The 57,671-nt window shown below is 36.7% G+C and carries 58 protein-coding genes (2 of these 58 running past the window's edge); 49 read left to right on the forward strand and 9 right to left on the reverse strand.

Annotation, left to right across the window (positions count from 1 at the left end; all coding sequences use genetic code 11):
* The 28 genes from yfmH to glnA form a co-directional block, all read left to right on the forward strand.
* Positions 1-1,132 carry the 3' portion of an EF-P 5-aminopentanol modification-associated protein YfmH gene (gene yfmH / locus CZ490_RS05125; RefSeq protein WP_077617884.1) on the forward strand. 158 nt of this gene lie to the left of the window's left edge, so 1,132 of the gene's 1,290 nt are visible here — the last part of the coding sequence; its start codon lies off the left edge, out of view; its stop codon occupies positions 1,130-1,132.
* A gap of 48 nt (positions 1,133-1,180) precedes the next feature.
* Positions 1,181-1,906, forward strand: coding sequence for an elongation factor P 5-aminopentanone reductase (gene ymfI / locus CZ490_RS05130; RefSeq protein WP_077617885.1), 726 nt, complete (start codon positions 1,181-1,183; stop codon positions 1,904-1,906).
* Between the two features lie 83 nt (positions 1,907-1,989).
* Positions 1,990-2,235, forward strand: a complete 246-nt coding sequence (locus CZ490_RS05135; protein WP_077617886.1) for a DUF3243 domain-containing protein — start codon at positions 1,990-1,992, stop codon at positions 2,233-2,235.
* A gap of 232 nt (positions 2,236-2,467) precedes the next feature.
* The gene (locus tag CZ490_RS05140) at positions 2,468-3,253 is read left to right on the forward strand and encodes a YmfK family protein (RefSeq protein WP_077617887.1); all 786 of its coding nucleotides are present in this window, start codon (positions 2,468-2,470) and stop codon (positions 3,251-3,253) included.
* 86 nt (positions 3,254-3,339) lie between these two features.
* A complete protein-coding gene (locus CZ490_RS05145) occupies positions 3,340-4,251 on the forward strand; it encodes a helix-turn-helix domain-containing protein (RefSeq protein ID WP_077617888.1) in 912 nt (303 codons plus the stop codon).
* Positions 4,252-4,352: 101 nt separating this feature from the next.
* Entirely contained in the window at positions 4,353-4,931 is a 579-nt protein-coding gene (gene pgsA / locus CZ490_RS05150; RefSeq protein WP_077617889.1) for a CDP-diacylglycerol--glycerol-3-phosphate 3-phosphatidyltransferase, read from the forward strand.
* 17 nt (positions 4,932-4,948) lie between these two features.
* Positions 4,949-6,187, forward strand: a complete 1,239-nt coding sequence (locus tag CZ490_RS05155) for a competence/damage-inducible protein A (protein WP_077617890.1) — start codon at positions 4,949-4,951, stop codon at positions 6,185-6,187.
* 156 nt (positions 6,188-6,343) lie between these two features.
* Positions 6,344-6,532, forward strand: a complete 189-nt coding sequence (locus CZ490_RS05160; RefSeq protein WP_077617891.1) for a hypothetical protein — start codon at positions 6,344-6,346, stop codon at positions 6,530-6,532.
* Positions 6,529-7,179: a DsbA family oxidoreductase gene (locus CZ490_RS05165; RefSeq protein ID WP_077617892.1), complete on the forward strand. Its 651-nt coding sequence runs from the start codon at positions 6,529-6,531 to the stop codon at positions 7,177-7,179. Before CZ490_RS05160 ends, CZ490_RS05165 begins: the two co-directional genes overlap by 4 nt.
* A 264-nt stretch (positions 7,180-7,443) precedes the next feature.
* Positions 7,444-8,487: a recombinase RecA gene (recA, locus tag CZ490_RS05170; protein ID WP_077617893.1), complete on the forward strand. Its 1,044-nt coding sequence runs from the start codon at positions 7,444-7,446 to the stop codon at positions 8,485-8,487.
* A 525-nt stretch (positions 8,488-9,012) separates the two neighbouring features.
* Positions 9,013-10,575: a ribonuclease Y gene (gene rny, locus CZ490_RS05175; protein ID WP_077617894.1), complete on the forward strand. Its 1,563-nt coding sequence runs from the start codon at positions 9,013-9,015 to the stop codon at positions 10,573-10,575.
* Positions 10,576-10,710: 135 nt separating this feature from the next.
* Positions 10,711-11,505 carry a TIGR00282 family metallophosphoesterase gene (locus CZ490_RS05180; RefSeq protein ID WP_077617895.1) on the forward strand — a complete coding sequence of 265 codons (795 nt, stop codon included), beginning with the start codon at positions 10,711-10,713 and terminating at the stop codon, positions 11,503-11,505.
* A gap of 317 nt (positions 11,506-11,822) precedes the next feature.
* Positions 11,823-12,083, forward strand: a complete 261-nt coding sequence (spoVS, locus tag CZ490_RS05185) for a stage V sporulation protein SpoVS (RefSeq protein WP_029281188.1) — start codon at positions 11,823-11,825, stop codon at positions 12,081-12,083.
* Positions 12,084-12,228: 145 nt separating this feature from the next.
* Entirely contained in the window at positions 12,229-13,113 is an 885-nt protein-coding gene (locus CZ490_RS05190) for a dipeptidase (protein ID WP_234987290.1), read from the forward strand.
* 326 nt (positions 13,114-13,439) lie between these two features.
* Positions 13,440-15,176: a 2-oxoacid:acceptor oxidoreductase subunit alpha gene (locus CZ490_RS05195; RefSeq protein WP_077617897.1), complete on the forward strand. Its 1,737-nt coding sequence runs from the start codon at positions 13,440-13,442 to the stop codon at positions 15,174-15,176.
* 2 nt (positions 15,177-15,178) lie between these two features.
* Positions 15,179-16,045, forward strand: a complete 867-nt coding sequence (locus CZ490_RS05200; RefSeq protein ID WP_077617898.1) for a 2-oxoacid:ferredoxin oxidoreductase subunit beta — start codon at positions 15,179-15,181, stop codon at positions 16,043-16,045.
* A gap of 249 nt (positions 16,046-16,294) precedes the next feature.
* Positions 16,295-17,824 carry a tRNA (N6-isopentenyl adenosine(37)-C2)-methylthiotransferase MiaB gene (miaB, locus tag CZ490_RS05205; protein WP_077617899.1) on the forward strand — a complete coding sequence of 510 codons (1,530 nt, stop codon included), beginning with the start codon at positions 16,295-16,297 and terminating at the stop codon, positions 17,822-17,824.
* A 1-nt stretch (position 17,825) separates the two neighbouring features.
* Entirely contained in the window at positions 17,826-18,257 is a 432-nt protein-coding gene (gene ricA, locus CZ490_RS05210) for a regulatory iron-sulfur-containing complex subunit RicA (protein WP_077617900.1), read from the forward strand.
* 340 nt (positions 18,258-18,597) lie between these two features.
* A complete protein-coding gene (locus tag CZ490_RS05215) occupies positions 18,598-19,140 on the forward strand; it encodes an outer spore coat protein CotE (RefSeq protein ID WP_077617901.1) in 543 nt (180 codons plus the stop codon).
* Between the two features lie 301 nt (positions 19,141-19,441).
* Positions 19,442-22,048: a DNA mismatch repair protein MutS gene (gene mutS / locus CZ490_RS05220; protein WP_077617902.1), complete on the forward strand. Its 2,607-nt coding sequence runs from the start codon at positions 19,442-19,444 to the stop codon at positions 22,046-22,048.
* Between the two features lie 116 nt (positions 22,049-22,164).
* Positions 22,165-24,060, forward strand: coding sequence for a DNA mismatch repair endonuclease MutL (gene mutL / locus CZ490_RS05225; RefSeq protein WP_077617903.1), 1,896 nt, complete (start codon positions 22,165-22,167; stop codon positions 24,058-24,060).
* Between the two features lie 195 nt (positions 24,061-24,255).
* Positions 24,256-25,203 carry a tRNA (adenosine(37)-N6)-dimethylallyltransferase MiaA gene (gene miaA, locus CZ490_RS05230; protein ID WP_077617904.1) on the forward strand — a complete coding sequence of 316 codons (948 nt, stop codon included), beginning with the start codon at positions 24,256-24,258 and terminating at the stop codon, positions 25,201-25,203.
* Positions 25,204-25,294: 91 nt separating this feature from the next.
* Positions 25,295-25,519: an RNA chaperone Hfq gene (hfq, locus tag CZ490_RS05235; protein ID WP_077617905.1), complete on the forward strand. Its 225-nt coding sequence runs from the start codon at positions 25,295-25,297 to the stop codon at positions 25,517-25,519.
* Positions 25,520-25,943: 424 nt separating this feature from the next.
* Complete coding sequence (spoVK, locus tag CZ490_RS05240) at positions 25,944-26,888, forward strand: stage V sporulation protein K (protein ID WP_077617906.1); 945 nt, start codon at positions 25,944-25,946, stop codon at positions 26,886-26,888.
* Between the two features lie 105 nt (positions 26,889-26,993).
* Entirely contained in the window at positions 26,994-28,265 is a 1,272-nt protein-coding gene (hflX, locus tag CZ490_RS05245; protein WP_077617907.1) for a GTPase HflX, read from the forward strand.
* Positions 28,266-28,350: 85 nt separating this feature from the next.
* Positions 28,351-29,631 (forward strand): methionine gamma-lyase family protein, encoded by a 1,281-nt coding sequence (locus CZ490_RS05250; protein ID WP_077617908.1) that lies wholly within the window; start codon positions 28,351-28,353, stop codon positions 29,629-29,631.
* 100 nt (positions 29,632-29,731) lie between these two features.
* Entirely contained in the window at positions 29,732-30,133 is a 402-nt protein-coding gene (locus CZ490_RS05255) for a MerR family transcriptional regulator (RefSeq protein WP_077617909.1), read from the forward strand.
* A 52-nt stretch (positions 30,134-30,185) separates the two neighbouring features.
* A complete protein-coding gene (gene glnA / locus CZ490_RS05260; RefSeq protein ID WP_077617910.1) occupies positions 30,186-31,520 on the forward strand; it encodes a type I glutamate--ammonia ligase in 1,335 nt (444 codons plus the stop codon).
* An 88-nt stretch (positions 31,521-31,608) separates the two neighbouring features.
* Here glnA and lexA read toward each other — a convergent pair whose 3' ends face one another.
* On the reverse strand, positions 31,609-32,235 hold the full coding sequence (gene lexA, locus CZ490_RS05265) for a transcriptional repressor LexA (RefSeq protein ID WP_077617911.1): 627 nt from the start codon (positions 32,233-32,235) through the stop codon (positions 31,609-31,611).
* Between the two features lie 413 nt (positions 32,236-32,648).
* Here lexA and CZ490_RS05270 point away from each other — a divergent pair, with 413 nt between their 5' ends.
* The 4 genes from CZ490_RS05270 to CZ490_RS05285 all read left to right on the forward strand — a co-directional run bounded on the left by CZ490_RS05270 (position 32,649) and on the right by CZ490_RS05285 (position 35,897).
* A complete protein-coding gene (locus tag CZ490_RS05270; protein WP_077617912.1) occupies positions 32,649-32,879 on the forward strand; it encodes a DUF896 domain-containing protein in 231 nt (76 codons plus the stop codon).
* 114 nt (positions 32,880-32,993) lie between these two features.
* Complete coding sequence (tkt, locus tag CZ490_RS05275) at positions 32,994-34,997, forward strand: transketolase (protein WP_077617913.1); 2,004 nt, start codon at positions 32,994-32,996, stop codon at positions 34,995-34,997.
* Between the two features lie 146 nt (positions 34,998-35,143).
* Positions 35,144-35,584: a sporulation inhibitor of replication protein SirA gene (gene sirA / locus CZ490_RS05280; protein WP_077617914.1), complete on the forward strand. Its 441-nt coding sequence runs from the start codon at positions 35,144-35,146 to the stop codon at positions 35,582-35,584.
* Positions 35,585-35,672: 88 nt separating this feature from the next.
* Complete coding sequence (locus CZ490_RS05285; protein ID WP_077617915.1) at positions 35,673-35,897, forward strand: YneF family protein; 225 nt, start codon at positions 35,673-35,675, stop codon at positions 35,895-35,897.
* Between the two features lie 108 nt (positions 35,898-36,005).
* Here CZ490_RS05285 and CZ490_RS05290 read toward each other — a convergent pair whose 3' ends face one another.
* Positions 36,006-36,395, reverse strand: a complete 390-nt coding sequence (locus CZ490_RS05290) for a VOC family protein (RefSeq protein ID WP_077617916.1) — start codon at positions 36,393-36,395, stop codon at positions 36,006-36,008.
* A 167-nt stretch (positions 36,396-36,562) separates the two neighbouring features.
* Here CZ490_RS05290 and CZ490_RS05295 point away from each other — a divergent pair, with 167 nt between their 5' ends.
* Together CZ490_RS05295 and CZ490_RS05300 are read left to right on the forward strand one after the other, a co-directional pair.
* Positions 36,563-38,311 (forward strand): ABC transporter transmembrane domain-containing protein, encoded by a 1,749-nt coding sequence (locus CZ490_RS05295; RefSeq protein ID WP_077617917.1) that lies wholly within the window; start codon positions 36,563-36,565, stop codon positions 38,309-38,311.
* A 3-nt stretch (positions 38,312-38,314) separates the two neighbouring features.
* Positions 38,315-40,102 (forward strand): ABC transporter ATP-binding protein, encoded by a 1,788-nt coding sequence (locus CZ490_RS05300; protein ID WP_077617918.1) that lies wholly within the window; start codon positions 38,315-38,317, stop codon positions 40,100-40,102.
* A gap of 11 nt (positions 40,103-40,113) precedes the next feature.
* Here the strand turns inward: CZ490_RS05300 and CZ490_RS05305 are convergent, their stop codons facing one another.
* The gene (locus tag CZ490_RS05305; RefSeq protein ID WP_077617919.1) at positions 40,114-40,284 is read right to left on the reverse strand and encodes an aspartyl-phosphate phosphatase Spo0E family protein; all 171 of its coding nucleotides are present in this window, start codon (positions 40,282-40,284) and stop codon (positions 40,114-40,116) included.
* 208 nt (positions 40,285-40,492) lie between these two features.
* Here CZ490_RS05305 and CZ490_RS05310 point away from each other — a divergent pair, with 208 nt between their 5' ends.
* From CZ490_RS05310 to CZ490_RS05320, 3 genes are all read left to right on the forward strand, one after another.
* Positions 40,493-41,200 carry a cytochrome c biogenesis CcdA family protein gene (locus tag CZ490_RS05310; protein WP_077617920.1) on the forward strand — a complete coding sequence of 236 codons (708 nt, stop codon included), beginning with the start codon at positions 40,493-40,495 and terminating at the stop codon, positions 41,198-41,200.
* A 42-nt stretch (positions 41,201-41,242) separates the two neighbouring features.
* Complete coding sequence (locus tag CZ490_RS05315; RefSeq protein ID WP_077617921.1) at positions 41,243-41,602, forward strand: response regulator; 360 nt, start codon at positions 41,243-41,245, stop codon at positions 41,600-41,602.
* A 74-nt stretch (positions 41,603-41,676) separates the two neighbouring features.
* Entirely contained in the window at positions 41,677-42,141 is a 465-nt protein-coding gene (locus tag CZ490_RS05320) for a CcdC family protein (protein WP_077617922.1), read from the forward strand.
* A gap of 34 nt (positions 42,142-42,175) precedes the next feature.
* Here CZ490_RS05320 and CZ490_RS05325 read toward each other — a convergent pair whose 3' ends face one another.
* Positions 42,176-42,601, reverse strand: coding sequence for a DUF2621 domain-containing protein (locus CZ490_RS05325; protein WP_077617923.1), 426 nt, complete (start codon positions 42,599-42,601; stop codon positions 42,176-42,178).
* A gap of 203 nt (positions 42,602-42,804) precedes the next feature.
* Between CZ490_RS05325 and CZ490_RS05330 the strand changes: the two genes are divergently transcribed.
* Positions 42,805-43,998 (forward strand): SpoIID/LytB domain-containing protein, encoded by a 1,194-nt coding sequence (locus CZ490_RS05330; protein WP_234987171.1) that lies wholly within the window; start codon positions 42,805-42,807, stop codon positions 43,996-43,998.
* A gap of 18 nt (positions 43,999-44,016) precedes the next feature.
* On the opposite strand, the gene CZ490_RS05335 is transcribed toward CZ490_RS05330, so the two are convergent.
* The gene (locus CZ490_RS05335; RefSeq protein ID WP_159439911.1) at positions 44,017-44,412 is read right to left on the reverse strand and encodes an Hsp20/alpha crystallin family protein; all 396 of its coding nucleotides are present in this window, start codon (positions 44,410-44,412) and stop codon (positions 44,017-44,019) included.
* A 151-nt stretch (positions 44,413-44,563) separates the two neighbouring features.
* Here CZ490_RS05335 and selA point away from each other — a divergent pair, with 151 nt between their 5' ends.
* Complete coding sequence (selA, locus tag CZ490_RS05340) at positions 44,564-45,964, forward strand: L-seryl-tRNA(Sec) selenium transferase (protein ID WP_077617926.1); 1,401 nt, start codon at positions 44,564-44,566, stop codon at positions 45,962-45,964.
* A 43-nt stretch (positions 45,965-46,007) separates the two neighbouring features.
* On the opposite strand, the gene CZ490_RS05345 is transcribed toward selA, so the two are convergent.
* Complete coding sequence (locus CZ490_RS05345; protein ID WP_077617927.1) at positions 46,008-46,151, reverse strand: small acid-soluble spore protein P; 144 nt, start codon at positions 46,149-46,151, stop codon at positions 46,008-46,010.
* 125 nt (positions 46,152-46,276) lie between these two features.
* Here CZ490_RS05345 and CZ490_RS05350 point away from each other — a divergent pair, with 125 nt between their 5' ends.
* Positions 46,277-46,531, forward strand: a complete 255-nt coding sequence (locus CZ490_RS05350; protein ID WP_077617928.1) for a hypothetical protein — start codon at positions 46,277-46,279, stop codon at positions 46,529-46,531.
* A 119-nt stretch (positions 46,532-46,650) separates the two neighbouring features.
* On the opposite strand, the gene sspO is transcribed toward CZ490_RS05350, so the two are convergent.
* Positions 46,651-46,800 carry a small acid-soluble spore protein O gene (gene sspO / locus CZ490_RS05355; RefSeq protein ID WP_077617929.1) on the reverse strand — a complete coding sequence of 50 codons (150 nt, stop codon included), beginning with the start codon at positions 46,798-46,800 and terminating at the stop codon, positions 46,651-46,653.
* Between the two features lie 205 nt (positions 46,801-47,005).
* Here sspO and acnA point away from each other — a divergent pair, with 205 nt between their 5' ends.
* The 6 genes from acnA to CZ490_RS05385 all read left to right on the forward strand — a co-directional run bounded on the left by acnA (position 47,006) and on the right by CZ490_RS05385 (position 51,873).
* Positions 47,006-49,714 (forward strand): aconitate hydratase AcnA, encoded by a 2,709-nt coding sequence (gene acnA, locus CZ490_RS05360; protein WP_077617930.1) that lies wholly within the window; start codon positions 47,006-47,008, stop codon positions 49,712-49,714.
* A 134-nt stretch (positions 49,715-49,848) separates the two neighbouring features.
* Entirely contained in the window at positions 49,849-50,373 is a 525-nt protein-coding gene (locus CZ490_RS05365) for a TlpA family protein disulfide reductase (protein ID WP_077617931.1), read from the forward strand.
* Positions 50,374-50,529: 156 nt separating this feature from the next.
* On the forward strand, positions 50,530-50,661 hold the full coding sequence (locus CZ490_RS05370) for an FbpB family small basic protein (protein WP_077617932.1): 132 nt from the start codon (positions 50,530-50,532) through the stop codon (positions 50,659-50,661).
* Between the two features lie 106 nt (positions 50,662-50,767).
* The gene (gene sspN, locus CZ490_RS05375) at positions 50,768-50,905 is read left to right on the forward strand and encodes a small acid-soluble spore protein N (RefSeq protein WP_077617933.1); all 138 of its coding nucleotides are present in this window, start codon (positions 50,768-50,770) and stop codon (positions 50,903-50,905) included.
* A gap of 168 nt (positions 50,906-51,073) precedes the next feature.
* Entirely contained in the window at positions 51,074-51,307 is a 234-nt protein-coding gene (tlp, locus tag CZ490_RS05380; protein WP_077617934.1) for a small acid-soluble spore protein Tlp, read from the forward strand.
* A gap of 140 nt (positions 51,308-51,447) precedes the next feature.
* Positions 51,448-51,873, forward strand: coding sequence for an acyl-CoA thioesterase (locus CZ490_RS05385; protein WP_077617935.1), 426 nt, complete (start codon positions 51,448-51,450; stop codon positions 51,871-51,873).
* A 41-nt stretch (positions 51,874-51,914) separates the two neighbouring features.
* On the opposite strand, the gene CZ490_RS05390 is transcribed toward CZ490_RS05385, so the two are convergent.
* On the reverse strand, positions 51,915-53,102 hold the full coding sequence (locus CZ490_RS05390; RefSeq protein WP_077617936.1) for a CapA family protein: 1,188 nt from the start codon (positions 53,100-53,102) through the stop codon (positions 51,915-51,917).
* A gap of 199 nt (positions 53,103-53,301) precedes the next feature.
* On the opposite strand from CZ490_RS05390, the gene CZ490_RS05395 reads away from it, so the two are divergent.
* Positions 53,302-55,086: a S9 family peptidase gene (locus tag CZ490_RS05395; protein WP_077617937.1), complete on the forward strand. Its 1,785-nt coding sequence runs from the start codon at positions 53,302-53,304 to the stop codon at positions 55,084-55,086.
* Positions 55,087-55,147: 61 nt separating this feature from the next.
* Here the strand turns inward: CZ490_RS05395 and plsY are convergent, their stop codons facing one another.
* Positions 55,148-55,756, reverse strand: a complete 609-nt coding sequence (plsY, locus tag CZ490_RS05400) for a glycerol-3-phosphate 1-O-acyltransferase PlsY (protein WP_077617938.1) — start codon at positions 55,754-55,756, stop codon at positions 55,148-55,150.
* 271 nt (positions 55,757-56,027) lie between these two features.
* Here plsY and CZ490_RS05405 point away from each other — a divergent pair, with 271 nt between their 5' ends.
* Both CZ490_RS05405 and parE read left to right on the forward strand, forming a co-directional pair.
* Positions 56,028-56,441 (forward strand): CoA-binding protein, encoded by a 414-nt coding sequence (locus tag CZ490_RS05405; RefSeq protein ID WP_077617939.1) that lies wholly within the window; start codon positions 56,028-56,030, stop codon positions 56,439-56,441.
* 207 nt (positions 56,442-56,648) lie between these two features.
* Positions 56,649-57,671 carry the 5' portion of a DNA topoisomerase IV subunit B gene (parE, locus tag CZ490_RS05410; protein ID WP_200801547.1) on the forward strand. 960 nt of this gene lie beyond the right edge of the window, so 1,023 of the gene's 1,983 nt are visible here — the first part of the coding sequence; its start codon is at positions 56,649-56,651; its stop codon lies beyond the right edge, outside the window.

Below are 57,671 nucleotides of genomic sequence, written 5' to 3' on the forward strand. Positions count from 1 at the left end.
AGGTAAAGATGAATTTGTTCATGTACCCGATGGAATTGCTCACTTTTTAGAACATAAGTTATTTGAGAAAGAAGATGGGGATGTATTCCAGGATTTTAGTAAACAAGGTGCATCAGCAAATGCGTTTACGTCATTTACAAGAACGGCCTATCTTTTTTCAAGTACATCTAATGTTGAATTAAACCTTGAAACCTTAATTGACTTTGTTCAAAGTCCGTATTTTACCGAGAACACTGTCGAAAAAGAAAAAGGAATTATCGGTCAAGAGATTACGATGTATGATGACAATCCGGATTGGAGACTCTATTTTGGTGTTATTGAAAATATGTATAAAAACCATCCTGTACGCATCGATATAGCCGGTACGATTGACTCTATTGCAAAAATAACAAAAGACATGCTTTACGAATGTTATGAAACCTTCTATCACCCAAGTAATATGGTGTTATTTGTAGTTGGTCCAATCGAACCAGAAAAAATCATAGAACAAATACGATCAAACCAAGCGAAAAAGGATTATAAGGATCAATCAGAGATTAATCGTCATTTTGAAGATGAGCCTGTAGAAGTGAATGAAAAGAAGAAAGTGCTTGAAATGAATGTCCAGTCCTCAAAATGTATGGTAGGTGTAAAAGCTTTAAATCCAACCCTTCGTGGCAATGAATTGCTAAAACGGGAATTATCGATTACGATTATTTTAGATTGGTTATTTGGAAAGAGCTCAAAACATTATCAAGCACTCTATGACGAAGGTTTAATTGATGATACCTTTACGTACGATTATACGGAAGAACTAGGATTTGGCTTTGCTGTTATTGGGGGAGATACATCCAACCCAGATGAATTATCTTCAAGAGTTAGAACTATTATGCTTTCCAGTAAGGGTGCAGCGATAACTTCGGAAGAACTTGAACGAGTTAAAAAGAAAAAAATTGGAGCCTTTTTACGTTCTCTAAATTCACCGGATTACATTGCAAACCAATTCACGAGATACGCATTTAATGATATGAATTTATTCGATGTGGTGCCAGTGATGGAAAGTCTGACTGTCGATGATATAACGCATACAGTGAATGAATTTTTTGATGAGATTCGAATGACAGAGTGCCAAGTTGTACCTAAAAAACAATGAGTTGTAAGCATCCTTTAACTAAAGGATGCTTTTTTAAGGGGAATGGTTATGAAAAAATATGCATTAGTAACGGGTGCAAGCGGAGGTATTGGAGGTGCAATTGCGAAAAAGCTTGCATATTGTGGTTATTTGCTATACCTCCATTATAATCAAAATGAACAAGCTGTTATTAAAGTAGCAGAGGAATTAAAGCATATTGGAGTAGAGACATATCTTGTTAAAGCTGATTTAAGTCAACCAGAAGGTGTCGAGGTGCTCGTTAACCAGATTCAGCATCCGATTGATACAATCATCCACAATTCAGGTAAAAGCGTATACGGCCTCATGACCGATTTTAATCAGCAAACTGTGGATTATATGGTTCAATTACATATAAGTACACCATATATGCTTACAAAAGCTTTGCTCCCTACCATGATTACAAAGAAAAGTGGTAATATTATCGTTATTTCTTCAATCTGGGGTATCGCGGGTGCTTCATGTGAGGTCCTTTATTCGATGGTAAAGGGCGGACAAATTTCGTTTGTCAAAGCACTAGCTAAAGAAGTTGCTTTAAGTGGAATTCGTGTTAACGCTGTTGCACCAGGTGCAATACACACAAATATGCTTCAAGAGTTTACAGAAGAGGATATACAAGGAATAAGTAATGAAATCCCTATGGGGAGAATAGGAGAGCCAAGTGAAGTAGCAAATGCTGTGGCATTTTTACTTTCAAATAAGGCTTCTTATATTACTGGGCAAGTTCTTTCTGTAAATGGTGGCTGGTACTGTTAAGTAGTCATTACTTAACTTTTACGAATAATTTAGTTTACAATTGACAAACTAACTATGTACTAACCTAATAAGGAGGGTCACTTATGTCAGTATTAGATAACTTTGAAGAGTGGAAAGATTTTTTAGGTGATCGCTTGCAGCATGCAAAGTCTGAGGGAATGGATCAAAACGTAATCAATAACATGGCTCATCAACTAGGTGACTACCTAGCAAGTGAAGTTGAGCCAAAAAATGCTCAAGAAAAAGTATTACGAGACCTTTGGAATGTCGCTTCAGAAGAAGAGCAACAAGCGATTGCAAATGTAATGGTTAAGCTTGTCCAAGGGTAAGTAGATTACACAAAAACTAGAGAGGATTTTCCTCTCTTTTTTGTTTATGCATAATAAATCTAAATTTCACCACTTTATAAAACAAAGAAAACGTTTACTTCAATAAAATTAACTTAATTTTATTATCCCCTACTATAAAATATCAATTGATTAGTTTATAATGAAAATGATGCTTGAATTCTAAATTGGTAATAATATCCACAAATCGTTAGTGGCGAGGGGCTGGGACACTTTGGAGAAAAAAGAGTGGTATTTGGAATATGAAATAGCAAAAAATCGCCCTGGACTTCTTGGTGATATTTCTTCTCTACTAGGAATGCTTTCGATAAATATTGTTACAATAAATGGTGTAGATGATCGTAGAAGGGGCATGCTTTTATTAAGTGATAATAATGAGCAAATTGAGAGACTTGAATCAATTTTACATACAATGGATACGATAAACGTCACAAAATTAAGGGAGCCCAAGTTACGTGATAAGCTTGCTGTAAGACATGGTAGATATATTCAACGAGATGGTGATGATAAAAAGACATTTCGTTTTACTCGAGACGAACTAGGTCTACTCGTTGACTTCATGGCTGAACTAATTAAACAAGAGGGCCATAAGCTTATTGGGATTCGAGGCATGCCAAGGGTCGGTAAGACAGAATCAGTTGTTGCGGCAAGTGTGTGTGCACATAAAAAATGGTTATTTGTTTCCTCGACATTACTAAAACAAACAGTGAGAAATGAGCTTATTCAGGATGAGTATAATGTTGATAATCTTTTTATAATAGATGGCATTGTTTCTACAAAGCGTGCAACAGAAAGGCATCTGCAGCTAGTAAGGGAAATAATGAGGTTGCCCGCTGTTAAATTAGTAGAACATCCTGATATATTTGTACGTTACACAGAGTATTCATTGAAGGATTTTGATTATATCATTGAACTCCGAAATGATCCTGAAGAGGAAATTACATACGATATTGAAGACCAACAGTTTTCACAATCTGATTTTTCAGGTTTTGATTTTTGATAAGATGAAACTAAATCTTTACTAAAAAAGGTTAAAAGTGCTAATATTATGAACGCGAATACGCCTTGAAGTGGTAGGTGAAAATAATGACTGAATTAGGATCTCGACTTAAAGAAGCTAGGGAACAAAGGGATTTAAGTTTAGATGACTTACAACAAATGACAAAAATTCAAAAAAGGTATCTAGTTGGGATTGAAGAAGGTAATTATAATGTAATGCCTGGAAAATTCTATATCCGAGCATTTATTAAACAGTATGCAGAGGCGGTAGGATTAAATCCAGAGCAATTATTTGAGGAGTTTAAATCCGAGATTCCTGGAACAAATACCGATGAAATTCCTGAACAAATATCAAGAGTAAAATCGAGAAGACAACTACCAACGTCTAACTCAAAAATTATAGACAAAGTCCCAATGATTATATTGGCACTTTTCCTCCTTGGTGGTGCAATGACCATCTATTGGTTTGTATCTAAAAAGGATGTTGCACAGGAACCTGAAAAGCAAATCGAAAATCAGGCGACAGAGTATGAAGAATCGAATGAGCCACCTCCTACTCCTACTGAACCAAAGGAAGAGCCAGGTGAAGAGGAACAGGTAGCGGGTGAGACGGACAATGATCCTTCTCAAGAAGATGAGGAATCTTCCGACGAAACAACTACTCAGGAGTTAGTTGAAGTTGAAAAGGAAAAAAGTACTGCAACCTATGAATTAAAAAATACGGATTCATTTAAAGTGAAACTCACAGCCAAAGAAGGTGGTCAAGCGTGGGTTGCTGTCACAAATAGACAAAATGAAAGATTTGTCTGGAAAAACATTGCTGATGGTCAGTCAGAGGAAGTGGACTTAACTAACCAATCTGAAATTAATTTTAATATTGGAAGGTCAGCAGATCTTGCAATCGAAATAAATGGTGAACCATTCCAATATCCATTTAGCACTGGCGAAGTTGTTCAACAAATATTTACCATTAAATTTACTCCTGAAACAGCGGAATAACAAAAAAAGTCATCATTCTGATGGCTTTTTGTTTCTTATAAGTGGTATTATCACTATTGTAGATATTTTAGTATATTTTAGTATTTCTTGGAGGTATGAACGTGAATTTACCAAATAAAATTACTGTAGCAAGGATTTGTTTAATTCCACTCTTTTTAATTGTAATGTTTGTTCCATTTGGTTGGGGAGATGTTGCGATAGGCTCAATGTCCATACCAATAGCCCACTTGGTAGGTGCAATTATTTTTATAGTTGCTTCAAGTACAGATTGGATTGATGGTCATTTGGCTCGAAAGCATAACTTAGTAACAAACTTGGGGAAATTTCTAGACCCACTAGCGGACAAGCTACTTGTTTGTGCTGCATTAGTTAGTCTAGTACAGTTTGGTCTAGCCCCTGCTTGGATGGTTGTAATTATTATAAGTAGAGAATTTGCTGTAACCGGATTACGTTTGTTATTAGCTGAAGGTGGAGAGGTTTCTGCTGCCAAGATGCTTGGGAAAATTAAAATGTGGGCTCAAGTAGTGGCTGTTTCGGCCCTTCTGTTACATAATTGGCCGTTTGAATTCCTTTCAATCCCGTTTGATATGATTGCCCTTTGGATTGCAGTTATTTTTACGGTTATTTCTGGTTGGGATTATTTTGCAAAGAACAAAGGAGTCTTTGTTAACTCCAAATAGGATGGTGACTTTATCTAATGAATGCTGAAATAATTGCTGTTGGCTCTGAGCTCCTATTGGGTCAAATCGCTAATACAAATGCTCAATTCCTTTCAAAACAATTAGCTGAGTTAGGAATCAATGTTTATTTCCACACAGTCGTTGGTGACAATTCTAATCGTTTAGAGGAAGCAATTAAAATCTCCCAATCTCGTTCAGACTTAATCATTTTTACAGGTGGTTTAGGACCAACAAAGGATGATTTAACAAAAGAGACAATCGCAAAGGTATTAGGTAAAAAGCTCACCTTTGATGAGGATGCATTACGTAGTATAGAAGATTACTTTAAAAAGACAAATCGACATATGACAGAGAATAATAAAAAACAGGCACTTGTGTTAGAAGGGTCTAAGATTCTCCCGAATGACCATGGTATGGCACCTGGTATGGGCCTTGAAGTAGATAAGAAAACATATATGCTATTCCCGGGGCCTCCAAAAGAGCTTAATCCAATGTTCTTATCGTATGGATCCCCATTCTTATTAAATTCACTAGGTGCTGTCGAACGAATTGAATCAAGAGTATTGCGTTTCTTTGGTATTGGAGAATCACAGCTTGAAACGGAGATCGAGGATTTAATTGATAATCAATCGAACCCTACGATAGCGCCTTTGGCGAGCGATGGTGAAGTGACCATTCGATTAACAGCAAAGCATAGCTCACTTGACACTGCTAATAAATTATTGGATGAGACTGAGGAGCAAATTCTAAAAAGAGTAGGAACGTTCTTTTACGGATATAATTCGACGTCGTTAGTCAATGAACTTATGAATCAACTCAAAGATAAGAAATATACGATAGCTAGTGCTGAAAGCTTAACAGGAGGATTGTTCGCTGAAGAACTTACCAATTTAGCGGGTTCCTCATCCGTAGTAAAGGGTGGAGTTGTGTGCTATACGAACGAAGTAAAGGAACATGTACTACATGTTAAGAAAGAAACTCTCGATACAGATGGGGCTGTTAGTCACTCGACAGCAGAAGAACTTGCGGAGAATGTAAAGAGTCTCTTAAACTCTGATATTGGGATTAGTTTTACAGGTGTAGCGGGTCCTGGTGAATCGGAGGGTAAACCAGTAGGGACAGTGTATATCGGAATCTCCATTTTAGATCAACCAACAAAGGTGTACTCATTAAAGTTAGCAGGTTCCCGTCAAGGAATACGAACGAGAACGGTTAAATATGGTTTTTATTATTTACTACAATTATTAAACGCATAAGACAGGTAAGCATTCAAAAAGACGATTAATGGATCGTCTTTTTTTAGTTGACAGTAGAGTAAATAATATAAATTTTACTCCTTGGTTCAATTATTAGAAATCATGAGGAAATTCATTTAAACTAATTATAGTGGAAATAGTAAGGAGGAATACTTGATGTTAAATGACAAGCAAGACAATCCTGTAACAGGCCCAATCGAAGGCAAAGATAAAGGAGTTTTGAAAGAACAAAATGGCAACAAGAAGTTAAAAAGCTTGAACTTTGACAGTTCCTCAGGTTTTATCTGTGATATCAATACTGGAATCTGTGGTCCGGTAACTCAAAAGAAAGAGGGAGAAAAATGAAGATAACAATATGGTCGGATTTTGTGTGTCCTTTCTGTTTTATAGGAGAATCACATCTTGACAAAGCATTAGAGAAATTTAGCCATGCCCAAGAAGTTGAAATAGAATATAAAAGCTTTTTATTAATGCCAGACGCAAAATATGTTCCTGGTCAAGATTACGCTGAAACCTTCTCGAGTATGAAGGGAGTACCGATAGAGCAAGCTAGGACAATGCTTAAACAAGTGACTGATATGGGGAAAAATTCAGGAGTTGAAATCAACTATGATATAGCTAAGTTGACCAGCACGTATGATACTCATCGCGTCTTCCAGTATGCTAAGGAACAAGGAAAAGGTAATGAATTTTTCAATCGCTTTTATGCTGCCCATTTTACGGAAGGTGAGATTTTAAGTGATACTGAAACAATTGTTCGATTAGCAGAAGAGTTAGGTCTTGATAGCACCGAAGTACGTAGAATCATCACGGATAATAATGAAAATACCGATAAGGTAACAAATGATATCTCTGAGGCTCGTTCAGTTGGTGTGCAAGGAGTTCCTTTTTTTGTTATTGATGACAAGTATGCTGTATCTGGCGCTCAACCAGTTGAAGTGTTCAATCAAGTTTTAGATAAAGTATGGGAAGAGGAATATACGAAGAAATAACGTACGGTAGTGGAGTAGATTATGAAATAGCGTAGGTTATCAAATTTACGCTATTTTTTATTATGTGTAAAATTTTTAAAGAGATAAAAACCAAATTTGATGGTCTCTAATTCTGTGAAAATATGATTTTTATCTATTTAAAAATGGGATATATGGAAAAAACTATTAACGAAAATAATCGAATGAATGTTCGATTTTTTGCTTGTTAAATCGAACAAAACATTGTATAGTAATAATAGTTTCACGAATAAAGGAGGAAATATAGTGAGTGATCGTCAAGCGGCCTTAGAAATGGCATTGAAGCAGATAGAGAAACAGTTTGGTAAGGGCTCAATCATGAAGCTTGGAGAACAAACTGATCGTAGAATTTCCACTATATCAAGTGGTTCACTAGCAGTAGACGTAGCATTAGGTGTTGGAGGATATCCAAGAGGACGGATAATTGAAATATATGGACCAGAAAGCTCTGGTAAAACAACTGTAGCACTTCATGCGATTGCTGAAGTACAAAAAACTGGTGGACAAGCAGCGTTTATTGACGCGGAACATGCGCTTGATCCAGCATATGCACAAAAATTAGGTGTAAACATTGACGAACTATTATTATCGCAGCCTGACACTGGTGAACAAGCATTAGAAATAGCTGAAGCATTAGTACGTAGTGGTGCAGTCGATATTTTAGTAGTTGACTCTGTTGCAGCACTTGTTCCAAAAGCGGAAATTGAAGGTGAAATGGGTGACTCCCATATGGGTCTGCAAGCCCGCTTAATGTCACAAGCACTACGTAAGCTTTCAGGTGCAATTAATAAATCAAATACAATTGCTATTTTCATTAACCAAGTCCGTGAAAAAATTGGGGTTATGTTCGGAAACCCAGAAACAACACCAGGCGGACGTGCGCTTAAATTCTATTCTTCTGTAAGACTAGAGGTTCGACGTGCGGAACAATTAAAACAAGGCAATGAACTTGTTGGTAATAGAACAAAAGTGAAGGTTGTTAAAAATAAAGTAGCACCACCATTTAAAACAGCTGAAGTAGACATTATGTACGGAGAAGGAATTTCAATTGAGGGTGAAATCATTGATATCGGTTCGGAACTCGATATCGTCCAAAAGAGTGGCTCTTGGTATTCTTATAATGAAGAAAGAGTTGGTCAGGGTCGCGAAAATGCGAAACAATTCTTAAAAGAAAACCCTGATGTTCGTAATGAAATCCTTCAGCAAATTAGAAACCATTATGGACTTGATGGTGTTTTAGTTGCCCCTGAAGAAGATAAAGAGCAAGAAGAATTTGATTTACTAGACTAAACATGTGATATTGAGGCGCAACAAACTGTGCCTCTCTTCTTTTATTATGCAGAAAAAATAATCCTCCTCTATTACTCCCCCATAACGCAAAAACACAATTTAACTACTTAAAATTTCCATTTTCATGTAACACTATTTCTGACAGGTCTTGACAATAAAATTTCACACATTTACAATTAAAATGTATATTTTACATTTTGTTAGAATTAAAACGTTAGAAGCAAAACTCGGTTTGAGCTTTTGCTATTCAGACCCGGAGTAGTCTGAGCTGCTTTCGGTCGCAACCTAAGAATCTGATTAGCTTAAAAAGCCTTTGTGCTGTATATTGTCTAATTTTATTCAGCAGACTTATAAACACTGTTGGATAAAGTTAAGCCTTAGGCGTAGACATGCGATTTTCAATGGAAGTTTTCGAGCAGGCTCGAAAAAAATCTGGGCGCTAATACGTCAAGGCGCATTTGATTATGTACATGCCGACATTTTGATCTAGCAAGAAAAAGTTTATAGCAAGAGGAGGTGAAGAAGATGGATCCCATTTCTATAATCATCTCCGCTTTGTTTGGCCTAATCGTCGGTGCGATTGTTGGCTTTTATGTTCGTAAGTCTATTGCCGAAACTAAAATTGCTGGTGCAAAAAGTGTTGCCGAACAAATTATTGAAGATGCAAATAGAGAAGCAGATTCTTTAAAGAAGGAAGCACTATTAGAGGCAAAGGATGAAATTCACAAACTTCGTACAGAGGCCGAAAAGGAAATCCGTGATCGAAGAAACGAACTACAAAAACAAGAAAATCGTTTATTGCAGAAGGAAGAGAACCTTGATCGCAAGGATGAAACATTAGATAAACGTGAATCCATGTTAGAAAAGAAAGAGGATTCTCTCGCTCAAAGACAACAGCATATTGAAGAGATGGAAAGCAAAGTGGAAGAGATGGTGCATAATCAACAAGCTGAACTTGAGCGTATTTCTAGCTTAACACGTGAAGAAGCAAAGCAAATCATCCTTGAACGTATTGAAAATGAGCTTTCCCATGATATAGCTATGATGGTGAAAGAGGCAGAAAATCGTGCAAAGGAAGAATCTGATAAGAAAGCAAAAGAAGTACTTTCGCTTGCTATTCAAAGATGTGCCGCTGATCATGTTGCAGAAACTACAGTATCTGTAGTGAACTTGCCAAATGATGAGATGAAGGGACGTATTATCGGTCGAGAAGGAAGAAACATTCGTACCCTTGAAACATTAACGGGTATTGACCTTATCATTGATGATACACCAGAGGCAGTTATTTTATCCGGCTTTGACCCAATTCGTCGTGAAACAGCAAGAATCGCACTTGAAAAACTTGTTCAAGACGGACGTATTCACCCTGCGCGTATTGAAGAGATGGTTGATAAATCGAGACGTGAAGTGGATGAGTATATTCGTGAAGTGGGTGAACAAACAACCTTTGAGGTTGGTGTTCATGGACTCCATCCGGATTTAATTAAGATTTTAGGTCGCTTGAAGTATCGTACAAGCTATGGCCAAAATGTCTTAAAACACTCAATGGAAGTATCAATCTTAGCAGGCCTAATGGCTGCTGAGTTAGGTGAAGATGAAACATTAGCTCGTCGTGCTGGACTCTTACACGACATCGGTAAAGCTATTGACCATGAAGTGGAAGGTAGCCATGTTGAAATTGGAGTAGAGCTAGCTACGAAATATAAAGAGCACCCAGTGGTTATCAATAGTATTGCTTCCCACCATGGTGACACAGAGCCGACATCAATTATTGCTGTGTTAGTTGCAGCAGCCGATGCTCTATCTGCGGCAAGACCTGGTGCAAGAAGTGAGACACTTGAGAACTATATACGTCGCCTAGAAAAGCTAGAGGAGATTTCAGAATCCTATGAAGGTGTCGAAAAATCCTTTGCAATTCAAGCTGGGCGTGAAGTTAGAATAATTGTGAAACCTGATACGATTGATGATTTAAATGCGCACCGATTAGCTCGTGATATCCGCAAGCGAATCGAAGAAGAGTTAGATTATCCGGGTCATATCAAGGTAACTGTTATTCGTGAAACAAGAGCAGTTGAATATGCAAAATAAAAATAAAGTGGTCGTTTTTGACCACTTTATTTTTTTTGTTTTGAAGCTTCTCACACGTCTGTCATTGAAAAAATCTTCTTTGGCGTTGAGATTTTTTAATTTTTATGATTCACTTATGTTGAAAGGGGCTTTTACATGAAGATTTTATTTATTGGTGATGTAGTCGGTTCACCAGGAAGAGCTATGATTCACGAATATCTTCCTAAACTGAAGGCGAAATTCCATCCTGCACTTACAATCGTAAATGGAGAAAATGCAGCATCAGGTAGAGGAATTACTAAAAAAATCTATAACCAATTTCTCGAAAATGGTGCTGGGGCTATTACCCTTGGTAATCATGCATGGGATAATAAAGATATTTTCGAATTTATCGATACTGCGAAAAATTTGGTGCGACCAGCGAATTTCCCTGAAGGTACTCCAGGCCAAGGGATCATATACAGTAAAGTGAATGGACAAGAGGTTGCTATTATTAACTTACAAGGAAGGACATTTCTTCCTGCCATTGATGATCCTTTTAAAAGGTGCGATGAACTAATTAAACAAGCGAAAAAACGAACTTCTATTATTTTTGTGGATTTTCATGCCGAAGCAACAAGTGAAAAAATTGCAATGGGCTGGTACCTCGATGGAAGGGTAACTGCTGTTGTTGGAACACATACACATGTACAAACAGCTGACAATCGTGTTTTACCACAAGGTACTGCATTTATCACCGATGTGGGCATGACAGGCCCTTACGATGGAATTTTGGGTATGGAAAAAGAAGCTGTAATTCATAGATTTAAAACGGCGTTACCAGTTCGATTCGAGGTTGTTGAAGGAAGAACACAATTAAATGGAGTCGTTGTTGATGTAGATACTAAGAGCGGTAAGGCAAAGGGAATCCAACGAATTCTCATTAACGACGATCATCCGTTTTTTGATTAATTATTTTTTAACCAAGATACTTTGTAGATATCTTGGTTTTTTCATGTTATATTTAAGTTTTTGAATTTTTCGAAAAAGATTAGAAACAAGCAGGAATACTGATAGTTTCTAGTGAATATAGTAGTTATGGGATGATTATTGTTGTTCAAAAGGACTCGGTAATCCCTGGTTGAATAGATATCCTCTGGTAGATTTGGCGATGTATATACTTATAAAAAAATATAAGAAACTCGCATAAGATACTAGCGGTGATCTAGTTTGTATGGTTCTACCGATCACTCAGGGAAACATTGTAAAGAACAAGGAGGAAAGTAGAAATGGAAATATTAAAAGTTTCAGCAAAATCTAATCCTAATTCTGTAGCAGGAGCGCTTGCAGGTGTATTGCGTGAGAGGGGAGCTGCAGAAATCCAAGCGATTGGTGCAGGTGCATTAAATCAGGCAGTGAAGGCAGTAGCGATAGCCAGAGGGTTTGTGGCACCGAGTGGAGTGGACCTGATTTGTATTCCGGCATTTACTGATATTTTAATTGATGGTGAAGAAAGAACCGCGATAAAATTAATTATTGAACCACGATAATTATATGTACACCTATATAAAGTGGTCAAGTGACGGGTAATGACCTGTTTGTCCAGTGAGACAGACAGGTATTTTTGTGTAAAATAAGAGAAAGGAGTGACGTGATGTGAAAATATTCGATGCACATTCAGATGTACTATATAAAATGTGGATGGATCCCACGATTGACTTTAAAGACTCAGCTAACTTACACATTACCTATAACCGACTAAAAGCATCGGGGAGTAAGGTGCAATGTTTTGCTATTTATATACCTGAAGAGGTTAAACCTGAAAGCAGATTTGAAGTAGCGTTAGAGATGGTTGAAATCTTTTATACGAAAATTGTTGCTCCATTTCCATTATTAAAACTAGTTAGGACAAAGGAAGATATTTTAGCCTTAAAAGAAGAAGAAATAGGTGTACTGTTAACATTAGAAGGCTGTGACGCAATTGAACAAAGCATAGTGAGGCTCCAGTCATTATTAAGACTTGGGGTGTCTTCTGTGGGCTTAACATGGAATTATGCTAATTATGTTGCAGATGGCGTTGGAGAGCCGCGTGGAGGTGGATTATCCACCTTTGGGACCGAAGTGGTTAGAGAGCTTAACCTGGCGTCAGTATGGACAGATGTATCTCATTTATCGGTAAGGGGATTTTGGGATGTCATTGAAGTAGCTGATTATCCTATTGCTTCTCATTCAAATGCGAAGGCAATATGCAACCATCGTCGTAATTTAGATAATGAACAAATTGAAGCCCTAATAAAAAAGAATGGCATGATCGGAATTACATTTGTACCGCAATTTTTAAGTAGTCATGGTCATGCATCAATAAATGATGTATTAAGACATCTAGACTACATCTGTTCGTTAGGTGGGGAGAATCATGTGGGGTTTGGCTCTGACTTTGACGGTATAACAGATACGACGTCAGGTCTTGAGAACTTTTCGGGATATGAAGCCCTTATTAATATGCTACTAAAACATTACTCCGAAAATCAGGTAAAAAAATTCTTGTTTAACAATTTTATGGGGACATTGCCAATATAAAAAAATCATTTTATTTGGCTGTAATATAAAATTTATTGAAAAGTATAAAAATATTCATTTTTCTTCACAATTTACTGGCTAAGGGTTGCTTTTTTTCGTTGATAGGTCTAGAATTGAAAGCGTTTAGTACATATCCAACAGTATAAAAATGGACATCATTTTACACTTCGATTTTGGGGTTCTTTTCCACTTTTGAACTTAAAAAAGTCCAATTTCATTTAAATAGAATTTACATAAGAAATAAAAATTCAGCTCGGTTGGAAAGTGCTATTCGCTGCTCATCTTAAAATATCTTATTTAGAATGTATTCCAAAGGGGTGTAAGTCATGATCAATCAACTTTCGTGGAAAGTTGGCGGACAACAAGGCGAGGGAATTGAGAGTACAGGGGAAATCTTTTCCATAGCGCTAAACCGTCTAGGCTACTATTTATACGGTTATCGCCACTTTTCATCACGTATTAAAGGTGGACATACGAATAACAAAATTCGTGTAAGTACAACTCAAGTTCGTGCTATCTCTGATGATCTTGATATTTTAGTAGCTTTTGATCAGGAAACTATTGATTTTAATTTCCATGAATTACGCGATGGTGGAGTCGTATTAGCGGATGCGAAATTTGGACCGACTATTCCTGAAAACACCAATGTACATTTATTTTCCGTACCTTTTACTGAAATCGCAACTGAACTAGGAACATCGTTAATGAAAAACATGGTTGCGATTGGCGCAACTAGCACATTGCTAGATCTGGAATTAAGCGTTTATCTTAATGTGGTAGAGGAAATATTTGGTCGAAAAGGCCAGCAAGTTGTAGAAAAAAATATGGAAGCAATCAAGGCTGGTGCTGAATTTTTAAATAATCAACTGAGCGAAGACATTAAAATGAAGCTAGAAAAAGCTGATGGAAAGCAACGTATGTTCATGATTGGTAATGATGCAATTGCTTTAGGTGCTCTAGCAGGTGGTGCAAGATTTATGCCTGCATATCCAATTACACCAGCTTCTGAAATTATGGAATACTTAATTAGCAAATTACCTGATTTTGGTGGTACAGTAATTCAAACCGAGGATGAAATCGCTGCATGTACAATGGCAATTGGATCCAACTATGCTGGGGTTCGTGCATTTACGGCTTCTGCCGGACCTGGATTATCGTTAATGATGGAATCAATTGGACTTTCAGGTATTACAGAAACACCACTTGTCATTATTGATACACAACGTGGAGGTCCAAGTACAGGTCTTCCAACAAAGCAAGAACAATCGGACTTAATGGCAATGATTTATGGGACTCATGGTGAAATACCTAAGATTGTCATGGCTCCAAGTACTGTTCAGGAAGCATTTTATGACATTATTGAAGCATTTAATCTTGCTGAAGAATATCAATGTCCAGTCATTTTCTTAACAGATTTACAACTTTCACTTGGTAAGCAAACAGTTGAACCCCTTGATTATTCAAAAATTGAGATTAGACGTGGTAATCTTATCCTTAAAGATGAATTACCTGAATTAGAGAATAAAGAGTATTTTAGGCGCTATGAAGTAACGGAAAGCGGAGTGTCTCCACGTGTAGTACCTGGTGTCAAAAATGGAATTCACCATGTAACAGGTGTTGAACATAATGAACAAGGAAAACCGTCTGAGGTTGCAGGTAACCGTATTAATCAAATGGAAAAACGACTTAAAAAAATCAATAATATACAATTTAAGACTCCGGTCCATAAAGATGTGAAGCATGAGGATGCAGACCTGTTAGTTGTTGGCTTCAATTCAACTCGCGGTGCGATTGAAGAAGCAATGACTCGGCTTGAGAATGATGGTATTAAAGTGAACCATGCTCAAATTCGTTTGATCCATCCGTTCCCAACTGATGAAGTGTTACCTTTAGTTCAATCTGCTAAAAAAGTAATGGTAGTTGAAAATAATGCAACTGGTCAGCTCGCAAACATTATGAAGATGAATGTAGGACATGCAGATAAGATTACTAGTTTCTTAAAATATGACGGTAATCCATTCCTACCTCATGAGGTTCACACAAAATGTAAGGAGTTGTTCTAAATATGGCGACATTTAAAGACTTTCGTAATAATGTAAAACCAAACTGGTGCCCAGGGTGTGGGGACTTCTCCGTACAAGCAGCAATTCAACGTGCTGCAGCGAATATTGGTCTGGAGCCTGAACAGCTAGCGGTTATATCTGGAATCGGATGTTCTGGACGTATCTCTGGATACATTAATGCATATGGATTGCACGGAATTCACGGGCGTTCTTTACCAATTGCCCAAGGTGTAAAAATGGCAAACCGTGATTTAACTGTTATTGCTTCAGGGGGGGATGGTGACGGATATGCAATTGGAATGAGCCACACAATTCATGCAATCCGTCGTAATGTCGATATCACATACATTGTTATGGATAACCAAATCTATGGACTAACCAAGGGTCAGACTTCACCTAGAAGTGAAATGGGCTTTAAAACAAAGAGTACCCCAAAAGGATCAATTGAATCTGCCCTTTCAGTCATGGAGATGGCGTTAACTGCTGGAGCTACTTTTGTAGCACAAAGCTTCTCAACAGATCTTAAGGATTTAACTGCTCTAATCGAAGCAGGAATCAAACATAAAGGATTCTCCTTAATCAATGTGTTCAGCCCATGTGTTACGTATAACAAAGTCAACACATATGATTGGTTTAAGGAAAACCTTACAAAACTCGCTGATGTGGAAGGTTATGATCCTTCAGACCGTTCACTAGCGATGCAAACTTTAATGAAAAATAACAGTCTTGTAACAGGTCTTATCTATCAAAACACAGAAAAGCCTTCCTACCAAGAACTTGTACATGGATACAGTGAGACACCACTTGTACACGCCGATTTGAATTTGAATGAGGAAAAATTCAACAAGTTAGTCTCAGAATTTATGTAAATTATCAATCGTAGAACCCTACTAGAGGTTTTTCTCTAAGTAGGGTTTTATGATTTGTCTAATAGTGGGAGTATCTGCTTTTCTTATATCTTTACTCGTTGTTTGTTGAATGATAGAATAGGCATGTGTATCTTGTCTAAAAATGTACATTTTTCTACAATTATATGGTTTTATTGTATTAAAACTTGTTAAACCTTATACTAGTTAAATGTGTAGGTTTGTAGCGTAACTAGAGGAAGGAGATCTAACATGAACGAAAAACAGCGTCTTGAAAGTACTCAAGTAAAACCTGCGGACAAAAAATCCGAAAAGGATTACAGCCAGTATTTTCAATCCGTTTATCAACCACCTTCATTAAAAGATGCGAAGAAACGTGGTAAAGAACAAGTAAATTACTTAAAAGAATTTTCAATTCCTGAGGACATGATTCATGCAGGAAAAGGAAAACGCTTTTTAATCCGTACGTACGGGTGTCAAATGAATGAACATGATACGGAGGTAATGGCAGGTATTTTTATGGAAATGGGCTATGAGCCTACTGAAAATACTGAGGATGCTGATATTATCTTACTAAATACATGTGCGATTCGTGAAAATGCAGAAAACAAAGTATTTGGTGAACTTGGTCATCTTAAACCATTAAAATTAGAAAATCCAAATCTAATCATCGGTGTTTGTGGATGTATGTCCCAAGAAGAGTCAGTTGTTAATAAAATTCTTGAAAAGCACCAATTTGTTGATATGATCTTCGGTACCCATAATATTCACCGCCTTCCTTACATCGTAAAAGAAGCAATGTTCAGTAAAGAAATGGTTGTTGAAGTATGGTCCAAAGAAGGGGACATCATTGAGAACCTTCCAAAAGTACGTAAAGGTAATATTAAGGGTTGGGTAAACATTATGTACGGTTGCGACAAATTCTGTACGTATTGTATCGTACCTTACACACGCGGTAAGGAGCGTAGCCGTCGTCCTGAGGATATTATTGAAGAAGTACGTCACTTAGCAAGGCAAGGCTATCAAGAGATTACGTTACTTGGTCAAAATGTAAATGCCTATGGTAAGGATTTTGAAGATGTTAAATACGGTTTAGGAGACTTAATGGACGAATTGCGTAAGATTGATATACCACGTATTCGCTTCACAACAAGTCATCCTCGTGATTTCGATGATCATTTAATTGAGGTTCTTGCTAAAGGTGGCAACCTTATGGAGCATATCCATCTGCCAGTTCAGTCAGGAAGCTCACAAGTTTTAAAGTTAATGTCTCGAAAGTACACAAGAGAATCATATTTAGAGCTTGTTAGAAAAATGAAGGAACAAATTCCGAATGCTTCCTTTACTACGGATATTATTGTTGGATTCCCGAATGAAACGGATGAACAATTTGAAGAGACTATGTCTCTATATAGAGAAGTAGAATTTGATTCTGCCTATACATTCATCTATTCACCACGTGAAGGAACACCTGCAGCAAAAATGGAAGACAACATTCCGATGGAAGTGAAAAAGGAACGACTTCAACGACTAAATGCATTGGTTAATGAAATTTCAGCAAAGAAAAATCTTGCATACAAAGATCAAATAGTGGATGTGCTTGTTGAAGGTGAGAGCAAAAATAATCCTGAAGTATTAGCAGGTTATACGAGTAAAAATAAACTAGTTAACTTCAGAGGTCCAAAATCTGCGATAGGTAAAATTGTAAAAGTGAAAATTACTCAAGCAAAAACATGGACACTAGATGGAGAAATGATTGAGGAAGCGGTAGAGGTGAACTAACATGGGTCAATATACAAAAGAACAAATCGTAGAGCGCGCAACAGAGCTTGCGAAAATGATAGCAGAAACACAAGAAGTTGATTTCTTTAAACGTGCAGAAGCACAAATCAACCAAAACAAAAAAGTGCAAGAGATTATCGAAACAATTAAGAGTTTGCAAAAACAAGCTGTAAACTTCCAACATTATGGAAAGTCTGAAGCATTAAAGCAAGTTGAAGATAAGATTGATAAACTACAAGAAGAACTTGACAGCATTCCAGTTGTAGAAGAATTCAAGAATTCTCAAATTGAAGTGAACGATCTATTACAACTTGTAGCACATACTATTTCAAACAATGTAACGAATGAAATTGTTGTTTCTACTGGTGGAGATTTATTAGCAGGTGAAACAGGTTCAAAACTAAATAATAAAAGTGGTTGTGGATGCCACTAAGAAAGAAGGCAAAAGCGTTTAGCTTTTGCTTTTTTTTATTTTATTATTGCTTCCTCAGACCTCAGATTCTTATTTTAGCTCGTACGGCTTATAAAAAAAGGTACATAAATGGGCGAACGCGCATACAATGAATTATACGGTAATCGTAAGGTTCATGTATAAAGAGAAGGACAATGCGTTCTTTTAGGTACTTACTTGAATGGCAAATTCCACTTTTTCGGTGTACACCAAGAAAGAGCATGACTTGCAAAAAGTTTTGAAAAAGAAATCAGTCTTTAGCACACTAGTCAAATGTCCCGCATAGGATGAATTGAAGATTGATTGAGGAGGGTTTGTTCGAATGTCTGAATACAGAGAAATTATCACAAAAGCTGTTGTAGGTAAAGGACGTAAGTTTTCACAGTCTACTTATACAATTAATCCACCGCACCACCCATCTAGCATTTTGGGATGCTGGATCATTAACCACAGCTACGAAGCAGAGAAAAAAGGTAATACTGTAGAAGTGAAAGGCAGGTTCGATGTAAACGTTTGGTATTCTTTCGGTAACAATACAAAAACAGAAGTCGTTACCGAAACGCTTTCATACTGTGACAATATCAAACTGAAGTATAGAGATGAGAATTTCTTAGGTGACAGCTGTGACGTGATCGTTGAAGTACTTCAACAACCAAATTGCTTAGAATGCACAATTTCACCTAATGGAAACAAGATTCTCGTTGAGGTTGAGAGAGAGCTTCTTGCAGAAGTAATTGGTGAAACAAAAGTTTGTGTTCATGTCAATCCTGATGGATGCTACGAGGATATCAAGGATTGGGATGTAGACGACGAAGAATTTGAGGATTTAAATCCTGACTTTTTAGTTGGTGATTTAGAAGAATAGTTGAAACTAGGAGGCACGACTTCCTAGTTTTTTTTCATTTATTGGGAAACAAGTACTACCCACCTCATAACTTTATTCTTTAAAAATCACCTAATTTTACATGTGTGGCATTAAGGTGAAAAGGTATATAATTAGTTAGAATTATACTATGTAAGAATAAAGTTAAGCCTCCGGCGGATGCCACAGATTCTTAAATGTAACTTTTCGCGTAAACGCGAAAAAATCTGGGCGCAAATACGCCAAGGCGCATTTGAATTTATGATATAATATTGTAAGAATCAAAGTGTTGGGGGATTATTAAATGGCAGAGTATACGCCGATGATTAAGCAATATTTAACGATTAAGGCAGATTATAAAGATGCCTTTTTATTTTTTCGTCTTGGAGATTTTTACGAAATGTTCTTTGAGGATGCAATTAATGCATCACAAATTTTAGAAATAACCTTAACGGCCAGAGATGGCGGGACTAATGATAAAATTCCAATGTGTGGTGTCCCTTACCACGCAGCTGCAGGGTACATTGAACAATTAGTGAATCAGGGACATAAAGTGGCAATTGCAGAGCAAACAGAAGATCCAAAACAGGCAAAAGGTGTTGTAAAACGTGAAGTTATTCAATTGATTACACCAGGAACTGTTATGGAAGGTAAAAATTTGTTAGAGAAAGAAAATAATTTTTTAGCATCTGTTACCTCATTTTCAGATGACTCTTTTGGTTTTGCATTAACTGACTTAACAACAGGTGAGAATCGTGTATCATTATTATCTTTCCATTTTGACGATGTTATTGGGGAGATTTATGCAAATGGAGTAAAAGAAGTAGTCGTTTCATCTGATTTTGATGATAAATATAGAAAAGCGTTGATTGAGCGTTGTTCCGTAACGCTATCGTACGAGGATAATTGCACGATAGCAAATCAATTTGAGCAATTGATACAGGGGTTAGAGGATGAAAAAATGGTCCTCACCTATGGCAGATTATTAAATTATTTAATGAAAACACAAAAAAGATCACTGGACCACCTTCAAGAAGTTCGTATTTTTCACACAAACCAATTTATGAAAATCGACCTTTATTCGAAGCGTAATTTAGAGCTTACTGAAACAATCCGTAGTAAGGGGAAGAAAGGATCTTTATTATGGCTATTAGATCAAACTGTTACTGCGATGGGCGGACGCTTATTAAAACAGTGGATTGACAGACCATTATTGAATAAAAGTGAAATAGAATCACGCCATAACATGGTCCAAACCTTCATCGAACATTATTTTGAGCGATTAGAGTTAAGGGACCAATTAAAGGGAGTATATGACCTTGAACGACTTGCTGGACGAGTTGCGTATGGAAATGTAAATGCTAGAGATCTCTTACAGCTAAAGAAATCACTCGAACAGGTTCCAGGTATCTATCATCTTGTTACACAATTGAAACACCCCTATGCAACTAATCTTGCTAAGCAAATGGATCTTTGTGAATCGTTAACGGAACTTCTTCAGCATTCCATTAAAGAATCACCGCCTCTGTCGATTAAAGAAGGCGATATTATTAAAGATGGCTTCAATGCTACACTTGATCAATATCGTGATGCAAGCCGGAATGGGAAAACTTGGATTGCTTCTTTGGAAAAGCAGGAGCGGGAGAAAACAGGAATAAAGTCTTTGAAAATAGGATATAACCGAGTATTTGGTTATTATATCGAAGTGTCTAAGGCTAATTTGCAGTTCCTACCAGAAGGTATGTATGAAAGAAAACAAACATTATCCAATGCAGAACGATTTATTACACCTGAACTTAAAGAAAAAGAAACATTGATACTTGAAGCAGAGGAAAAGATTGTTCAATTAGAATATGATCTTTTTATTGATATTCGTGAACAAGTAAAAGGTTATATTCCGCGACTACAGGCCTTGGCGAAAGTAATTAGTGAATTAGATGTGCTTCAATGTTTCGCAACCATAAGTGAAGAGCGTCATTATTGTAAGCCACAATTTTCTGAAGAACAGCTTTTTATTAAAGACGGTCGTCATCCAGTTGTCGAAAAGGTGATGCAGGCGCAAGAATATGTGCCAAACGATTGTGTCATGCAGCAGGGCCAAGCATTACTACTTATTACAGGACCCAATATGTCTGGTAAAAGTACGTATATGAGACAGATTGCTCTTACTTCTATCTTGGCACAGATTGGTTGCTTTGTCCCAGCTCGCGAGGCGGTCTTACCTATCTATGATCAAGTATTTACTCGGATTGGTGCAGCAGATGACTTAATCTCTGGACAGAGTACCTTTATGGTAGAAATGCTCGAGGCTAAAAATGCTCTTGTGAATGCAACTTCAAAGAGTTTATTATTATTTGATGAAATTGGACGTGGGACTTCGACCTATGATGGTATGGCACTTGCACAAGCGATTATCGAACATATTCATCAACAAATAGGGGCGCACACTCTATTCTCCACGCATTATCATGAACTGACAGATTTAGAGACAAAATTAGAAAACGTAAAGAATATTCATGTTAGTGCGATAGAAGAAAATGACAATGTTGTATTTCTTCATAAAGTCAAAGAAGGAGCCGCAGATAAAAGCTACGGCATTCATGTAGCCAAGCTTGCAGAGCTTCCGGACTCTTTAATTGAACGTGCAAAAGAAATATTAGGTCAACTTGAACAAACAGAAAAAGAAGTTGCCGTTTCTTCGGAAGAATCTGAAAGGTCGGTTGAACCTGCTGATAATCTACAGTTATCATTTTTTGGAGAAACAAAAGCTTCCTATAAAATGGGGGATAAACAAGTTACTTCGAAGGAAAAAGATGCCTTAAAATCCATCAAGGAGATGGACATTTTAGGACTTACACCACTAGAGGCAATCAACAAATTGTATGAGCTTCAAAAACAATTAAAAGGGTAGTAAAACTAATACTAGAGAATGCGTAACCCCGGATTATCAAGATACGGTTGATGATGCAGAGATTTGTAGAATATCATTATTACTTTTAAGCAATCTCTAAGGAATGAGGTGAAGGCATGGGGAAAATTATTCAACTAGATGATCTTCTATCGAATAAGATAGCCGCAGGTGAGGTGGTTGAAAGGCCCGCCTCTGTTGTGAAAGAATTAGTCGAAAATGCCATTGACGCAAATAGCACAGTGATTGAAATTGAAATTGAAGAAGCGGGCCTTTCTAAAATTCGAATCATCGACAATGGGGACGGAATGGATAGTGAAGATTGCATGAATGCCTTTCATCGTCATGCAACTAGTAAAATCAAGGATGAAAATGATTTGTTTCGAATCCGAACATTAGGTTTTAGAGGTGAGGCATTACCGAGTATTGCCTCTGTTTCTGAACTCGAAATGAAGACAAGCACTGGGGATGATTCTGGAACCCATATTGTGATTCAGGGTGGCCATATAATAGAGAAAAAAGCAACAAATAGTCGTAAAGGAACCGATATTACGGTTTCTAATCTCTTTTTCAACACACCCGCTCGTTTAAAATACTTAAAAACCGTTCATACCGAGCTTGGTAATATAACGGATGCTGTGAATCGAATTGCGCTGTCACATCCTGATATCTCATTTCGGTTACTACACAATGGGAAGCGCCTTTTATATACAAGTGGTAATGGAGATGTTAGACAGGTTCTTGCAGCTATATATGGGCTTGGAATAGCAAAACAAATGGTGCCAATTCACATACAATCTCTTGATTTTACAGTACAAGGTTTTGTTTCGATGCCTGAAGTTACAAGGGCTTCCAGAAATTATATATCAACCATTATTAATGGGCGTTATATACGAAATTATCCGCTTGTTAAAGCCATCCAACAAGGCTACCATACTCTGTTACCGATTGGACGATTTCCGATTGTGTTACTAGATATCCAAATGGACCCCTTGTTAGTTGATGTGAATGTGCACCCTGCAAAACTTGAAGTAAGAATAAGTAAGGAGCAGGAGTTAAATCAATTAATTGACGAGGGAATTAAGGATGTTTTCAAACAAAAGCAATTAATTCCTGATGCTGTTTATCCAAAAAAGAATGATCTTCAAAAATCTGAACAGCAGGAATTTATGTTTCAACATGCTGTAAAAACGGAACCTCGTGAACACGAACCATTGGTTCCTAGTTTTTTTGGAGGAAATACTGAGGAAACAACGCAAGAACAAGAAATTACGATTGATTTACAAACTACATTCATACCGCCTTTTTATGAGGAAAAGGCAACTGACAAAGTAAAATCGACTATTGCAGAAAACAACACGACTAGTGTCGCTCCACAAGAAGAAACAGATACAGATTTAAACGATGTCAAAAAAGGTAGTAACGTAACTGAACGGGTACCTGTAATGTATCCAATTGGTCAAATGCACGGCACCTATATCCTTGCCCAAAATGATAAGGGTCTCTATATTATTGATCAGCATGCTGCGCAGGAGCGTATTAAATATGAATATTTCAGAGAGAAGGTCGGAGAAAATATTTCTGATCTTCAAGAATTGCTTCTTCCTATTACTTTAGAATATTCGACAGATGATTGTATCAATATAAATGCACATAAGAATGATTTAGAACAGGTCGGGATATTTCTTGAACCATTTGGTCATAACAGTTATATCGTTCGATCACACCCTCAGTGGTTTCCTAAAGGTGAAGAAAAAGAAGTCATCGAGGAAATTATTGAACAAGTCCTTAATGATAAGAAAATCGATATTAAGAAATTGAGAGAAGCTGCCGCGATAATGATGAGCTGTAAGGCATCAATTAAAGCAAATCACCACTTACGGAATGATGAGATTTTTGCTTTATTAGAAACTCTCCGAAGTACGAGTGATCCATTTACATGTCCACATGGACGGCCAATTATCATACATCATTCGACCTATGAAATGGAAAAAATGTTTAAACGAGTGATGTGAAAAAAATTGTTAGGAACGGTTGAAAACTCGCGGATAATGCGAGTTTTTACCGTATAAGCCGAAAGTAGTATAGAAGTTTCGAGAAGATTAGAATAAAATGTTATTTTTACAGCCAAATTGGATATACTAATTTAGTATTCGTCTTATTATCTGTGTTACGATAATAGTATGAATTGATGTAAAGGTAGTGGTTGATTGGAAGAATTGAAAAAAGAGAAGTTAATCGTTTTAATTGGTCCAACTGCTGTTGGAAAGACGAAGCTTAGCATAGAGCTTGCAAAGAAATTAAATGCCGAAATTATTAGTGGCGATTCCATGCAAATCTATAAAGGAATGGATATTGGGACAGCCAAAATAACAAGCGACGAAATGGAAGGAATTCCTCATCATCTTATTGATATTAAGGAACCCCATGAAAGTTTCTCGGTTGCAGAGTTTCAAGAGATTGTTAGAAATTTAATAACTGATATACATAATCGAGGAAAGTTGCCGATGATCGTTGGAGGAACAGGGCTTTATATTCAATCTGTTATTTTCGATTATCAGTTCACTGATAACGCCTCTAATCCAGAGTATCGAAAAACACTAGAAAAACAAGTCTCTGAAAACGGGATTGATTCCCTGTTCAAGAAGTTAAAAGAAATCGACCCTGTCAGTGCCGAACGCATTCATCCCAACAATATAAGAAGAGTTATTCGAGCTCTTGAAATCGTTGAAACAACTGGGAAAACCATGACCGAATATGTGGAGGGACAGAAGCAGGAACTAATCTATGATGTTGCTCTTGTCGGGTTGACCATGGAACGAGGGAAATTATATGAACGAATCAATAAAAGGGTTGACTTGATGGTAGAATCTGGTCTACTAAAAGAAGTCACTAATTTCTATTCCCGTGGCTTAAGAGGTTGTCAATCCATCCAAGCAATAGGTTATAAAGAGCTTTATGCTTATTTAGAAGGAACACTAACATTAGAAGAAGCGATTAATCAACTTAAGCAAAATACACGTAGATATGCAAAACGGCAATTGACCTGGTTTCGAAATAAAATGGATGTAAAATGGTTTGATATGTCATTGGAAAACGGATTTAAAGAAAATTTTAATGAAATTTATAAATATATAGCAGGAAAGCTAGGAATTTAAGAGAATAGATAATAATAGGATTATTCGTTTTGTCCAATATTGGACAATTACATTTCTAGCATTTCTGGGAAGATCTAGAGGAGGACAGTTCATGAAATCAGCAATCAATATTCAAGACCAAATTTTAAACCAACTGCGTAAGGATGGGACATTTGTAACTGTATTCTTATTAAATGGATACCAATTACGAGGATTAGTAAAAGGTTTCGATAACTTTACAGTCCTATTAGAAACAGAAGGAAAGCAACAGCTTATTTATAAGCATGCAATCTCTACTTTTGCCCCACAAAAAAATATTAAACTTGAGCTTGAATAAGACCAAAGGACAACCTTACTTTATACTAGTAGGGTTGTCTTTTTTTATCTTGTCTATTTTTTCTTCAAGATTTACAAACTGCCTCATATACTTATAGTGTATGGAAATTTATTTTCTGGGAAAGCGCAATCTTTGACAAAAAGCAATAGATTCATGTAATAAGAGTGAATATATTGTAGAAATAAAAAGGAAAAAGGCAAATGTTCGCGACCTACGTCCAGTTTCAGCGCAATCTATTCTAAATCATACTATGCTTGTCGGACTTGCACGCAGAAGTGCTGATATCGATTTATGCCACAGGGTGTGGCGATGGAAAGTCGATGTTCTTTTTGCAAGGCGCTTGCAATTTTGTTTTTTCCTTGGGCTTTTGTCACGAAATTAACCCAACAACGTATAATGTACACAGAATGAGAGGTGAGAGCTCTTGGATCAACCAATTAAAATGAAGAACAATGGACAAATAAATGTTGTTTTAAACGGTGAAAAGAAGAAGTTAAAGGTATTGCACTCAACACCAAAAGAAGAAATTACAACAAGAATCCAAACAAAACATGCAGCTCTAAAGGAAATTGAAGAAGAAATGAGCACTCTTGTTGGTATGGATGAAATGAAAAAAATGATAAAGGAAGTTTACGCTTGGATATACATTAATAAAAAACGTGAGGAACAGGGATTAAAGGCAGGAAAGCAAGCGTTGCACATGATGTTTAAAGGAAATCCCGGCACAGGAAAGACAACGGTTGCTCGACTATTAGGGAAATTATTTCTGCAAATGAATGTCCTTTCCAAGGGGCATTTAATTGAAGCCGAAAGAGCAGATTTAGTAGGAGAATACATTGGTCATACTGCACAAAAGACAAGAGATTTGATTAAAAAGGCCATTGGAGGTATCTTATTTATAGATGAGGCATATTCACTAGCAAGAGGTGGAGAAAAGGACTTTGGTAAAGAGGCTATTGATACTCTTGTAAAACATATGGAAGATAAGCAACATGAGTTCGTGTTGATTTTAGCGGGATATTCAAAAGAAATGGAACATTTCCTTTCTTTAAACCCAGGATTATACTCTCGTTTTCCGCTTGTGATTGATTTTCCAGACTATACTGTTGATCAGTTAATGGAAATCACAGCAAAAATGATGTCAGACCGTGAATATGTATTCAGTCCTGAAGCAGAGAGGAAATTACGTGAGCATTTACTATCTGTAAAAATGGATTCGTATCCTGGTAAATTTAGTAATGGGCGCTATGTACGTAATATTATTGAAAAGTCAATTCGTGCACAGGCGATGAGATTACTAATTGATGATGCGTATAGTAAACAGGAACTCCAAACAATTAGAACTCAAGATCTGATTTTTAAAGAATAACGTGCCGCCTATATCTAGGCGGTTCTTTCGTGTAAATTGGTGTACTTACGCAAAATTTGTTATGATAGCAAGAGAAAAAGAACCTCATGAAAGTAGGTAAATGGATTGACACACGAACAGAAAAAGGATATAGAAAAAGCTATACTCGTAGGCTGTCAAATTCAAAATGTTGACGAAAGTCGATTTCACTATTCACTTGAAGAATTACAATCTCTTACAAAGACTGCCAATGGTCAAGTACTTATAACCGTTACGCAGAAGCGTGAGCGAGTCCATTCAGCAACTTACATCGGCAAGGGAAAAGTGGAGGAATTGGTTAACCTTGAAGAAGAGTTAGAGCCAGATGTGATTATTTTTAATGACGAATTATCACCAAGTCAGGTAAGGAACCTTTCCTCAAAGCTTCAAGCACGGGTAATCGACAGAACCCAACTCATACTAGATATTTTTGCCTCCAGGGCAAACTCGAAAGAAGGAAAGCTACAGGTTGAATTGGCTCAACTTCAATATCTCCTTCCTCGACTCACAGGTAAAGGAATAGAACTTTCAAGACTTGGTGGAGGTATTGGTACAAGGGGGCCAGGTGAAACAAAACTGGAGACAGATAGACGACATATACATAAGCGAATCGATGATATTAAGAATCAATTATCGGTAATTGTCCAGCACCGTGAACGTTATCGTGAACGAAGAAAGAAAAATAAAACATATCAGATTGCATTAGTTGGTTATACGAATGCCGGTAAATCGACATTATTCAACCGCTTAACAGAGGCAGATTCTTTTGAGGAAAATTTATTGTTTGCAACACTTGATCCAATGACTCGAAAAATGATACTCCCTTGCGGATTGACAACTCTTTTAACCGATACAGTAGGATTTATTCAGGATTTGCCAACTTCATTAATTGCTGCATTCAGATCTACCTTGGAAGAAGTGAAGGAAGCCGATTTAATTGTACATGTGGTTGATTCGTCAAACCCAGATTATTTCAATCATGAAAAAACCGTGTTAAAACTTCTAGATGAACTTGGTGTCGAGTCTATTCCGATCCTTACACTTTATAATAAAAAAGATAAAGTTCATCCTGATTTTGTTCCTTCTTCAAAATCAAAATCAATTTTAGTTAGTGCTTTTGTAGAGAATGATCTAGTGGTAATTAAAACAAAGGTAGAGGATTCAATGATTGAAGAAATGGAAGAATATAAGGTATCGCTTCCTAGTTCAGAAGGACGAATATTGGCACATTTAAAACAAGAAACCATTTTAAAAGAACTGAGTTACAATGAAGAATCAGAAAAATATGATTGTACGGGTTATATATTTCCAAGCCATTCGTTGACTGCTCAACTACGAGATTTTAACTCTATACATTAGAATAAATTGCATCTTTTCTGCCCCTTAAAACGAAGTAGGGATATCGATTACAAGGGGCATTTGATTTTATAAAGGGGAATACATCATGTTTACAGAATTAGATTATGGTCAACTTATATCGAAGTTAGTTGACGAAACAGAACAAAAAATTAAACAAGTACATACGAAAATTGAAAAGACCATTGATTTTAATCAGTACCGTGTGTTAAAAAGCTTTCAAGATAACCGTGTCAGTGATTCTCATTTTATGCCTTCGACTGGTTATGGTTATGACGATATAGGTCGCGATACATTAGAAGCAGTATACGCACACATCTTTGGCGGTGAGGCAGCTCTTGTACGCCCACAAATCATTTCAGGAACCCATGCAATATCGATTGCACTATTTGGCGTATTACGACCTAATGATGAATTACTATACATTACTGGGAATCCCTATGATACATTAGAGGAGATTGTAGGCATTAGAGGTTCAGGAAATGGGTCATTAAAAGAGTTTCACATTGGCTATAACAAAGTTGACTTAACGTCAGATGGAAGACCCGATTTTGTCGCAATTAAGAATGCGATCCATGAAAACACAAAAATGATTGGGATCCAACGTTCGAAAGGATATGCAACAAGGCCGTCATTTACAATTGCTGAAATCAAAGAGATGATTCAGTTTGTAAAGGAAATTAAGCCGGATGTGGTTGTATTTGTTGATAATTGCTATGGAGAATTTGTAGAACGACTAGAACCTTGTCATGTGGGTGCAGATTTAATTGCTGGATCACTCATCAAGAATCCTGGCGGTGGACTAGCCAAAACGGGAGGATATTTAGTTGGGAAACAGGAAATGATTGAAGCATGTTCCTATCGTATGACATCACCTGGAATTGGATCGGAAGCTGGTGCGTCACTATATACACTTCAGGAAATGTATCAAGGTCTGTTTCTTGCACCTCACATTGTTGGACAAGCGTTGAAAGGGGCTGTATTCACAGCTGCGATTCTAGAAAGAATTGGTTTAAAGACGGAGCCGAGCTGGAATTGTAAACGTACGGATTTAATTCAATCTGTACAATTTGATAATAAGGAAATGATGGTGGCTTTTTGTCAGGCAATTCAGTTTGCCTCACCAGTCAATTCACATGTAACACCTTATCCAAGTTATATGCCTGGTTATGAGGACGACGTGATTATGGCAGCGGGTACGTTTATACAAGGAGCGAGTATCGAATTAACAGCAGATGGTCCAACGCGCCCACCATTTGTTGCATATGTTCAAGGTGGTCTTACCTATTCACATGTCAAGATTGCGATTAGTTTAGCTATAAATCAATTATTATCAAAAGGATTAATTAGTATAGAAGCAGAGGATTAAATTCCTCTGCTTCTTCATGTTATGTTTTCTAACATATTGTTGACAGATAATCTAACATCGGATAAAATCTAACTATTCGTTGTAAAAAGGAGGATGCCATATGGGTGACGAAATTAGACGTTCAATGCCACTCTTTCCAATTGGAATTGTCATGCAATTAACTGAATTATCTGCTAGGCAAATCCGTTATTATGAGGAAAATGGTTTGATTACTCCTGCAAGAACTGAAACAAATCGAAGACTTTATTCATTTAATGACGTTGATCGATTACTTGAAATAAAAAATTTAATCGAACAAAAGGTTAATCTAGCAGGAATAAAACAAATTTTTGCGGTTCAAAACCAAGATCCTGAGGTAGACGAAAAACCTGTTGAGCCGGTAAAACAAGAATTATCAAATTCTGAGCTTAGAAGACTTTTAAGGAATGAGCTATTGCAAGCAGGAAGATTTAAAAAGCAATCAAGCCCACATCATAATGATATGTCTAGATTTTTTCATTAATAGCATTTTTGACAAAAACTATACTTACACAGAGTTTGGGGAGGAAGACTTAATGTCCAAATATACGAAAGAAGATATTTTTCGTTTAGCGCAAGAAGAAAATGTAAAGTTTATTCGTTTACAATTTACTGACATTCTTGGAACAATTAAAAATGTTGAAATTCCTGTAAGTCAGTTAGAGAAAGCATTAAGTAATAAAATGATGTTCGATGGCTCTTCAATTGAAGGATTTGTTCGTATCGAAGAATCTGACATGTACCTCTTTCCTGATTTAGACACATGGGTTATTTTCCCGTGGACTGCTGAAAAAGGGAAGGTTGCTCGTTTAATATGTGATATTCATAATGCAGATGGTACGCCTTTTGAAGGTGACCCACGTAATAATCTCAAAAGAGTTCTAAAAGAAATGGAAGAGTTAGGGTTTACGAATTTTAATCTTGGACCTGAACCAGAATTTTTCTTGTTTAAATTAGATCAACGAGGTGAACCAACTCTTGAGCTAAATGATAACGGTGGATACTTTGACTTAGCACCGACTGATCTTGGTGAAAACTGCCGCCGTGATATCGTTCTAGAACTTGAGGAGATGGGATTTGAAATTGAAGCTTCTCACCATGAAGTTGCACCTGGACAACATGAAATTGATTTTAAATACGAGGATGCACTTACAGCTTGTGATGAGATTCAAACTTTCAAGTTAGTTGTTAAAACGATTGCTCGTAAGCATGGTCTACACGCAACCTTTATGCCAAAGCCATTATTTGGGGTAGCTGGTTCAGGAATGCACTGCAACTTATCATTGTTTAAAGGTGGAGAAAATGCATTTTTTGATCCAAAAGGGGATCTTCAATTAAGTGATACTGCAAGACAGTTTATTGCGGGGATTTTAAAGCACGCGGCTAGCTTTACAGCTGTAACGAATCCTACTGTTAACTCTTACAAACGTTTAGTACCGGGCTATGAAGCACCATGTTATGTAGCTTGGTCCGCTCAAAACAGAAGTCCGCTTGTTCGTATTCCAGCTTCACGTGGCTTAAGTACTCGTGTAGAGGTACGTTCAGTAGACCCATCTGCAAATCCTTATATGGCAATGGCGGTATTACTAGCTGCAGGTTTAGATGGTATCAAGAATAAACTTACACCACCTGCCCCTGTTGATAGAAATATCTATATCATGAATAAAGAAGAGCGTAATGAAGCAGGTATTGTGGACTTACCACCTACATTATCACTCGCATTGGATATGCTTAAGCAGGACGAAGTGTTAATTAATGCGCTTGGCGGACACCTCTTTGAACACTTTATCGAGGCAAAAGAGATTGAATGGGACATGTTCCGTACCCAGGTCCATCCATGGGAGAGAGAACAGTACATGACAATGTATTAATAAAGAGCAAACCCCTTAGCACAATGTGTTAAGGGGTTTTTTGCGCTCCCAAAAAGGAACATCCCAATTAGGAATGTTCTCTCTTATTTTAATGAATAGTGCGATATACGCCAATGACTTTCCCTAAAATGGATACACTTTTTAGAATAATCGGTTCAAGCATAGAGTTTTCAGGTTGTAAGCGAATATGGTCTTTTTCTTTGAAGAATCGTTTCACAGTCGCTTCATCTTCATCCGTCATTGCAACAACAATATCTCCGTTGTTTGCTGAGTGCTGTTGTCTAACAATAACATAGTCCCCATCAAGGATACCCGCTTCAATCATACTGTCACCCATTATCTCTAGCATAAAAACTTGGTCATCATGAGCAGCAAAGCGATCAGGTAATGGAAAATATTCATCAATATTTTCGACTGCAGTTATTGGTTGACCAGCAGTGACTTTACCAATAACGGGCACGTTTATGACATTTGCAGTAGGGATAGTATCATGTTCGTCAACTTGTAAAATTTCAATGGCACGTGGTTTTGTTGGATCTCGTCGGATTAATCCTTTGCTCTCAAGTCTAGATAAATGTCCATGCACCGTTGAACTTGATGCTAGTCCCACAGCCTCACCAATTTCTCTTACGGAAGGTGGGTAACCCTTTGCTTTAACTTCTTGTTTAATATAATTCAATATATCTTGCTGTCTTTTTGATAGCTTTGTTGTCATCTTCACTCATCCCCTTGCGTATAACATTCTTTATATGTATCAAATTTCATTTCCATCTTGCTCGATTAAATTAAGAACTAATCCTGACAAATCCCGTAATTCTTAAAAAGAGTATAACATGTTTTACTAGATTATACAAACATAAGTTCGAATTAGGTGTTGACAAAAACAGGTGTTCGCCTTATGATGAAAATATAAAATACGAACAAACATTCTGTAGGGGTGGAATTAATAATGTTAAAGAAATTACAAGATGGATTTATTTATTATGTATTATTTATCTTACTAAGTATGGGAATGGTGATTATCACTGCAAGCTAAAGCATAGACAGCATGTAGAATGCTTGTAAAATTATCTTTCATCTAGTACTATGTAGTATGATTTAGAAAAAGATTTTACAAGGAGTCCTAATATGCTTTCAAAAGATAAAATTCAACGGATTAATGCATTGGCAAAAAAGGCAAAATCAGTTGGTCTTACGGATAAAGAACAGATGGAACAACAGGAACTTAGACAAGAGTATTTACGTGTCTTCCGTAGTTCGATGTCTAATACCCTACACTCAGTAACCGTTGTTGACCCTAAGGGTAATGATGTAACGCCTGAAAAGTTAAAAGAAAGTAAACGGAAAAGATTACATTAACAAAGAATACATAGACTTCTATGTATTCTTTTCTTTTTGTGCATACTACATTAGAACCCACTGTTTTTATCAAGTTGTAGATCATTAGAATTTTTTGAAAGGGATGAAAAATAAATGGCACATTCTATAACTGACTTATCAATCGCATCGATTCGTACACTCTCTATTGATGCAGTAGAAAAAGCAAATTCAGGACATCCGGGGATGCCTATGGGTGCTGCTCCAATGACATATGCCCTCTGGACTCGTCACATGAGACACAATCCGAGTAATCCAAATTGGTTTAATCGTGACCGTTTTGTTTTATCAGCAGGTCATGGATCTGCATTATTGTACAGTATGCTTCATCTATCTGGCTACGACCTTACAATTGATGACTTAAAACAATTTCGTCAATGGGGTAGTAAGACACCTGGACATCCAGAATATGGACATACAGCAGGTGTTGATGCGACTACTGGTCCACTTGGCCAAGGAATTGCTATGGCTGTAGGAATGGCAATGGCAGAACGTCATTTAGCAGGTGTGTACAATAAAGGCTCGGTAGAAATCGTTGACCATTATACATACGCGATATGTGGAGATGGTGACCTGATGGAAGGTGTATCTGCTGAAGCGTCATCTATGGCAGGTCATTTAAGATTAGGTCGTCTAATCGTTTTATATGATTCAAACGATATCTCCCTAGATGGTGACCTTGATCAAGCTTTCTCAGAATCAGTAGAGCAACGGTATAAAGCATATGGCTGGCAGTACATCCGTGTTGAGGATGGGAATGATGTTGACGCAATTGATAAGGCTTTAGAAGAAGCAAAAGGTGATCTTAATCGCCCAACTTTAATTGAGGTTCGAACGACTATTGGATATGGATCTCCAAATCGTGCCGGAAAATCAAAGGCGCACGGTGAACCATTAGGTGCAGATGAATTAAAACTAACAAAAGAAGCGTATAACTGGACATTTGAAAATGATTTTCATGTCCCAAATGAAGTTTATGCCCATTTTGAGGAGTCAGTGAAAAAATCTGGGGAACAAAATGAACAAGAATGGAATCAAATGTTCTCTAGTTATAAAGAAAATAATCCTGAGCTTGGAAAACAGCTAGAATTGGCGATTAATGGAGATCTACCTGAAGGTTGGGAAAAGACTTTACCTGTTTATGAAGTGGGTAAAAAGCTTGCGACTCGTGCCTCTTCTGGTGAGTCTTTAAATGCTATTGCACAAAGCGTGCCACAATTCTTTGGTGGATCTGCTGATTTAGCGGGTTCAAATAAAACAATGATAAATAATGCTGCTGATTTCATGCCCAATGATTATAGCGGACGAAATATATGGTTTGGGGTACGTGAGTTCGCAATGGGTGCTGCCTTGAATGGAATGGCGCTCCATGGTGGTCTTAAGGTATTTGGAGGAACATTCTTTGTCTTCTCTGATTATTTACGCCCAGCAATACGATTAGCTGCATTAATGAAAGTACCTGTCACATATGTGTTTACGCATGATAGCATTGCGGTTGGTGAGGACGGACCAACTCATGAGCCAGTCGAACAATTGCCTGCATTACGTGCAATGCCAAATCTATCTGTTATCCGCCCAGCAGATGGAAATGAAACAGCTGCCGCTTGGAGAACCGCACTTGAGTCTAAAGAGGTTCCTACAGCACTAATTTTAACCCGACAGAATTTACCTACTTTAGAAGGAACCGCTGAAAAAGCATATGAAGGTGTACAAAAGGGTGCTTATGTTGTATCACCTGCACCATCTGGACAGCCTGCTGCTCTTCTATTAGCAACTGGTTCTGAAGTAAGTCTTGCTGTAGAAGCACAGAAACAACTTGCAAGTGAAAATATTGAGGTTTCCGTTATAAGTATGCCTTCTTGGGATCGCTTTGAGGCTCAGTCGCAAGAATATAAAGAGTCTGTCATTCCTAAGAATGTAAAAAAACGATTAGCAATTGAAATGGCGACTCCCCTTGGCTGGGAGAGATATACAGGCGATGAGGGAGATATCCTTGGTATCCATAATTTCGGAGCTTCTGCACCTGGTGAAATTGTAATGAAGGAATATGGTTTCTCCGTTGAAAATGTCGTCAATCGTGTAAAAAAATTGCTCAAGTAAGTAATAAAAGGGGGTCGACTCGGACCCCTTTTCTACATAAGAAACAGTTTCGACAAAACTAGACCATTCTTACTCCAGTTTCAGACAAAATGCACAGACTCTTTCAAATATACTATTTTTAAAAGGTAGTATTAGGAGGAAAGAGTATGAGAGAATATCACATATATTTAATAGAAGAAGAATTTGCAACTCATTACTTTGGTCGAGAATCACTAATCTATCACCTGTTCTTGGAACATAACCAATGCGAAACCCATAGAAAAGATGTCCTACATAAACAAATCGAATTTATCACTAGAGCGATTCCTACGTTACAAATTCAAAAGAAAATCGAAACTGGTCTTTCTCATTATTCAGTTTATAAAAGACAAAGTCATATTCACATTATCGAATGGAATGAATTTAATAGCTATGCAAAACTAACAATACATAATGATTACATTCACCTCCAATCAACAGGGAGTTATGAAGCCGAAACCGCTTTTTTTGAAATCCTGCGAAAATATGATCGATGTTTTTTAGCTATGGATTTTATCGCGAATAAATATGGATGGCTCAACCCCATCAAGGAAAGAAAGTTTGTATAAAAGGCTAGGAAAACACTAAACAAATATTGTATAATTGCTAATGGTTTAGTACACTGTAGTGAGACAACATGAAGGAGGAAGTTTTTGTATGGAATTATGGTTAGCTATCTTACTAATCGTGGTAGCTTTACTTGGTGGCGTTGCATTAGGCTTTTTTATTGCACGTAAATATATGATGAGCTACTTGAAGAAAAATCCACCAATTAATGAGCAAATGCTAAAAGTAATGATGATGCAAATGGGTCAAAAGCCATCACAGAAGAAGATCAATCAAATGCTAAAAGCAATGAATGGTCAAATGGACAAGCAATAATAGCGGACAAGCATGAAGTCCTACAATCATAGAAAGCCACTTTTTTAGTGAGAAATCACTTGAAAAAGTGGCTTTTTTATTGCTAAAAAAATTTAAAAAACAACTTTGTTATAAATCCCTTTGATCAATATTTAATTCAATTAAATTCCCATCAGGATCGGCACAAAAGATTTGCGCAAAACCGCTGACACTATCTGGCTTTTCGAGAACGGTCACATTGTTTATTGACAACCAATTTAACGTGTCATAGTAGTTTTCAACTCGTAGAGCGAAATGGCCCTCTCGGCTGTTAATTTTTTTGTTTTTACGGATTGTCTGAGAATCCGGTAGGACAATTAAGTGAAGTTGTTGATTTCCAACTTCATACCAAGCACCAGGGAAATCGAAATTTGGACGGTTAATCTCTTTTAGACACAGTATATTGCTGTAAAAATCCTTTGCCTTTTCAAGATTTGTTACTGTTAGACTCACATGATGAAGCTCTTTATAATTAATCATTCTCAGGTCACCTCAATTTATCATCTATTGAACATTATAGTAGAACTTAAAAAGAAATAGAATGATTTGTAGTTATTTTAACCTGTAACCTTTGTTTTATCTTTCTAGAAATATAAAAATTTGGTAAACTATTATGGCACTTATTTCGTCTTTTGGAGGACTTCAGGATGAAAATCTTTAAAGATTTAATGTGGTTTTTTATACAGGAGAAGAAATCATATCTAACTGGTATTATCTTATTATTGATTGTGGCATTGTTGGAGCTTGTTCCACCGAAGGTAATTGGAATGACAGTAGATTTTATTGCACAAGGAACTCTAACAAGGGAAATACTATTTAAATGGTTATTAATTTTACTTGCGACATCAATTACGGTTTATGTAGTTCGATTTTTTTGGCGTATCATGATTTTTGGTTCGTCCGTAAAATTAGCAAGATTATTAAGAAACCATTTGTTTGAGCACTTTACAAAGATGTCACAGGGTTTTTTCCAGAAGAGAAGAATTGGTGACCTGATGGCACACTCAACAAATGATTTACAGGCCATTCAACAGACAGCTGGTTCAGGTGTACTAACATTAGTAGATTCACTGGCTACAGGTGGATTTGTTTTATTAACGATGGCTTTTACAATCAGTTGGAAGCTTACGTTAATTTGTCTTATTCCTCTTCCTTTTATGGCGCTTTCTACAAATTATTATGGCAAACTATTACATAGACGTTTTCATAAGGCACAGGAAGCATTTTCAAGCCTTAATGATAAGGTACAAGAGAGTGTAAGTGGGATTAAGGTTATAAAAACATTCGGTCAAGAGGAAGAGGATACTGAAATTTTTCGTAAGCAATCTGATGATGTCGTGGGTAAGAACCTTGCCGTTGCAAAGGTTGATGCGCTGTATGATCCAACCATTTCATTTATCGTGGGAATATCCTTCTTTCTAGCTATTGTTTTTGGTTCTAGGTATGTTCTCGCTGGGGAAATGACTCTGGGAGAGTTGGTTTCATTCACTACTTATTTAGGGTTATTAATTTGGCCTCTACTTGCTTTCGGTTGGTTATTTAATATCGTAGAGCGGGGCAGGGCGTCCTATGACCGTGTACAGAAGCTTCTTGCTGAGCCAATGGAAATAACAGATTTAGAGGATGCTAGTGATAGGTCACCAACAGGTGATATCGTCTATTCTATTTCGCAATTTTCATTTCCAGGTGAGCAAAAGCAAACGCTTGAAGCAATCCATTTTCATCTAACTAGAGGTCATACTCTTGGAATCGTTGGAAAAACAGGTGCTGGAAAAACAACGCTTTTGAAACTATTAATTCGGGAGATTGAAGGCTATGATGGAAAAATACAAATAGGTGAAAAAGAGATTAAACAGTATACTTTAGATGCATTACGTAGGGGAATAGGATATGTTCCACAGGATCATTTTCTATTTTCTGCAACAGTTTCGGATAATATTGCATTTGCAAAACCAGATGCTTCAATGAATGAAATTATTGAGGCAGCCAAACTCGCTAATATCCATGATGATATTTTACAATTCACAGACGGTTATGAAACAGTTGTTGGAGAACGTGGTGTGTCGTTATCTGGTGGACAGAAACAAAGAATCTCAATTGCAAGGGCCTTGTTGATGAAACCGGAAATCTTGATTCTTGATGATTCCTTATCTGCAGTTGACGCTAAGACTGAAGAGGAAATACTACGTTCCTTACGAGAAACTCGAGATGGAAAAACGACAATTATTACATCGCATCGTTTAAGTGCAATCCAGCACGCAAATCAGATTCTGGTAATTGAAGATGGAAAAATTATTCAGCATGGTTCTCATGATGAGCTTATTTTGAATCAGGGATGGTATCGTGAAATGTATCACCGTCAACAGCTTGAATCACTTGTTGAGCATGGAGGGTAGACAATGAATAATAAAATGAAAAATAAGAACCAAGGGCGTACAATCATTCGACTGCTCTCCTACACGAAATCTCATACAAAAGAATTCATATATGCGTTCACTTTATTGATTCTAGCAACTCTAGCGGATATTGTCGGGCCCATATTAATAAAAATATTTATAGATGATTACCTAACTCCACGTAATTTAGTAGTTGAGCCATTAATTTATTTAGGTGCTACCTACCTTTTAATTCATATTACCAAGGTGATTTTACAGTATTTTCAGCAAGTGAAGTTTCAAGAGATTGCCTTGAAGATTATCCGAGAAATGCGAATTGAGGTCTTTGCAAAGGTTCATAAGTTAGGATTGAAATATTTCGATAAAACACCAGGTGGAAGTATCGTTTCAAGAGTTACGAATGATACTGAAGCGATCAAAGACATGTTTGTTGAGGTTGTTGCAACATTTGTACAAAATGGTGTGTTATTGATTGGTATTTTTATTGCGATGTTTTATTTGAATGTACAGCTAGCTCTATTTTGCTTAGTATTAATTCCTATTCTGTTTATATTGATGCAATCATATCGAAAATTCAGTTCAAAATACTACCATGATATGCGTGAACGTTTAAGTCAACTGAATGCAAAACTAAATGAGTCGCTACAAGGGATGGCAATGATTCAAGTGTTTCGCCAAGAAAAGAGATTGCGTCGCGAGTTTGCTGACATTAATAATGCGCATTACCAAGCCGGGATAAAAAATATTAAGCTTGATGGTTTATTGCTAAGACCCGCTGTTGAATTTATCTATATATTAACAATTATTATGGTGTTGAGTTTTTTCGGTATTAATGCACTTGAAAGTCCAATTGAAATAGGTGTGCTTTTTGCCTTTGTAAACTATCTAGAACGATTTTTCGAGCCTGTTAATAACATGATGATGCGTTTGTCTCTTCTTCAACAAGCGGTTGTTGCATCACAACGGGTATTTGAACTTCTTGATCACGATGAGCTTGCACCACAAACCATAGGTAATATGTATCCCACGATTGAAAAAGGGGAAATTGAATTTAAAAATGTTAGCTTTTCCTACGATGGTAAGCGGGAAGTCTTAAAGAACATATCTTTTACAGCAAAAAAAGGGGAGACTATCGCACTTGTTGGTCATACTGGTAGTGGTAAAAGTTCTATCATTAATTTATTGATGAGATTTTACGATATCGTACACGGCGATATTTTAATTGACGGTCATTCCATTAAATCATTTGAAAATGATGAACTTCGCCATAAAATAGGGTTGGTCCTCCAAGATCCATTCTTGTTTGTTGGGACAATAAGGGAGAATCTACGTCTTAATAATCCAGAAATTACAGATCGAGAAATTGAGGAAGCGGTAAAGTTTGTTCAGGCCGATGGTTTTATAGATAAACTGGAAGACGGTTATAATCATCATGTTGTTGAACGTGGAGCAACTTTCTCAAGCGGTCAAAGGCAACTACTAGCATTTGCACGTACGATTGTGATGAATCCAAAAATTCTCATTCTTGACGAAGCTACTGCCAATATTGATACCGAAACAGAAGAAGAGATTCAAAGAGCACTTGAAAAAATGAGGGAGGGTAGAACAACAATCGCAATTGCCCACCGTTTGTCCACTATTCAAGATGCGGATCTTATTTTAGTGCTACACCAGGGGGGAATTGTTGAAAAAGGCACTCATCAAGAGCTATTAGCCCAAAAAGGGTTATATTATAAAATGTTTTTACTTCAAAATGGTAGTAAAGATAATGTTGAAGAAGCGGTTATGTAAAAAGCCTCTCATTAATTTGAGAGGCTTTTCTGATCATTTCCAGTATTATATTGATTTAATAGACCGTCTAGATCTTGGCTTACTTTAATAGTAGGTTCAGCTGTAAAGCCGTGTTTCAAAACAATTTCAACTAATTCGTTTCTTTTTTGTTCAATTTTAAGAAGAAGTTGTTCTTTTGACACAAGGAATAACCCTTTCTTCGCATAGTATCTCGAGCGGGACGAGTTACTCATAGTATAACATATAATGGTAATTGGTGATATATAAGTTATTTGGAAATATATTCAACTTACATACAGTGCTATGACACAAAACTTTCATATTAATAATTATGATTATGCATGTTTATTTGCTAGAATTATAATGATGAACTAATTAGGAGTTGTTATCATGGCAGATGTGAATGTGTTCCTTGCTTTTGGTGCTGGGTTTTTATCTTTTATTTCACCATGTTGTTTACCGCTATATCCAGCCTTTTTGTCGTATATAACAGGAGCATCGGTAAGTGAACTAAAATCAGAAAATGCAATGTTGCAAAGACGGAGTATCTTACATACAATTTTCTTTTTAATTGGATTTTCAGTTATTTTCGTTATGCTAGGGTTTGGAACATCTTTTGTTGGCCAAATCTTTAGTGAATACCAAGATTTAATTCGCCAAGTTGGAGCCATATTTATTATTTTCTTTGGTCTCGTCGTATTGGGAATTTTAAAACCAGGATTTTTAATGAAAGATCGAAAAATAGAATTTAAACATCGTCCAGCAGGTTACGTAGGTTCTACCTTTATTGGTATGGCTTTCGCTGCAGGATGGACACCGTGCATGGGACCTATTTTAATGTCTGTTATCGCGCTTGCAGGCTCGAATCCTGATTCCGCCATGCTGTATATGGTGATGTACTCATTAGGATTCTCTATCCCGTTCTTGGTACTTTCATTTTTTATTGGACGTTTGCAATGGATTCGAAAAAACAGTATAAAGATTGTCAAAATTGGTGGATATGCAATGATTATTATGGGTGTAGTACTGTATTTTGATTGGATGACAAAAATTATTGCATATGCAACTGCTATTTTTGGAGGATTTACAGGTTTTTAGTCGAATAGCTACCTGAGAATGATATTCAAGGGGGACCGGATAATGGCTAGAATTTTAGTAGTAGATGATGCGAAATTTATGAGACTTACTCTTACAAATATATTAGTTAAAGCTGACCATGAGGTTGTTTCAGAGGCAGAAAACGGATTGGAAGCTGTTGAAAAATATAAAGAATATAGACCTGACCTTGTTACAATGGACATCACGATGCCAGAAATGAATGGTATTGATGCAGTTAAACTTATAAAAGAATTCGATCCAAAGGCACGTATTATCATGTGTTCAGCTATGGGACAGCAAAAAATGGTTGTTGATGCAATCTCAGCGGGAGCGAAGGATTATATCGTTAAGCCTTTTGATGAAAGCAGGATTGTAGAAACAATTAATAGAGTTTTAAATTAGGAAAAACCCATTTAAGAGTTTCGTCTTAAATGGGTTTCATTTACGATTATATTTTCATACGTTAGTAAAAAGGAATGGTTGATTTGGTAATTGCATCTTCAATTGTCGCAATTATGATGGCGATTTTTGTAACGTTTTTAAGAGCAAAATCTTCACAAAAACCTGCTTCGGTAAAAAAAATCATATTACCACCTGTATTTATGAGTACAGGTGCACTTATGTTTATTCATCCAATGTTTCGCGTAACACCAATTGAAATCTTTGAAGCTGTTGTGGTAGGGATGCTATTTTCTATCCTTTTAATAAAGACCTCATCATTTGAAATTAAAGAGAATGACATCTACCTTAAACGTTCTAAGGCGTTTATATATATACTAGTAGGTTTATTGGTGATTCGAATCTTATTAAAATCAGTATTAAGTACAACCATAGATTTTGGAGCTTTGAGCGGGATGTTCTGGATTCTTGCTTTTGCAATGATTGTTCCATGGAGGATTGCCATGTACGTTAAATACAAAAAACTTGCGGCTCGACTATAGAAAAACTCGGCATATTTTGCCGAGTTTGTTTTTTTTAGAACAGTTCCTTATAAGGAGAAACGTCTATTTGTTTTTCGTTTAATGTCTTTAATAAGAATTTATGGTCCCGTTTCGGTGTAGCTATAATGTAACCTCTAATCACTAAATCCTGCGTTATTTGTTTTGCTTTTTCCGATAGGGCCAGTTCACCGATTTTTCCCGCTATTTTTTGTCTCGCCACATCGCGAAACAGTTCAGGCACAGGCTTTACCAACTCTTCTAATAATACCTTCTGATCGTTTGGCCACAAATGACGAGTTTGCTCTATGTAATAATCTTGCCAATCTAAATCTGACTTACCATCTTCCTTTGGAAGTTTCTTCAAAAACTTTCTGAACATAAAAAAACCGCCAATGGCAAGTAATGTGATAAAAAGGAAAACCCATATAAGAATAAACCATAGAAACCATCCAGATAACATGAATTTGTTCACCTCAATGGTTCATTATACCCTATTAGACAAGTGTTTTGAATAACGAAACCAGCATTTATAAAAAAATCCAAAAAATATTCAATTTCATATTATCTGTAGTGAATGGGAATTATAGGGATATGAAAAAAATACTGTTTCTCACATGTATATGTATATTTACATTTAGTCTTTCCAAGGGAGAGGCGGAAGAAATGGTTCATGTTCGACTTGAAAACTTTGTCGGAGATACCAAAGAAGTCCAAGTACAACTTAAGGGTGATTATGTAACCCTAGATCCCACATTAACACTAAAAGAAGGAGTGAACTACCGGTTATATGTTAAAAAAGGGAGACTTCATATAAAAGGAGGAGAATTGAACCAGCAGGTTGATTCCTCGTTTTTACTAATCCCGCAAACGTATAATGAACAACATCGTGTTTTTATAGATGAGCGACCATATCTAGGTGCGATGGAATTTTTGGTTGAAAATAAACGTTTTGTTCGCCCTGTCAATCAACTTCCTTTGGAAGATTATTTAAAAGGAGTTGTTCCTCTTGAAGTGTTCCCTTCATGGAATATTGAGGCTTTAAAGGCACAAGCCCTTGCTGCAAGAACTTATGCAGTGTCACATCTAAATGAAGAGATGGATGATACAACCTTTTACCAAGTATATGGGGGATACGCTTGGAATGCAAGAACGACAGAGGCTGTAGAAGCTACAAAGGGGCAGGTCATTACATATAATGACAGGTTAATTGATGCTTTCTATTCAGCTAGCAACGGGGGAATGACAGAGAATAATACAAATGTCTGGGGTGGGGATAGTCGGTCATTTTATCCAATTAAAGAAGATCCCTTTGATCCAATACATCCTTGGGAGTTTACATTATCGAAAACTCAAATAAATCTTGAAGAAATTAATTGGGAGTCTTCTGACCCTTGGGAAGAACTTCAAGAAGTAGATAAAGAAATAACTGCAGTAATGAAAAAATCAATAAATCGACAAGGATATCCTGGAGATATTGTCATTCTTTCGATTCCAAATTTAGAGATAAGTCCTAAGAAGTATAAATCAAATCGATCCACCACAGGGACAATCGAGGTTGAATTCTTACAAAAACTCATTGACGGGACTGTCTTGCTTGGGAATCTTACGTTGGAGAATGTAAATGTAAATCGGATACGTCCGATGATTGGTGGAAGTATTTTTAAGAGTTACTATATTGACTCGTTTGAGGCAACAGAGACGAAATATGTGATTAGAGGAAAAGGATATGGCCATGGAGTAGGGATGAGCCAGTGGGGAGCTAGTATCATGGGTGACCAAGGTAAAAAATATAATGAGATTATTCAGTTTTATTTTCCTGGAACAACAATCACAAATTACGAAAATGTTCTAAATTAGAAAGGGTCCTGTAGCTATTTACAGGACTTTTATTTTTATGTTATTTTTCTTTTTTTTACGTTTGCCATTTTTTTTGATATATATTTCAAGGATTTCATTTCGAAAAAGTGCTTCAATTTTCTTTTTTTCTAATTCGAAAGGAAGGGTTACAACTCTTTCAGTCAATACTGTATCATTAGGAGGTTTTACGCAATCTGTAAGCTTGATACGAAATGTATCGTTCTCGACATTTAATTGGATTTGCTCAGGTTGATATCCAGATAATTCAGCCTCGATAATATACTCATTCTGTGTTTCAAATAAATCAATCCTAAATTGATAATCGTCTAATAGATAGGGGTCATCAAGGAATTGTTTCATCCAATCCTCTAACCCGTGAAAGGAAAAAGGATTGGATTTATCGAAATTATTCATAATTTGAACCTCCATGGAATTCTATATTCAGGTTATTCAGTAAGAGGGTTGTTCGTGATAATGAAATACAAAAATTTGTACAATCCGTTTGTAAAGTATGATACATTCATGTAAAAATAGAGATACTATGGGCTTAGTGGAGGAATTTGGTATGAATACTTTGTTTCAACTGCTTCCGGCCATCCACGATTTGCAAGCTTCTCCAACTTTCTCTCAGCTGTCGAAACGTCATCAAGTGAGTAGAGAAATGTTGACAAATGTTTTGCGAGATGTTGTAACAGACATACGAAATGATATCGTACAAGGCGAGTGTGGTGGAAGTATCTCTTCAAAAGAAGAAATGATGGCATTTATCTTTCAAAGGGGAGAAAGTGAGTTATTACATAAAACGAAATACTACTTAACCAAAACAATCAATGCAACTGGTACGGTTCTACATACTAATTTGGGACGTGCTAGACTAAGTGATAAAGCAATTCAGCATGTTGTCGAGATTGCGGAGGGTTATTCTAATCTAGAGTATGACATAAACGAGGGAACGCGGGGATCACGCCACTCCGTTGTGGAATCGTTATTGGTAGAATTAACCGGTGCCGAAAGTGCAATTGTTGTAAACAATAATGCAGCTGCAGTTTATTTAACATTACGTGCGTTAGCCAAAAATAAAGAGGTGGTCGTTTCTCGTGGCCAATTAGTGGAAATCGGGGGCTCATTTCGAATATCAGCTATTATGGAGGAAAGCGATGCTATTCTAGTTGAGGTGGGCACAACCAATAAAACACACTTAGCTGACTATGAGGATGCCATCACAGAGCAAACTTCGGTGATTCTTAAGGTACACAGTAGTAATTTCAAGACGATTGGCTTCACAAAAACTGTTGGAATTTCGGAGTTGGTTACACTTAAGGAGAAAAAAGATAACCTTGTTATATATGAGGACTTAGGGAGCGGGGTTTTATATGATTTTACGCAACACGGAATTGGTGAAGAACCCGTTATTAAAGATATTCTAGCGGAAGGGGTTGACCTTGTTTCATTTAGTGGAGATAAACTCCTTGGTGGACCTCAGGCTGGTATAATTGTTGGTAAGAAAGGACTAATTGATGTATTAAAAAAACATCAACTTGCCAGGGTGTTACGGGTCGATAAATTGACATATGCTGCACTCGAAGCAACTTTAGTTTCCTATCTAAAAGGCAATCATAACGAGATTCCGACGATCCGTGATATTATCGCATCCAAAGAGGAAATCAGAGAAAAATGTCAATTTTTTATTGATTGCTTATTAGGTCAAACAAAAGTCTATGAGTTGAAGATAAATGAAGATGGATCCCCAATTGGTGGCGGAACAATGCCTGGTGTTGAAGTGCCAACCTATGTCGTAAGATTATCACACCCAGACAGATCTTCAACGGAGTTAGCAAACCTGCTACGTCAGAATCAAACACCAGTTATTACACGAATAAAGAATAATGAAGTAGTTCTTGATTTTCGTACCGTTGAAAAAGAAGAAATCAATGAGATTGTAAATGCCTTATCTATTCTTGCATAAAAAGCCGCAGACGATTTTGCGGCTTTTATTTTCCCTTTGTTACTTACATATCGTGGCCTTGGTTGTTTTTTTGTCTAGTGTGGTTTCGATTTTTTACTTTTTTAGAGCCACTCATTGGTTGAGGTTGACTTCCTGTACTTTGTCCGCCATTTGCTCTAATATCCTTGAACGTGTTTTTTTCTCCCATGATTTATCCCCCCTTCTTTGATTAGGATAATTGTTTTACCACTTTTTTATGCGGTGGAAACGGAATGATTTTCTGGAAAAAAGGTAAGCTATTATTGCACGAATTACCATAAGGGAGTTGAAAATATGCCTTATCATAAGGATAAACAGCAGGCTTTCCAAGCAGCACAGCAAGGTACTGAACAAGCTAGAGATGTATATGAGAATATCGTCAGCAATGACCCAGATTATGGTGCTCACTTAAAGAGGTTAAAAAATGAAGTCAATGAAGCATATCAGCAAATCGAAAATGCATTAGAGGTGGCTTCAGAGCATCAGAAATCCCAACTTCAGCAATTTCAACAAGATTTACAATCCATCATGAATGAAGTAAATGAATAAAAAAACAAGCCCGCTTTTTGCGGGCCATTTATAATTTATCATATTTTGTTCAACCCAAGACGCTTTCTGTACAGTAAGAAATTGTCTCGTTTATGTTTGGCTTCTTATGTTATCCAATTTTACTGATTCTTTTTCCGCTTTTTATTATTTTGTCGTTGTTCTGCCGTTAATGGTTCATTTGCAAACTCTTCGTTATATCCTGCTCCAATTCCTTGGGCACTCGCATCATTCATACCAGGTCGAACATGATTTGCTTTACGTTTCGACATTCTCTTCACCTCCGACCTTATTTTGTTCTTTTTTCAACAAATTATCCTTGATGTCAATAAGTAAAACTTATTGAGCTTAATAACTTACTTGTTATTTACTTATGTCTATAGTTATATTAATATATGTATTGGGAGTTTTAAAATCTCTTAAATTTCGACAATTTGGATAAATTGCGATACTATTTAATTGAAGGGGGTTATACATATGGCAAAGCATGATGTATTTAATGCACGTTCTTCTTTCGAAGCAAACGGCAAAAAGTATAACTATTATAGCTTACAAGCATTAGAAGATGCGAAAATTGGTAACGTTTCAAAATTGCCATATTCCATTAAGGTTCTCTTAGAATCTGTATTACGTCAAGTTGATGGAAGAGTAATTACGAAAGAACACGTTGAAAACTTAGCAAAATGGGGAACAGATGGCTTACAAGAGGTTGATGTTCCATTCAAACCATCTCGAGTAATTCTACAAGACTTTACTGGAGTTCCTGCTGTAGTTGATTTAGCTTCACTTCGTAAGGCAATGGCTGATATGGGTGGAGATCCTCAAAAAATCAACCCTGAAATCCCAGTAGATCTTGTTATTGACCACTCCGTACAAGTAGACAGAGCAGGAACACTAGATGCGCTTCAATTTAATATGGATTTAGAATTCGAACGAAATGCAGAACGTTATAAGTTTTTGAGCTGGGCTCAAAAATCATTCGATAACTACCGTGCTGTACCACCAGCAACTGGTATTGTTCACCAAGTTAACCTTGAATATTTAGCAAATGTTGTTCATGCTGTTGAAGGAGAAAACGGTGAATTTGAAACATTCCCTGATACACTTGTTGGTACTGACTCTCATACTACAATGATTAACGGAATCGGTGTACTTGGATGGGGTGTTGGAGGAATTGAAGCTGAAGCAGGAATGCTCGGTCAACCTTCATATTTCCCTGTGCCTGAAGTTATCGGAGTGAAATTAGTAGGTACACTACCAAACGGTACAACAGCTACTGACTTAGCACTTAAAGTTACTCAAGTATTACGTCAAAAGGGCGTTGTTGGTAAATTTGTTGAATTCTTCGGTCCAGGAGTTTCACAACTTCCATTAGCTGACCGTGCAACTATTTCGAACATGGCTCCAGAATATGGTGCTACTTGTGGATTCTTCCCAGTAGATGGTGAAGCACTAGAATATCTACGTCTAACAGGACGTGATGAAGAGCAAATTAAAGTCGTAGAAGAATACTGTAAAGCTAACGGTTTATTCTATACAGCAGATGTTGAAGATCCAACTTTCACAGACGTTGTTGAAATCAATCTTTCTGAAATTGAAGCAAATCTTTCTGGTCCAAAGCGTCCACAAGATTTAATTCCACTTTCAAAAATGAAAGAAGCTTACCAAACAGCATTAACTGCAACTGGTAACCAAGGATATGGTTTAACTCCTGAAGAAATCAACAAGGAAATTACCGTGAAATTTGAAAATGGCGAAGAAGTACAAATGAAGACTGGTGATATTGCAATTGCTGCAATCACAAGTTGTACAAATACTTCAAACCCATACGTAATGTTAGGTGCGGGTCTTGTTGCGAAAAAGGCGGTTGAAAAAGGCCTAGAAGTTCCTAAATATGTTAAAACATCATTAGCACCTGGTTCTAAAGTTGTTACTGGCTATTTAGAAGATTCAGGATTACTATCTTACCTTGAAAAGCTTGGTTTTAGTACTGTTGGTTATGGATGTACAACATGTATCGGTAACTCAGGTCCGTTAGCTCCTGAAATTGAATCAGCTGTTGCTGAAAACGACCTAGTAATTACATCTGTACTTTCTGGTAATCGTAACTTTGAAGGACGTATCCACCCACTAGTAAAAGGTAACTACCTTGCATCACCACCACTTGTAGTGGCATATGCGTTAGCTGGAACTGTTGATATCGATCTTGAAAAAGAACCAATCGGTAAAGATAAAGACGGTAACGATGTATTCTTTAATGACATCTGGCCAACTGCAGAAGAAGTGAAAGCAGAGGTTAAAAAGACTGTTACACCTGAGCTATTCAGAAAAGAATACGAGCGTGTATTTGATGACAATGAGCGTTGGAACGCAATCGAAAGTACTGATGAGGCACTATACGTGTGGGATGAAGATTCAACATACATTCAAAACCCACCATTCTTTGAAGGCCTATCTGCTGAACCAGGTGAAGTTAAACCACTTAGTGGATTACGTGTAGTTGGTAAGTTCGGTGATTCCGTAACAACTGACCACATTTCACCAGCAGGTTCAATTGGTAAAGATACTCCTGCAGGTAAATACTTACAGGAAAAGGGCGTTTCGCCTCGTGACTTTAACTCTTATGGTTCACGTCGTGGTAACGACCGTGTTATGACAAGAGGAACGTTTGCGAACATTCGTATTCGTAACCAAATCGCTCCTGGAACAGAGGGTGGATGGACTACTCACTGGCCAACAGGCGAAGTTATGTCTATCTATGATGCATGTATGAAATACAAGCAAGATGGTACTGGCTTAGTGGTTATCGCTGGTAACGACTATGGTATGGGATCATCTCGTGACTGGGCTGCGAAAGGTACAAACCTTCTTGGTATTAAGACAGTTATTGCTGAAAGCTTCGAGCGTATTCACCGTAGTAACCTTGTATTAATGGGTGTACTACCTCTCCAATTCAAACAAGGTGAAAATGCTGAAACACTTGGCTTAACTGGAAAAGAAACTATTGAAGTTCAAATTGATGAAAATGTAAAACCACGTGATTATGTAAAAGTAACTGCTACTGACGAAGATGGAAACAAGAAAGAGTTTGACGTACTTGTTCGATTCGACAGTGAAGTTGAAATTGATTACTACCGTCACGGCGGTATCCTACAAATGGTACTTCGTGATAAAATGAAGGGTTAATCTCCTTATTAGCAAAGGCGGTTTTGTGAAGTTCACAAAACTGCCTTTTTATTTGGACTCGATATATGGTTAAATAAGTATAATGACAGTAAACAGGTCCTTTACAGTTGCTGAAATTTTTACGGAGGTTTCAAATGCTAAAAAAAATCATTATTCCACTTATTCTGTTAGGTCTAGTAGGATATGCTGTTTTTGAGTTTGTAGAAGATAAAAAAAGAGGGGTAACGGGTATCGAAATAGGAAATACAGCGCCCGATTTTGAACTACAATTATTAAACAACGAAAATGAAACAATCCGTTTATCCGACTTAAAAGGGAAAAAAGTGGTGGTAAACTTTTGGGCATCATGGTGCAAACCATGTCGAGAAGAAATGCCTGAAATTCAGTCGTTTTACGAAACAAAGAGTGATGATGTAGAGATATTAGCAGTTAATATGACTGCATCCGAAGTTAAAGCTGAAAATGCACATGAATTCGTTGAAGGAAAAGGCTATACATTCCCGCTATTAGTAGATCCTAAAAACCAGGCAAGCAGTGATTATAAGGTTTTAGGTTTACCCGAAACGTTCTTCATCAATTCAGACGGAACGATTAATCATTATATTAAGGGTCAAATGGACTTTGAAATGCTTGAAACCCAAGTGAATAAACTTAGATAACATGAAGAACCAAGTGAATTTGGTTCTTTTTTTGTTTTTTAACCCTTAAAGTCCAGTGAAAGAGTTTTTAAAATAAATTTTCGAAAATTTGTAATAATTTGTTCGTTTTTTGGAGATTATTACTAATACAATAGTGTATAGAGGAAGGTGAGAAAATTGAGAAAAGTTAGAAAGGTTACATTTGCTGAGTTGGTTAAAGAAAATAAATTAGAATTACTAAAAGACCAAGAAGCAATGGAACGCATTGAGGCGAGATTAGAGCAAAAAAGATTAGAAAAAGCTGAGTAAGTTTCCCATCAAATCTAATCGGGTGAATTGGATACAATCTCCACTCTTCTTTTTACATGAGAACGCTTCTTACAGGTGATAATGAAAAGGAGGAGGGGGAAATAATATGCCAAGAAATTACCATAACCAATTTAAAAATAACCAAACTGGAACTCAACCACGCGGATTTGGTGGAAATAAAGGAAAAAAAATGCAAGATAAATCTGGGCAGCACGCTCAGGTCATGCAAACAAAAGGTGAATAAACTAGCTTAATTCTCACATGATAAAAGGGCGTTTTTGACAACGTCCTTTTATTTATGTCAGAAATTAAATATCCTTTATTTACTTGTGAATCGTCAGAAATTCAGAAATAAAATGGGCTAACTTGAAGCAATATATAGATGTAACATTACTACATAGGAGGAATAAGGATGACACACAACAGATCAAAACCGGATGACCGCAGTGATAATGTAGAGAGACTCCAAGACATGGTCCAAAATACAATTGAAAACATTGAAGAGTCTCAAGAATCAATGCAGTTTTCGAATGAAGAGGAGCGACAAAAGATACAAGCTAAAAACCAACGTCGCGAGGAATCAATTCGAGCAATGCGTGAAGAGATTAAAGATGAAGCCTCTGACAGGGAAAACGGTTATCAATAAACTTCCAAAAGGTATGCCAAGGAACGCCGGTATACCTTTTTATTTTGTTCTAATTTAGATGCGTCTTATTGTTGGTGCTTTTCCAGTTATGATACTATATTTTTAACGCATTTTGTTTTAGGGAAAGGGAGAGGTTGAAATTGTTAATTTCCAAGAAAGAAATCGAAGTACGATATGCTGAAACGGATCAAATGGGTGTTGTCTATCATGCAAATTATCTAGTTTGGATGGAGCTAGGGAGAACACAGCTTATTAAGGACCTGGGCTTTAGCTATGCGGAGATGGAGAGCGATGGGATTATTTCCCCTGTTATTGATCTGCAAGTTTCCTATAAGAAACCGTTAAGGTATAGTGAAACAGCGTTGGTTAAGACTTGGATTGAACATTATGATGGTCTTCGAGTTATTTATGGATATGAAATTGAAAACCCCAATGGTGAGATATCCGTGAACGCGACTTCTTCACATGTATGTGTGAAAAAGGACTCCTTTCGGCCAATATCGATTAGAAAACTGTATCCTGAATGGCATCTTGCATATGAAAATGCAAAGAAACCTAAAGAATAAAAGAGACACGGTACATCCTACGATGTGCCGTGTCCTCTAGATTATTCTCTGTCTACGAGCCATTGATTCATGTGATGAATCATTTCTTCATACTTATTTGTAGCATTACTTAACCCGAATTGGCCAGCGTTTTGAAGCGGTACCACTTTAAAATTTCTGAAGCCACTGCTTGAAACAAATGTTGGTGTAAATTGTGGATTTTGAATACGAACAATAGTTTCATCGACTGCTTTGACTTCTTTCACAATTTCGATTTGCAAAACTCCACCAATATCTTTATAATCCCACATCTGCCCAGACAAGAAGTTCCCTAACGAATAGACTACAAAGGTTTGATTCCCATCCTTACCTGTTAACCAATCCATCGGCTGCAATACGTGAGGGTGGTGGCCAATAATGAGATCGACTCCTTCATCTGCTAACTCCTGGGCGAGCTGTTTTTGGTGGTCATTTGGATATAATTGATATTCATTTCCCCAATGCATACTAACTGTAACCACATCCGCTACTTGTTTTGCAGCTTTTATATCTTCCTTAATTAAGTCCATATCAATTAAATTTACTAAATAATCTTTCCCTTCCGGAACTGGGATACCGTTTGTACCATATGTGTAAGAAAGGAATGCGATGCTAATTCCATTTCGATTTAAAATCCGGATTTTATTTTTATCCTCAGGGCTTTGATAGCCTCCAGTGTATTCCATATCTATTTTGTTTAAGTAATTTGTAGCACTTATAATCGCTTTTTCACCACGGTCAAGTGTATGGTTGTTAGCAATTGAAACAATGTCAACGCCTGCATCTTTAAACGCGTCTGCAACCTCATATGGGCTATTAAAGGAAGGATATGTTGATAAACCGATTTCTGTGCCACCCACAATAGTTTCTTGGTTAGCGATTGTAAGATCAGGGCTTTCTAGTAAACCCTTTACATTTTCAATCATAGGTTTGAAATCATAACCGTCACCAGTTTTTGCGTCATCATACACAGTCGAATGGATTAAGATGTCTCCAATTGCTCCGAGTGTCATTGATGTTGTAAATGGTCTGAAAGCTTGTTCTGTCTTTTTAAATTCATGATTTTGAATAATTCTGGCTTCTGTAGATGTGTTCGCTTTCAAGTTATTTAATGTAAAATAAACACTAATCGGAACCAGTAAAAGGATTAATAAGCTAATAAAATATTTGGTGCTATTTCTTGATTTACTTTTCTTTCTGCTTCTTCTCATACGACATTACTCCCCAGGATAAATGTTCATTCTACATCTACTATAATACAAAACTTTGAAAAAAGGTTAGAAATTTATCGAATATTGTCATTTGTTTTAGGATATTTCAAAACTCGAAATATATAAGAAGGAATATATGGAAAAATAGTCGAATAAGTTCTTATGGGATTTTTAAATCTAAAAAAGTAGGAGGTTGAGTATGCAGTTTCAGAAACCTGATGTAGAACAATTTTTTAGAACCTTTGGAATACAAACTTTTACGATAAGTCCAGATGAAAAACAGCTAGTATTTAGTTCGAACCTTAGTGGTAAATATAATCTTTGGGCTATGGATTTACCAAACAAATTTCCGTACCCACTTACTTTTAATGATCAAAGCTGCCACGAGCTTACCTATGATAAAGATGGGCGATTTTTGATTGTGGGTTTTGATAAAGATGGAGATGAAAATACACAGCTATATGCTATACAACCACAGGGTGGAGAATTAAAACCAATTCGTAAAAATGATGGACACCGTCATATGATAGCTATTCTTTCTAAGGATGGAAAGAAGTTATATTATACGTCAAATAAGGACAATCCAATGTGTTTGAATTCGTATTGTTATAATTTGGACACAGAAGAAGAAACAATAATTAATGAAGGTAAACAGGCTGCAACATATTTAACTGCACTTAGCCCAGATGAGAGTGGTCAAATTTATTTAAAGCATTTTGCCAACACATATTCACTCGCTTTTTTACATAAGGACGGAAAGAAATATCGATTAACACCCGAAACAGAAAATCAACATACCGTGTCTGATTCCTTATTTGCTTCGGAGTCAACAATCTACTTGCTAACAGATTATGATGATGACTTTTCATATCTTGCCAAATATGATGTGAGTACGAACCAATTCTCTAAAGTTGTGTCACTTGAAAAAGAAGATTTCAAATCCATTAAATATCATAAAGAAACTCAAACCATTTATATTGTGAGTGAAAAAGGTGTTGAGGATTTTCTATATGCCTATCATATTGAAACAGGGGCGCTTGAAAAGCTAAAAACACCTACATCCGTTTTAGAGAAACTAATTGTGACAGAAAATAATAACCTATATGTGTTAGGTCGATCTTCGACCAGTCCATTTAATATCTACAAACGCTCGGCTAAAGAGGATTCATGGGAAGCATGTACAAATTTTGGTGTTCCTGGTGTGAGCGAAGAAGAGCTAGTGCACCCTGATGTCATCACCTATCCATCCTTTGATGGGTTAGAAATTGAGGCATTATTCTTTAAAGCGAAAGAAGATGTATCGAATGGTCATGTCATTTTATGGCCACACGGTGGACCACAAGCTGCAGAAAGAAAGTCATTTAGAGCGATGTTTCAATCTTTAGTAAACCGCGGATACAGCGTTTTTGCACCGAATTTCCGTGGTTCAACCGGATACGGTCTCGCGTTTACAAAAATGGTAGAAGGAGACTGGGGCAATGGACCGCGTCTTGATAATATTGAAGGCCTGGAATGGTTAATAAAAAATGGATATGCAGACCGTGAAAAAATCCTATTATTAGGTGGTAGTTATGGCGGTTATATGTCATTGTTGCTACATGGTAAGCATCCTGAGTATTTTAAAGCTGTAATTGATATCTTTGGCCCTAGTGATTTGTTCTCGTTTATTGAATCTGTTCCTGAGCACTGGAAGCCTGTTATGAATCAATGGGTTGGTGACCCTGTAAAAGACCGAGAGAAGCTTATTGAGTTCTCCCCGATTACCCATTTAGAGGGTATGATAAAACCAATGTTAGTTATACAGGGGGCAAATGATCCCCGTGTTGTGAAAGCTGAATCAGATAAAATCGTTAAAGCGTTGCAAGATAAAGGAAGAGAAGTGGAGTATCTAGTACTTGAAGATGAAGGACATGGGTTCTCGAAAAAGGAAAATGAAATCAAAGTAAATCGGAAAATCTTAGAATTCTTTGATCGCTTTATCTAAAAAAAAAAGACATGTAACCCGAATAGAGTTACATGTCTTTCTTAAAACCACTTAGGTAAATCTATAACCATTTAATTTTTGGTTCTGTTTTATTTTTTATTCGCACGATATTTGCACGGTGTCGATAAAACACAAATGCTGCTAGTAATGAAACGACTATTATAAGAGGATAATCCGTTTCAAAGAAGATACTATAAACGATGCTGAAAGTGACACAGTAAATAGCAACGAGCATGGAAGCAAGCGAGACCATTTTTGTTAACTTTAAGAAAATAAAGAAGCATATTAATGTCGTAATAAACAGAATCGGATTATACGCTAGAAGAACACCTCCGGAGGTTGCAACCGCTTTTCCTCCTTTAAATCCAGCGAAAATTGGATACATATGTCCAACCACTGCAACCATTCCAACTAATAGAGGATGCAAATCACCTGGATCACCTAAAAAGATCATGGCAAGTGCGGTTGCTAAGGTTCCTTTTAAGATATCTGCAATCGTTACGATTAAACCTGCCTTTTTTCCAAGTGTACGGAACGTATTAGTTCCACCTAAATTTCCGCTGCCATGCTCCCTGATATCAATACCGTAACCAATCTTCCCGACGATTAATCCAGAAGGTATCGAACCAAGAAGGTAAGCAAGGAGTATAATAACAATATTTAGTACCATACACATGACTCCTTTAATAAAATAATAATAAGTGCTTATTGCAAAAGATGTAACATTCTTATGTGATTATACCACGCTTGTACAAGTATTCTCATTAAACTAGAAATTTTTTCTCATAATGATTATTTTCTTCTGTTTTGGACGAAAAATTAAAGAAAGGTATGAAGAATTTGCAATACTGGCTTGAAAATCAAAATAAATGCAGGAATAACTAAGCTTTGGACCGAAATACTATGATAGAATTAATATATAATAAAGGGGACTCACTATAATGTCTTTAGAAATTCCAACTCGCGCTGAACTAGGTGAAATTTTGAAGAAAAGCAAAAGAATTGCTGTTGTTGGGTTATCTGATAATCCTGATAGAACCTCTTATATGGTGAGTAAGGCAATGCAGGATGCGGGGTATGAAATCATTCCTGTCAATCCAACAATAGACGAAACACTAGGTGAAAAGGCTGTTAAATCTCTAAAAGATATCAAAGGACATATTGATATTGTTAACGTTTTTCGCCGCTCAGAACATTTAATGGATGTTGCGAAGGATTTTGTTGAAATTGATGCTGACGTTTTTTGGTCTCAGATTGGCTGTGTTAGTGAGGAAGCATACGACTTTTTAAAAAGTCGCGATAATATAGTTGTCATGGATCGTTGTATAAAAGTTGAGCATGCGTTGACAAAATAAAAACCAAGAGACAAAAAATCCTTGTTTTTAGACAAGGATTTTCGCCTTTTCACGGAAAACGGTTTGCGAAATCTGGATAAAGTTATAAAATAAAACATAGGGCAGTAAATTACAAAACATTTGTTCTGTCAGTAAAGAAGGTATACTTATATAGAGAGAGGCTATTTGATAGCTATGTGCTTGGGTGTTGTCCCAAGTGTTTTGTATATGAAAGGGGTATGTTTTTTGGCTAAGCAACAATTTGATTACAATGATGATGCAATACAGGTACTAGAAGGCCTTGAAGCTGTTAGAAAAAGACCTGGTATGTATATTGGGAGTACGGATAGTAAGGGTCTTCACCACCTTGTTTATGAAATTGTAGACAATTCAGTGGATGAAGCACTTTCTGGCTATGGAAATCACATCATTGTAAAAATCCATAAAGATAATAGTATAAGCGTCCAGGATAAAGGACGTGGAATGCCAACAGGCATGCATAAAATGGGGAAGCCCACACCAGAAGTTATTTTCACAGTACTACACGCCGGCGGAAAATTTGGACAAGGTGGGTATAAAGCAAGTGGAGGTCTCCATGGTGTTGGGGCTTCTGTAGTGAATGCTTTATCCGAATGGTTGACGGTAACCATTAAGCGTGGTGGGTTTATCTACGAACAACGTTTCGAAAACGGTGGAATACCTGCTACTACTCTTGAAAACGTTGGGAAGACAAATCAAACAGGTACAACCATTCACTTTAAGCCAGACCCAACTATTTTTAGTACCACTACATTTAATTTTGAAACATTAAGTGAACGATTCAGAGAATCTGCCTTTTTACTAAAAGGATTAAAGATTGAAATAATAGATGAACGAAATGATTTTCATGATGTTTATCATTATGAAAACGGCCTTGAAGCATTTGTTCAATATTTGAATGAAGAAAAAGATGTTTTACATCCTGTCGTTTCATTTGAAGGAATTCAAAACCGAATAGAGGTCGATTTTGCGTTTCAATTTAATGACGGGTATTCAGAAAGTATCTTGTCTTTTGTTAATAACGTGAGAACAAAGGATGGAGGTACCCATGAAGTAGGTTCGAAAACAGCATTAACACGTGCTTTTAATGAATATGCTCGTAAAACAGGGCAGTTGAAAGAAAAAGATAAAAATCTGGATGGTTCCGATATTCGCGAAGGATTAACGGCTATTGTTTCTGTTCGTATTCCTGAAGAATTGCTGCAATTTGAG

This window comes from Litchfieldia sinesaloumensis, from assembly GCF_900156865.1.
Classification (GTDB): Bacteria; Bacillota; Bacilli; order Bacillales; family Bacillaceae_L; genus Ferdinandcohnia; species Ferdinandcohnia sinesaloumensis.

What these genes read in the sequence shown, in the direction of transcription:
- CZ490_RS05155 (WP_077617890.1), top strand. Translation starts at nt 4,949, where the DNA reads ATGAATGCTGAAATAATTGCTGTTGGCTCTGAGCTCCTATTGGGTCAA.
- CZ490_RS05145 (WP_077617888.1), top strand. Translation starts at nt 3,340, where the DNA reads ATGACTGAATTAGGATCTCGACTTAAAGAAGCTAGGGAACAAAGGGAT.
- CZ490_RS05350 (WP_077617928.1), top strand. Translation starts at nt 46,277, where the DNA reads ATGCCTTATCATAAGGATAAACAGCAGGCTTTCCAAGCAGCACAGCAA.
- CZ490_RS05195 (WP_077617897.1), top strand. Translation starts at nt 13,440, where the DNA reads ATGATCAATCAACTTTCGTGGAAAGTTGGCGGACAACAAGGCGAGGGA.
- mutS (WP_077617902.1), top strand. Translation starts at nt 19,442, where the DNA reads ATGGCAGAGTATACGCCGATGATTAAGCAATATTTAACGATTAAGGCA.
- CZ490_RS05270 (WP_077617912.1), top strand. Translation starts at nt 32,649, where the DNA reads ATGCTTTCAAAAGATAAAATTCAACGGATTAATGCATTGGCAAAAAAG.
- hfq (WP_077617905.1), top strand. Translation starts at nt 25,295, where the DNA reads ATGAAATCAGCAATCAATATTCAAGACCAAATTTTAAACCAACTGCGT.
- CZ490_RS05335 (WP_159439911.1), bottom strand. Translation starts at nt 44,412, where the DNA reads ATGAATAATTTCGATAAATCCAATCCTTTTTCCTTTCACGGGTTAGAG.
- CZ490_RS05285 (WP_077617915.1), top strand. Translation starts at nt 35,673, where the DNA reads ATGGAATTATGGTTAGCTATCTTACTAATCGTGGTAGCTTTACTTGGT.
- spoVS (WP_029281188.1), top strand. Translation starts at nt 11,823, where the DNA reads ATGGAAATATTAAAAGTTTCAGCAAAATCTAATCCTAATTCTGTAGCA.
- tkt (WP_077617913.1), top strand. Translation starts at nt 32,994, where the DNA reads ATGGCACATTCTATAACTGACTTATCAATCGCATCGATTCGTACACTC.
- CZ490_RS05365 (WP_077617931.1), top strand. Translation starts at nt 49,849, where the DNA reads ATGCTAAAAAAAATCATTATTCCACTTATTCTGTTAGGTCTAGTAGGA.
- miaB (WP_077617899.1), top strand. Translation starts at nt 16,295, where the DNA reads ATGAACGAAAAACAGCGTCTTGAAAGTACTCAAGTAAAACCTGCGGAC.
- ymfI (WP_077617885.1), top strand. Translation starts at nt 1,181, where the DNA reads ATGAAAAAATATGCATTAGTAACGGGTGCAAGCGGAGGTATTGGAGGT.
- mutL (WP_077617903.1), top strand. Translation starts at nt 22,165, where the DNA reads ATGGGGAAAATTATTCAACTAGATGATCTTCTATCGAATAAGATAGCC.
- CZ490_RS05310 (WP_077617920.1), top strand. Translation starts at nt 40,493, where the DNA reads ATGGCAGATGTGAATGTGTTCCTTGCTTTTGGTGCTGGGTTTTTATCT.
- CZ490_RS05135 (WP_077617886.1), top strand. Translation starts at nt 1,990, where the DNA reads ATGTCAGTATTAGATAACTTTGAAGAGTGGAAAGATTTTTTAGGTGAT.
- glnA (WP_077617910.1), top strand. Translation starts at nt 30,186, where the DNA reads ATGTCCAAATATACGAAAGAAGATATTTTTCGTTTAGCGCAAGAAGAA.
- CZ490_RS05300 (WP_077617918.1), top strand. Translation starts at nt 38,315, where the DNA reads ATGAATAATAAAATGAAAAATAAGAACCAAGGGCGTACAATCATTCGA.
- selA (WP_077617926.1), top strand. Translation starts at nt 44,564, where the DNA reads ATGAATACTTTGTTTCAACTGCTTCCGGCCATCCACGATTTGCAAGCT.
- CZ490_RS05330 (WP_234987171.1), top strand. Translation starts at nt 42,805, where the DNA reads ATGGTTCATGTTCGACTTGAAAACTTTGTCGGAGATACCAAAGAAGTC.
- tlp (WP_077617934.1), top strand. Translation starts at nt 51,074, where the DNA reads ATGACACACAACAGATCAAAACCGGATGACCGCAGTGATAATGTAGAG.
- CZ490_RS05405 (WP_077617939.1), top strand. Translation starts at nt 56,028, where the DNA reads ATGTCTTTAGAAATTCCAACTCGCGCTGAACTAGGTGAAATTTTGAAG.
- CZ490_RS05255 (WP_077617909.1), top strand. Translation starts at nt 29,732, where the DNA reads ATGGGTGACGAAATTAGACGTTCAATGCCACTCTTTCCAATTGGAATT.
- rny (WP_077617894.1), top strand. Translation starts at nt 9,013, where the DNA reads ATGGATCCCATTTCTATAATCATCTCCGCTTTGTTTGGCCTAATCGTC.
- ricA (WP_077617900.1), top strand. Translation starts at nt 17,826, where the DNA reads ATGGGTCAATATACAAAAGAACAAATCGTAGAGCGCGCAACAGAGCTT.
- CZ490_RS05395 (WP_077617937.1), top strand. Translation starts at nt 53,302, where the DNA reads ATGCAGTTTCAGAAACCTGATGTAGAACAATTTTTTAGAACCTTTGGA.
- CZ490_RS05165 (WP_077617892.1), top strand. Translation starts at nt 6,529, where the DNA reads ATGAAGATAACAATATGGTCGGATTTTGTGTGTCCTTTCTGTTTTATA.
- CZ490_RS05290 (WP_077617916.1), bottom strand. Translation starts at nt 36,395, where the DNA reads ATGATTAATTATAAAGAGCTTCATCATGTGAGTCTAACAGTAACAAAT.
- CZ490_RS05250 (WP_077617908.1), top strand. Translation starts at nt 28,351, where the DNA reads ATGTTTACAGAATTAGATTATGGTCAACTTATATCGAAGTTAGTTGAC.
- CZ490_RS05190 (WP_234987290.1), top strand. Translation starts at nt 12,229, where the DNA reads ATGTGGATGGATCCCACGATTGACTTTAAAGACTCAGCTAACTTACAC.
- lexA (WP_077617911.1), bottom strand. Translation starts at nt 32,235, where the DNA reads ATGACAACAAAGCTATCAAAAAGACAGCAAGATATATTGAATTATATT.
- CZ490_RS05200 (WP_077617898.1), top strand. Translation starts at nt 15,179, where the DNA reads ATGGCGACATTTAAAGACTTTCGTAATAATGTAAAACCAAACTGGTGC.
- CZ490_RS05180 (WP_077617895.1), top strand. Translation starts at nt 10,711, where the DNA reads ATGAAGATTTTATTTATTGGTGATGTAGTCGGTTCACCAGGAAGAGCT.
- CZ490_RS05325 (WP_077617923.1), bottom strand. Translation starts at nt 42,601, where the DNA reads ATGTTATCTGGATGGTTTCTATGGTTTATTCTTATATGGGTTTTCCTT.
- CZ490_RS05160 (WP_077617891.1), top strand. Translation starts at nt 6,344, where the DNA reads ATGTTAAATGACAAGCAAGACAATCCTGTAACAGGCCCAATCGAAGGC.
- CZ490_RS05345 (WP_077617927.1), bottom strand. Translation starts at nt 46,151, where the DNA reads ATGGGAGAAAAAAACACGTTCAAGGATATTAGAGCAAATGGCGGACAA.
- CZ490_RS05320 (WP_077617922.1), top strand. Translation starts at nt 41,677, where the DNA reads ATGGTTGATTTGGTAATTGCATCTTCAATTGTCGCAATTATGATGGCG.
- CZ490_RS05315 (WP_077617921.1), top strand. Translation starts at nt 41,243, where the DNA reads ATGGCTAGAATTTTAGTAGTAGATGATGCGAAATTTATGAGACTTACT.
- sspO (WP_077617929.1), bottom strand. Translation starts at nt 46,800, where the DNA reads ATGTCGAAACGTAAAGCAAATCATGTTCGACCTGGTATGAATGATGCG.
- CZ490_RS05390 (WP_077617936.1), bottom strand. Translation starts at nt 53,102, where the DNA reads ATGAGAAGAAGCAGAAAGAAAAGTAAATCAAGAAATAGCACCAAATAT.
- sirA (WP_077617914.1), top strand. Translation starts at nt 35,144, where the DNA reads ATGAGAGAATATCACATATATTTAATAGAAGAAGAATTTGCAACTCAT.
- sspN (WP_077617933.1), top strand. Translation starts at nt 50,768, where the DNA reads ATGCCAAGAAATTACCATAACCAATTTAAAAATAACCAAACTGGAACT.
- acnA (WP_077617930.1), top strand. Translation starts at nt 47,006, where the DNA reads ATGGCAAAGCATGATGTATTTAATGCACGTTCTTCTTTCGAAGCAAAC.
- CZ490_RS05295 (WP_077617917.1), top strand. Translation starts at nt 36,563, where the DNA reads ATGAAAATCTTTAAAGATTTAATGTGGTTTTTTATACAGGAGAAGAAA.
- CZ490_RS05215 (WP_077617901.1), top strand. Translation starts at nt 18,598, where the DNA reads ATGTCTGAATACAGAGAAATTATCACAAAAGCTGTTGTAGGTAAAGGA.
- plsY (WP_077617938.1), bottom strand. Translation starts at nt 55,756, where the DNA reads ATGGTACTAAATATTGTTATTATACTCCTTGCTTACCTTCTTGGTTCG.